The organism is Luteimonas terrae, assembly GCF_031457535.1.
Taxonomy (GTDB): domain Bacteria; phylum Pseudomonadota; class Gammaproteobacteria; order Xanthomonadales; family Xanthomonadaceae; genus Luteimonas; species Luteimonas terrae_A.
Map to the genome: position 1 here is coordinate 226,039 of NZ_JAVDWO010000003.1, position 57,671 is coordinate 283,709.

The window sequence follows — 57,671 nt, forward strand, 5'->3', positions numbered from 1 at the left end:
GTGTAACGCAACTGCGCGGCGATCGTCTTGCTTGTGGACTGCAGCGCGATGCGATCGAAACCACCGCTCATGGCGGTCGCCGCCAGGACGCCGGTCACAGCGATCAGGCCGACGACCAGCAGCACTTCGAGCAGTGAAAAACCGCGAACCCTGGCGATGCGATGCGACATCTGGCGCGGCGACGTTCCGGAGCGGGAGCAGCCCCGGAATCTAGCATCATCGGCGCCGCTTTCCACGGCGCGCGGGCCGCTTATTCGTAACGGATATCGGCGTTGACGCTGTCGCCGCCGGGCTTGCGGTCGGCGCCGTAGCTGACGATCTCGAAGGGCTGACTGCTGCCCGGCGCGGCGAACTCGTAGGGCGTGTTCCAGGGATCGCGCAGCTCGGCATCCTTGGCATACGGCCCGAGCCAGCCGCTGGCGCCGCCGGGCTGGGTGACGAGATCGCCCAGCGAATTGGGCAGCGTGCCGGTATCCATTTCGTACTGGTGCACCTTTTCGGCCAGCGTCTGCACCTGCGCCTTGGCGAGGTTCACGCGCGCGCGGTCGCCGCCGCCGAGGATGCGGGTCGCGGCGAACGCGACGATGCCGCCGATCAACACGACGACGAGGATGATCTCGATCAGGCTGAAACCGCCCTGCGCGCTGCGTGGGCTGCCGAGGGGACGCGATCTGCGGATGTGCTGCATCGACACTGCCTCGCTCAAGAGTCTGGAGCGCATTGTATGACGCCGCGCAGCTGAACCTAGCCGATGACGCTGGTCAGGTCATAGATCGGCACCAGCACCGCGAGGATCACCACCATCACCACCAGCGCGAGCAGCATCGTGATCGCCGGCACCAGCGCGGCGAGCATGCGGTCGAGCGATGTGCCGGTCTGCTGGTCGAAGGTGTCCGCGGTCTTGAGCAGCATGGCGTCGAGCGCGCCCGACTCCTCGCCGACCTGGATCATCTGGATCGCCAGCCGCGGAAAACGCTTGCTGCGGCCCAGGGCCGTCGACAGGCCGACACCGTTCTTGACCTCGGACTCGGCCGCCTCCACGTCCGCCGACAGCGCCAGATTGCCCAGCACCTTGCGGCCGATGCCCAGCGCCGCGATCAGCGGCACACCGTTGCGCAGCAGCGTGCCCAGCGTGCGGGCCAGCCGCGCGGTTTCGATACGCGCGACCAGCGGGCCGAAGATCCGCCGCTCCAGCAACCAGGCGTCGAACCGCAGCCGGAACCGCGCGTCGCGCAGCTTCAGCACGAAGGCGTAGAGCGCGATCACTGGCACCGCCAGCATGAGGATCCACCAGTCGCGGACGAACTCGCCCAGGCCGAGCACGATCTTGGTGAACACCGGCAGTTCCGCATCCAGGCTGTCGTACATCGCCGCGAACTGCGGCACCACGTAACCGAGCAGGAACATCAGCGATGCGCCGACCATGACGATCAGGATCGCGGGATAGATCAGCGCGTTGACCACGCGACCGCGCAACAGGCGCGCGCTTTCGAGGTAGTCGGCGAGACGCTGCAGCGTGTCTTCAAGGCTGCCACCTGCCTCGCCGGCGCGCACCATGTTCACGTACAGCCGCGAGAAGGTGCCGTGCTGGCGTTCGAGCGCGGTCGACAGCGACACGCCGCCGCGCACCGCGTCGCGCAGTTCGGTGATCGTGCGCTTGGCTTCCGGCTCCTCTGGCAGATCGAGCAGGATCGTCAGTGCGCGATCCAGCGGCTGACCGGCGTTGAGCAGCGTCGCGAGCTGCTGGGTGAACTGCACCAGCCTCGGCCCCGAGAACGGCTTGGGTTTGAACAACGCTTTCCAGTCCTCGACCGCCCGCGCCTCGCTTGCCGGCCGCGCCTCGACCGGCAGATGGCCCTGCTCCTGCAGGCGCAGCGCGACCTCGGCTTCGCTGGCGGCATCCATCGTGCCGTCGAGCGTTTCACCGCGGGTGTTGAGGGCTTTGTAGCGGTAGAGGGTCATGGGAGGCTGTTTTTGTCGTGTGCGGGGCATAACGTCCATGGTTGGCACTTGCTCTGTGATGTCCGGCCACAGATCACGCCACGATGGGTTCATCTCGTCGATCAATCTCACCTTCCATGCTCGATTCCATTTCTTGATCCGCTTCTCCCGCAGAATCGCCGATTCCATCGTTTCGTGGAGTTCGTACCAGACAAGATCGCCGACGCGATGACGGGCGGTGAACCCATCGATGACATGTGTCCGGTGTTGCCACGCGCGCCTGACAAGATCACCCGTCACACCGATGTAAAGCGTACCGTTGCGGCTGCTTGCCATGAGATACACGCAGGGCTGGCGATCCATCGCGACGCCTCAATGCCCCACGTCCATGGATAACCAGAGATGCGCCTTTTGAAAGCCCCGCTCTCGCAGGAGTGACGTGCGCACCGGATGCGGGGCAACGCTGAAGTGACCATCACGCGTCCTCCGTCACCCGCAGCACTTCCTCGATCGTCGTCTCGCCCGCCAGCGCCTTGAGAATGCCGTCCTCGTACATCGTGCGCATGCCCGATTCGCGGGCGAGCTGTTCGAGCTCGCCCATGCCGGCGTGACGCATCACCGCGCGGCGCAGCGTGTCGTTCATGACCAGGAACTCGACGATCGTCGTGCGGCCGAGGTAGCCGGTAGGCGCACCAGCCGACGGGCCCGGGCGATACAGCACGATCTCGCCGTCCGGCTGGAACCGGCGCAGCTCGAAGCGTTCGATCTCCTCGGGCGATGCGGCGTAGCGCACGCGATGCGTCGGCTCGAGCTTGCGCACCAAGCGCTGGGCGAGAATGCCGTTGACCGTGGACGTGAGCAGGTAATCCTCGACACCCATGTCGAGCATGCGGGTGATGCCGCCGGCGGCGTTGTTGGTGTGCAGCGTGCTGAGCACCAGATGGCCGGTCAGTGCTGACTGGATCGCGATGCGCGCGGTTTCCAGATCGCGCATTTCGCCGATCATGATGATGTCCGGATCCTGGCGGACGATCGAGCGCAGCGCGTGCGCGAAATCGAGACCGATCTGCGGCTTGGCCTGAATCTGATTGATGCCCTCGATCTGGTACTCGACCGGATCCTCGACGGTGATGATCTTGACGTCCGGCGTGTTGAGCTGCGACAGCGCGGTGTAGAGCGTCGTCGTCTTGCCCGAGCCGGTCGGGCCGGTGACCAGCAGGATGCCGTGCGGCTGATCGAGCACCTTGTTGAACTGCGGCAGGAATTCGTCGGTGAACCCGAGCCGGTAGAAATCGAAGACCACGGTTTCGCGATCGAGCAGACGCATCACCACGCTCTCGCCGTGCGCGGTCGGCATCGTCGACACGCGCAGGTCGAGCTCCTTGCCCTGCACGCGCAGCATGATGCGGCCGTCCTGCGGCAGCCGGCGCTCGGCGATGTTGAGCCGCGCCATGATCTTGATGCGGCTGATCACCGCCGCGGTGAGATTCACCGGTGGACTTTCGCCGTCGATCAGCACGCCGTCGACGCGATAGCGCACTTTCAGCCGGCTCTCAAACGGTTCGATGTGGATGTCGGAGGCGCGCAGCTCGACCGCGCGCTGGATCACGAGGTTCACCAGCCGGATCACCGGCGCCTCGGACGCGAGATCACGCAGGTGCTCGACGTCGTCGACATCGCCGCCGCCCTCGCCATCGGCCGATTCGATGATCGTGCCCATCGCGCTGCGGCCCTGGCCGTACCAGCGTTCGATCAGATCGTCGATCTCCGAGCGCAGACCGACGGCGGGCGCGATATCGCAGCCGGTCGCAAGACGCACTGCGTCCAGCACGTAAGCATCAAACGGATCGGACATCCACACCTGCAGGCGGCCGCGGCTTTCGCCGATCGGCAGCACATGGAACTGGCGCAGGAACCGGACCGACAAGGGCTGAGCGCCATCGACGAGTTCCGGCGGCTCTTCAGGCACCGACTTGGCAGACAGCAATGGCAGGCCCAGTTCTGCGGCGCAGGCTTCGGCGTGGTCGCGCTCCGACACCAGACCCAGACGCCCGAGCAATGTCAGCAGACTGCCGCCGGCCTCGGCGTGCAGGCGCTGCGCGCGTGCCAGATCGACATCCTTGAGCCGGCCGCTGGCGCGCAGGCGCGCGACGATGCGCGCTTCAGGCGTGTCGGGCGTCGCTGTGGAATCCTCGAGCACCGCATTCACTGCACGGCCATCCCATCGATTACGGATCGGCCGACTTTAGCAGTCGACGGCGCCGGGCGCGGGGTGGATCAGTCTTGCGGCAGGTCGCTCGTTGCTGGCGCCGCGCCTTGGTTGAGGTCGGCCGGTGGCGGGTCTTCGCGGCGCATCTCGTCGGCGCTCGGCGTGCGGTCGCGGCTGCTCGGCGCCGGCACGTAGAAGCCGACGCGCTCGAAGAAGCGGCGATAGAACCCGGCGTCCTGCACGGTGCTGCTGGCGGTGCGCACCAGCGAGTCCTCGCTGCTGCCGATGGGCAGCGACAACGACCCCAGAGCGCCGACGCCTACGCTCGCGGAATTGGAACTCTTGCGCAGCACGTAGCGGTCGAGCAGCGCGCTGACGAACAGCAGCGTGCGGTCGCTCCCACGGGACACGCAGGACACGCGCACCGCAAGCTGGGTGTGGACTTCGGCTTCGGGCTGGAAGTTTTTGGTCGCTTCCACCGCTTCATCGCTGGACTTGCCCACTGCATAGCCCTGGCCGAGCAGCGCCAGACGCGCCGCGCTGCAGACCTGCGCAGGCGGCAGTTCATAGGTGCGCGAGTAGGTCTCGTCGGAATCGAAGGATTCGCCCATGAACGGCGCGTCCTCCCGCGCGTTGCGTCCGCATGCGGCCAGCACGAGCACGGCAACGGCCAGGGTGGTCACACGCGGCAGGAATCGAACGGATTGCATCGGGGCAGGTCGGAAACCGGGACCGCGGCATGATACCGGTGCGCGAAGCGTCCAATCCGACCCGCCTTGCGCGGTTCATCGTGCAGACGGACGCGCCGCGAAGCGTCAATGCGCCTTGGGCGGCGCCTCCGGCGGTGCATTGCGGGTCTGCCGCTCGGCCTCTAGCCAATCGAGATGCTCGACCAGTGTGCGCCCCTGCGCTTCGGCCTCGGCGCTGGCCGCAGCATCGAGGGCCTTCGACACCGACAGGCGCGTGGCAATGCCGTTCGCGTGGCGCGAGGCCGCGGTGTGCCGCAACATCGCGAGCACCATCGCCGCGCTTGGCGTGGCGGCGACCGGCTCGCCGCGCAGCACGAGCGTCCACTCACCCTCGTGATAAGTCGCACCGGCGAGCACACGCTCATCGGGCCCTTTGAGTTGCGCATGGATCTGCGGCATGCCCGCGATGCCATCGCTGCGGCGCGGCGCATTGCGACGTCTTGCGTCGCGGCGGGACTTGGACGAGATGGACATCGGACTGCGGTCGCACGGAAGTCTGGCGCGACAGTATCCCAGATCGGCGCGGGACCGCTGACCGCTCCATCACGTGGGCGCTGCTGGAATGCAGGGCCCGACCTCGAAGAGATTCCCATGGTCCAGGTGCCGCTATCCCTCCACGCATCGCGTGCATGCCGTCCCGCATTCCTGTCGCCATCGCGCGCATGCGGCGCAGTGGGGTTTTGCTGATGCGGGTGGCGCGTGCGGCTCGCCACAGACGGCCCGACCGCGCCGGAGACGCAGCGTGAGCGCGGTACAGGCGGAGCCGTCGCAGCGGCGATCTGAAAGCGTCACGACGCCATCTCCTGGACGGATCGGCGCGATCGATCTGGCGCGGGGCTTCGCAGTCGTTCTGATGATCCTCAGCCATGGCACCAACGGCCTGATGCCGTTCGACGACTTCCCCGCCTGGGGCCAGGTACCGGTCCACGCAATTACCAAGTTCTCCTCGTCACTGTTCGTGATCGTGTTCGGCATCGCACTCGCCGTGGCGTTCGTACCCAAGACCACGGCGCCCGACTGGCCGCAGCGCCGCAACCGCCTGTTGTGGCGCGGGCTGGTGGTGCTGTTCTGGTACAAGGTGCTCACCGTCGTGGAGATGTACGGACGCCATGACACGGGGGCGATCGTCGACACCCTGCTGTATCGCGATTTTCCGTCGTTCGTCGAGATCCTCGGTTTCTATGCCATCGCGCTGCTGTGGATTCCGTGGCTGCTGCCGCTGTGGGCAAAGACGCCTGCGTGGCTGCGCTGGCTGAGTCCTGTGCCGGTCGCGTTTGCGTCGTGGTGGCTTCTGCACCATTTCGATTTCTGGGGCGTGCCGCAACTGCAGGCGCTGATCGTCGAGCATCCCGATTACTACACCTGGGGCCAGCTTGCGCGCGGGCCGTTGATCCTGGTCGGCCTGCTGATCGGCGGCGTGCTGCTGCAGGCGTATCGCGAACCACGCACGCGCTGGGCACTGGCCGGCGTACTGGCGCTGGTATCGGCGGCATTGTTCGCCTGGTTTCTGATCCGTGCCGGCGAGCTGCGCCCGCTGCTGGTCGATATTGCGCGCAACACCGGCAAGCACCCCCCGCAACTGATGTTCATGCTCTTCAGCACCGGCGGCGCGTTCGCGCTGCTGGCGCTGGCGGTCGCCGGCGGCGAATGGCTGGCCAAATGGCTGCGCCCGATCGCGGTCATCGGCAGCGACGCGCTGATGGCCTTCATCGTGCACATCAGCGTGATCTTCCTGCTGCTGCGCGAAACGCTGGGGCTGTACCAGTCCGTGACCTACGAACGCGCGCTGCTGTTGACCGCTTTGCTGCTGGCCGCAACCGCGACCTGGATCTGGCTCTGGGGCGCGATGAAGCGCGCATTGAAGCGTTCGTCCGACAGCGAAGTTCAGCGCAAGTGAAGCGGCCGGCCACCAGGCTCCCGAGCCCATGCTGAGACGCCTGTACTACGTCATCTTCGCCGCTGCGCTCGCGCTTGCGTGGCCGGGCCGCCCGGCCGTTGCGCAGACGCCCACGCCCGCTGCAACGGCGCCGGCCGCCGGCAAGCCCGCAATCGCCAAGGCCGGGCTCGCGACGTCGCCCCCGGTGGCCGACGCAGGCTGGCGCGCTGACCTGGACCGCCGCATACGGGCCGTCGACGCGCGGTTTTCCGGCGAACTGGGTGTGCATGTGCAACGTCTCGACGATGGCGCGCAGTACGGCTTCCGCGCCGACGAGATCTGGTACCTGGCATCGGGCGTCAAGGTGCCGATCGCGATTGCGGTGCTGCGCGAGGTCGAACAGGGCTGGCTGACGCTCGACACCCAGGTGACCCTGCTGGACAGCGACATCGTCGATGGCGCCGGACGGACCAATGGACATCGCGCCGGTGACCGGTTGACCGTCGCCTGGTTGCTCGACCAGATGATCGTCTACAGCGACAACACCGCAAGCGACCTGCTGATCCGCACCGTGGGGCTCGGACAGGTCAACCGGGTGGCGGCGGAACTGATTGCACGCGATGTCCGGATCACGACGCTGGCCGATGTGCGTCGCCTCGCCTATGGCATGTTCCACCCCGGCGCTGCCGGCCTGCGCGGCCAGGACATGCTGGCGCTGCAGCGTGCAGGCGCCGGTCAGGCACGCGTGCGCAGGCTTGCGCAGCTGCTCGGCGTCACGACCGACGATTTCCTGCTGCCCGATCTCGACAGCGCGTTCGAGTCCTACTACGCCACCCACGCCAACAGCGGCACGCTGCGCGATTTCGGCCGGATGCTGGCGGCGCTGCAGGCGGGCGAAGCGCTCGAGCCCGAAAGCACGCAGTACCTGCTCGACGTGATGGCGCGCGTGCAGACCGGCAAGCAGCGCATCCGCGCAGGCCTGCCCGCCGACGCGCGTTTCGCCCACAAGACCGGCACCCAGTACCGGCGCATCTGCGACGCCGGCATCGCGAGCCTGCCGACGCGCGATGGCAGCGCGCCGGTACATGTGGTGATTGCCGCTTGTGCGCGCGGCGCCAGCACGGCCGCGAGCGAGCGCGCGATGCGCGAACTCGGTGCCGCGGTGACCGCGTCGGGGGTGCTGGATCCCCCGCGCCTTCCACATTTGCCCACCCGATGAGTCCCGCCATGCCCGCACGTGCCCTGTATCGATTCGCGCCTCTCGTGTTGTCCGTCGCGTTGCTGGCGGCATGCCGCGGTGGGGAGACACCGCCACCTGCAGACGATCCCGCTGCGCAACCTGCAGTCGACGCGGCTCTCGCAACCGACGCGCCCTGGGTCGCTGCACTCGATACGCGCATCGACGCACTCGATGACGCGATGCCCGGCCGGTTCGGCGTCCACGTCCGGCATTACGGCGCGCAGCCGGGCACGCTGGACCTTGGCCAGGACCGCGCCTGGTATCTGTCGTCGACGATCAAGATTCCGGTGGCGATCGCGGTGCTCGAACAGGTCGACGCGGGCACGCTGTCACTCGACGACACACTGACGCTCGCGCAGACCGATTTCGTCGACGGCGCCGGCGACATGCTCGAACACAAACCCGGGCAGACCTTCAGCATTGCCACGCTGCTGGAGAAGTCACTGCGCGACAGCGACAGCACCGCGACCGACATGCTGATCCGCAAGCTCGGCGAGGACCACCTCAACGCACGCATCCAGGCGTGGACCGGCGGCGGCTTCGGCCCCGTCACGACGATCCTGCAGGTCCGCTACGACGCTTACGCCCCCGTGCATCCCGGCGTGGCGCAACTGGACAACATGGCCATCGTGAGCCTGCGCAACGCGGAGGCCGGTGAGCCGCGCCTGCAGGCCTTGGCGAGTGCGTTGGGCGTGGCCCGCGCAGGCCTCGATGCCGACACGCTGGATGCGGTGTTCGATGCCTACTACCGCAGCGACCGCAACACGGCGACCCTGCCGGCGTTCGCCGTCCTGCTTGACCGCCTGGCGGCAGGCGAGCTGCTGTCACCCGACAGCACGCGGCGCGTGCTCGACCACATGCGTGCCATCAGCACCGGCGACCGCCGCATCAGCGCCGGCCTGCCAGCGGGCACCGACTTCGCGCAGAAGACCGGCACCCAGCACCGCCGCGCCTGCAACGTGGGCGTCATCAATGCCGAACGCGCACGCGACGGCGCCACACTGGTGCTCGCGTGCGCCGAGGACTTCGACGAGCTGGCACAGGCCGAAACCGCGTTCCAGGGCCTGGGGCGCGCACTGGGCGAGACGTTGCTCGATGCGGACGCCGGCGGGTGAGTGCAAGCGCTGCGCACACCGGCCAGCAGCTTCAGTATTGAAACCTCAGCAAAGGAAAACCGGTGGATGCGAGCATCCACCGGTTTCGAGTACGCCGTCAGCCGTCCTGCATCCGCAGGACGGCTTGGACATCAGATCTGAGGTGCGGTGAAACGCGCCTGCAGGATGACGTTGGAATAGGCCCGGTTGCCGGCCAGCTTGATGTAATAGACACCGGCTGCAGGCGCGTTGATGCGAATGGTTTCCGAGTTGCCCGGACGCGTCGAGTTCCACGTCCCGGTGTCGCCGGGCGCTTCGTCGAGACTGACGTGCAGCGAGACGTCACCGCTGCCACCGCTGGTGGTGATGCTCAGCGGACCCGTGACCCCGGCCGGCACCTCGATGCTGTAGAGCGTTTCGCTGCCGGCTGCACCCGAGAGCGAGCGCACCGGCGTCGCGTTGACGATCGGGGTCGCAGGTGGCGCGCAGTCGACCTCGCACGGCGGCTCGATTGCCTTCAGAACGGCTGCGCCGGCATTGACGATGCCCGGGCCGATGGGACGGTTGGCGACCGGTGCGACGGCGAACGGCGTGGCGGTCTGCTTGAGGATGTCGAGCACTTCGACCGGCGTCAGCAGCGGAAGATCGGCGGCTAGACGTGCGCTCTGCATCAGCGCAACGACACCGGCCACATGCGGCGCCGCCTGCGAGGTGCCCGCCGAACCGGACGCATAGTTCAGTGCGATGTCGGCGACCGGGGTCGGTGTCGTGGTGCTCGGATTCTTTGCCTGCCAGATGAAGCCATCATAGATCTGCGTGCCGCTGCCGGCATCGTTCGCATAGACACCACCACCCGGCGCCGAAATGTCGATCCCTGCGCCGTAGTTCGAATAATAGGCGCGTGCGCTGGTCACGCCGTTCGACGCGACCGCGATCGCACCGGGGCAGTTGGCCGGGGAGAAGTTCGCCACGTCGCCATTGCTGTTGCCGGCCGCGATCACGACCGTTGCGCCCAGCGCGTTCGCCTGCGCGATGGCATCGGCTTCGGCCGACGAGCAGGGGCCCGAACCACCGAGGCTCAGGTTGATGACCTGCGCCGGGTTCTGATTGTCCGGCACACCTGCGACGCTGCCGCCGGCAGCCCAGATGATCGCGTCGACGATGTCGGACTCGGCGCCGCCGCAGTGGCCGAGCACGCGCACCGGCAGATGCTTTGCGCCATAGGCCACGCCCGTCAGGCTGACGCCGTTGTCGGTGATCTGCGCACCGGCGCTACCCGCCACGTGGGTGCCGTGCCAGGAACTGTTGCGCTGCTGGCATGTGCTCGCGCCGGGGTAGTTGATCGTCCAGTCGCCCAGATCCCAACCGCCCGGCGCGCGGCCGGCGGTCGCGCGACCCGACACCAGGGCATCGGTGATGAAGTCATAGCCGGCATCGGCCAGCGAGGTGTCGATGTCCGGATGCGCGCTGATGCCGGTGTCGAGCACGGCAATGGTGATGCCATCGCCGTCGGAGAGATCCCATGCGGCCGGCACGTTGGCACCGCCGCGGTTCGGACCGCCGTCGAAGGTCGCGCCGCCATCCGGGGCACGCATATGCCACTGGTATTCCTGGAAGTCCGGATCGTTCGGCACATAGGCCGGCTGCACCGATGCGATCTGGCGGAAGCGATCGACGCTGACCGACTTGACGTTCGGATCGGCGGCGATCTGGCGGACCAGCGCATCGGCTTCGACCGCATCGAGCGGGCTGGTCAGACGGACCAGCTCATGCCCGGTCGCCAGCCTGCGCTGGTAACTGACATTCGACGCCTTGCTCGCGCCGCGCACGAGGCCCGAGCGGACCAGCGCGCTCTGGACATTGGTGACCACCGCCGCCTGGTTGGTCTTCTCGCGGGTTCCGTCGCGGTATTCGATGATCAGGCTCTTCACCGGTTGCGCGTCGACGCGACCTGCAACGTTGTCGGTCGATACGTTGCCGGCGGCGCGCGAGGTCTTGCTTGCGTTGACAGCGCCGACGGTCAGTGCCGCTGCAACCGCGACCGCGAGCGTGCACGGGATGATGACTTTCTTCATTGGAACCTCTTCTCTGCAGAAATGATGGAATGCGACGACCGATCCGCGTAGCGCTCCGCTACGCCCCTGCCGCCCCGTACCGGGTTGCATTCGCCACCCGGCTGCCCCGCCCGTTTCCATCGCGCCGCCGCTTAATGACGACGGCGCGATGGTCAGTTCTTACCAGCCGAAACCGGCACCCACGCCGACCGATTTTTCATCGCCGCTGAACGCACCGCCGACGGTCACCGTGGCGCGCTCGTTGATCGCGCGCTGGTAGCCCACCGACAACGCGCTCTCGCCACCCTGGAAGCCGACACCGACACCGACGCGGTTCTCGGTGCGGATGCCGGCCGCACTGGTCGCCATGTTGAGCATCGCCGCGCCCATTGCGCCCTGACGGTCGATGCGGCGATCCGTGTCGTAGAAGCGGCGATCGACATCGCCCTTGAACTGCTCGAAGGTGTCGTCGAACGCCGCAAAACGCTGATCGGTGTACGCGTTCGCACTGCTCACCGCCTGGGTCGCGGTGGTGTCGGCATAGGCGCGTGCATCGGCTGAAGCTGCTTCCACCTGTGCCATCGTCGCGCCGCCGGCCGCCGGCGCGTCAGCCGGCGTCGCAGTGGCCGATGCGGTGGCGGTGGCGGGCGCATCGGCAACGCGCTCGCGTCCGGCACTCGCCGCAGTCGGCGTGCCTTGCACGCCGGTGGTATCGACGTCTGCCGGTGCTGCCTGCGCGGTGGCCTCGGCCGTGGTTGCCCGCGCGCCGGACGCGTCCTCCACGGTCTCGACGGCCGCGACCTCCTTGCCCGCGGTCGCCGCCGCAGTCGTCTCAGTCGTCGCAGCCGCAGTCTGATCGCCGGCTGCAGCGGTCTCGTCGCCGGCAGCCGCCGTGGCGACCCTGGCCTGCGGCTTGGCGGCACTCGTCGCATTCACTGCCGAGTCCAGATCGCCCACCTGCTGCTTCAACCCGCTGATTTCGGCATCCAGCGCACCGAAGGCATCGCCGACGGAGTAGTAGTTGCCACCCTGGATGGCGAACGTCGGCGCGGAGATCGTGCCGAATGCTGTAACCGCCGCGCCACCGCCCAGCGCATCTGCGGTGGATTGCAGACCGCCGAATACCTGGCGACCGGTCACGGCATCGGTGCTGCCCGCGTTGATCGCGCCGTTGGCGAGATTGGTCAGTCGGGTGCCGTTCTCCCCTTCGAACGTCAGCGAAGCGCGGCTGTCGTCGTCGTAGGTGATTGCGGTGGCGGCAATGCCTTCGACATCGCCCAGTCGATCCTCGACCCCGTCCACACGGACATTGGTGTCGTAGAGCTGGCCGCCGTTGACCGCATCGGTGCTGTCGGCAGCGACTTCACCGGCAGCCACATTGGTGATCTGACGTTCGCTGCCAGCGCTGCCCACCGACACGGAGTTCTCGCGATCGGCTTCCGAGCCCTGGCCGAGCGCCACGCTGCCATCGGCAGTCGCCACCGCATCGGCGCCCAGCGCCAGGCTGTTGTCGCCCGATGCGGTGGAGAAGTTGCCGAGCGCCGTGCTATTGAAGCCCGACGCCCATGCGGCGCCGCCGACGGCGGTGGAGTAGTCGCCGCTGGCTTCGGTCGGGAACAGGTTGAACAGACCGGCGCCACCGCCGACTGCAACGCTGTTGAGACCGCTGGCCACCGAGTAGGAGCCGATCGCGGTGGAATCCGCGGCCGTGGCCGCCGAGGCATACCCCATGGCGGTCGACTGGTCACCGACCGCATTGGCGACTGCGCCAAAGGCGGACGACAGTTCACCGGCAGCCGAAGCCCCCACGCCGACTGCCGAGCCGGCGAAGCCACTCGCATCCGCGCTTGCGCCCACCGCAGTGCCGGCGACGCCGGCGCTGGTGGCGGAGGTTTCGATCGGATTGCCGGTGCCGTCCACCAGCAACGGCGTACCGTCTTCGTCTACGGCTGCGCCGCCGATGGCGACGCTCGCCGCACCGTCCGCCTGCGCGCCGGCACCGAAAGCCGCGCTGTTCTGGCCACCGGCGGTTGCGTTGAAGCCGACCGCCGTCGCGTTGTCGGCCAGTGCGAAGGCGCCGCTGCCGAAGGCCGATGCGCCATCGCCGTATGCAAGCGCCGCGGAACCTGCGGCCGTGGCGAAATCGCCGTCGACTGCAGCGCCCTGGTCGTTGTCCTCGTCACCCGAGGCCGCGAAGTACTTGTTGTACTGCGTGGCGTCCTCGAGCTGGTCGACGTTGACCGCATCGGTGCCTTCGGTGCCTGCTGCCACGTTGGTGATCTGCCGCTCGGCACCAGCCGCGCCGACCGAGACGGTGTTGTCGCGATCTGCCGCCGAGTTGGCGCCTAGTGCGACGCTGTTGGCGGCCGACGCATCCGCAAGGAAGCCGATCGCCGTGGCGTCTTCGCCCGATGCGGAACTGCCACTGCCGATCGCGGTCGCGCCGTCAGCCGTGGCATAGGCCAGCGTACCGACCGACGTGGCCTGCACACCGGTCGCCTCGGCCAGGGTGCCGACCGCAGTCGCGCCGGTTTCGGTGGCCCAGGCGCCGTTGCCGAGCGCGGTGGAGGCCACGCCACTGGCCTCGGTCTGCTGCAGGATCAGGCCCGGGAAACCGATCAGCAGATCGCCATAGTCGGCGACGCCGCCGATCGCCAGGCTGTAGTCGCCGCTGCTGGTTGCGCCGTAGCCGAACGCAGTGCCGTAGAGACCGCTCGCGTCGGCGAACGCGCCGCCGGCCGTGCTGTAGTCACCACCTGCCGATGCGGCATAGCCGTTGGCAGTGCCGCGCGCGCCGCTCGCATCGCTGAAAGCGCCGGTCGCGGTCGCGTAGTCACTGCCCGCATTCGCGCTGTAACCGGTGGCCGTCGACTGCCCGCCTTCTGCTGTCGCCCCTGCGCCGGTCGCGGTGCTGAACGCACCGACGGCTTGCGCGCCCGCGCCGAATGCCGAAGCGCCGTCGCCGACCGCTGTAGTCGTCTGGTCGAGCAGCACCTCACCCGTGGTGGGATCTTCGTAATACAGCCAGCCACCGACTGCCGTGCTGGAATTCCCTTCGGCCAATGCGTTGTAGCCCGACGCCGTGGCGTACTGGCCCCAGGCGTTGCTGCCGCTGCCAAACGCCGACGCGCCCACGCCTGTGGCATTCGTCGCCGAGCCGATCGCGGTGGCGTAGTCGGCATCGGCTGTCGCATTGGAACCGGACGCGGTCGCCTCTTCGCCGTCCGCGTAGGCCTCGCCCTCGCCCGATGCGCGGAAGTAGCGGTTGTAGGCCGTGGCGTCTTCCAGCTGACCCAGATTCACTGCATCCGTCGTCTCGGTACCCGCCGCGACGTTGGTGATCTGGCGCTCGTTGCCCGCCGAGCCCACCGACACGCTGTCTTCGCGGTCTGCAATCGAATCGGCGCCCAGCGCCACACTGTTGACGGCTTCGGCGCTTGCGAAGTTGCCGAGCGCCGTGCTGTTGGTACCAGCCGCGTACGCGGCGCCACCGACGGCGGTGGAGAAATCGCCGGATGCTTCGGCCGGCAACAGGCCCAGGAACGCGCCGCCTACCGCCACGCTGTTGTAGCCGGTGGCAGTCGCCGCCTGGCCGACCGCGGTGCTGTAACCGCCCGATGCGATGCTGTCCGCGCCCACTGCCAGTGCGCTGGCGCCGCTGGCTTCACTGAAGTTGCCGACTGCGGTGCTGTTCACGCCGCTCGCCACCGCATAGCCGCCAAGCGCTGTCGCGAAGTCGGCGGTGGCTTCAGCTCCGAAACCGAACGCGGCTGCGCTCGCGCCTTCGGCGATGCTTTCGGCACCCACCGCAGTTGCGCCCTCGCCTTCAGCCGATGCAAAGAAGCCGACTGCGGTGGACTCTACGCCGGTCGCCTCTGCCAGCGCACCGGAGGCCACGCTGCCGTCACCCGACGCATTCGCCGCTGCACCGGCTGCGGTTGCATACAGGCCCGCCGCCACGCTTTCGGCACCGATGGCGATCGCGTACTCGCCCGACGCTTCGGACGACGCGCCGACTGCCAGTGCATTCGCGCCACTGGAGACCGCATTGAAGCCGAGCGACGTGGCGTTCTCGGCAATTGCGAAGGCACCGCTGCCGAACGCCGAGGCGCCCTGGTCGAGTGCCTGTGCTGCTGAGCCGACCGCAGTCGCGTAATCGCCATCTGCCGCAGCGCCCGAGCCGGCCGCAAGCGCCTCATCACCCGTGACTGCAGCCTCGCCTTCTCCGCTCGCAGCGAAGTAGCGCGTGGTCGATTCGACCGCGTCGGCCACTTCATTGAACTGCGCCATGTTCACCGCATCGGTGTCGTTGATGCCGGCGGCGAGATTGGTGATCCGGCGCGTGGCCGGGAAGCCGCCTGCGCCGGTGCCGTTGCCGATGGAGACGACGTCCGCCTCCGTCGCCCGCGAGCCGGCGCCGATCGCGACGCTATTGACCCCGTTCGCCCAGGCACTGAGTCCAAGCGCGGTCGCGTTCTGTGCGTAGGCGTAGGAATCGCGGCCCACTGCGGTCGTGCCGACGGCGGTCGCCCAGGCGAACTGGCCGACCGAGGTCGCGTTGTCCGCAGTCGCCCACGCAGAACCGCCCAATGCGGTGCTGTTGAGACCCGTTGCGCGCGAGGTGCTGCCGGCCGCCAGGCTCACATTGCCGCTGGCATCCGCTGTGTTGCCCAGTGCGGTCGCATTCGTGCCGCTGGCAGTGGCGCTGATGCCGACCGCCGTCGTGCGCGTGTTGCTCGCCTCCGCGCCATACCCCAGCGCGGTCGAGAAATCACCGCTGGCCGCGGCGAATCCGCCGTTGGATGTGGATGCCAGACCCGATGCATCACTGCTGTAACCCGTCGCCGTGGACTGCAGTCCGGACGCGGACGCTGCGGCACCGGTCGCGGTTGCAAACGCCTCCGTGGCCTGCGCACCTGCACCGAGCGCAGTCGCGCCATCACCGTCGGCGGTGGTCAGCTGCTCGAGCAGCACTTCGCCAGTGTCGGGATCGGTGTAGGAGAGCAGACCGCCCACGGCCGTCGCGGACGTTCCGTTGGCCGATGCGCCATAGCCGGATGCGGATGTGTAGTCGCCGACCGCCGAAGCGCTGGAGCCGAACACCGATGCACCGGTGCCGTATGCAGTGGCTGCCTCACCGGCCGCCGTTGCGTACTCGCCTTCCACGTAGGCCGCAACACCGTCCGCGCCTTCAGCACCGGTTGCGACGAAGTACTTCGTGTTCTGCGTGGCCTCGTCGAGCTGTGCCAGGTTCACCGCATCCGTGTCTTCGGTGCCCGCAGCCACGTTGGTGATCTGACGTTCGCTGCCTTCCGCACCGACGGACACCGTGTTGTCGCGATCTGCTTCGGAGCCCTGGCCGAGCGCCACGCTGCCTGCGCCGGTCGCCGTGGAATCGGAGCCGAGGGCGAGGGAATCATCACCCGCAGCCGTGGAGAAGTTGCCCACTGCTGTGCTGTTGAACCCACTTGCCCAGGCCGCGCCGCCCACTGCGGTCGAGTAGTCACCCGACGCCTCGGTCGGGAACAGGTTGAACAGCCCGGCGCCGCCACCGACCGCGACGCTGTTGATGCCGCTGGCGACCGAATACGAGCCGATCGCGGTCGAGTCCGCCGTAGTGGCTGCAGCCGCGTAGCCCATTGCCGTCGACGCATCACCGGCGGCAGTCGCGACCGCGCCGAAGGCAGCCGACACCTCTCCCGTTGCCGAGGCGCCGACACCATAGGCCGAACTCGCGAAACCGGATGCATTGGCACTCGCGCCCACCGCCGTGCCGGCAACGCCTGCACTGGTGGCAGCCGTTTCGATTGGCGCGCCGTTGGCGTCGACCAGCAAGGCGTCGCCGTTCTCGTCGATCGCGGTACCACCGACTGCGACGCTTGCCGCGCCTTCAGCCTGCGCACCTGCGCCGAATGCCGCGCTGTTCTGACCGGTCGCCGTGGCGTTGAAGCCCACCGCGGTCGCGTTGTCGGCCAGTGCGAATGCGCCGCTGCCGAACGCCGACGCGCCATCTCCGAGCGCGGTCGCGGCAGAGCCGGCCGCAGTGGTGTACTCGCCGTCCACCACAGCGCCCTGGTCGTCGTCCTCACCGCCGGCGGCGGCGAAATACTTGTTGTATTGGGTCGCACCTTCGAGCTGGTCGACATTCACCGCATCGGTGCCTTCGGTACCCGCAGCGACATTGGTGATCTGACGCTCGGCGCCTGCGGCGCCTACGGAGACGGTGTCGTCGCGATCCGCTTGCGAGTTCGCACCCAGCGCCACGCTGTTCGCGGCGGAAGCGCCGGCCAGGAAGCCGATTGCGGTGGCGTCCTCACCCGATGCGGAGCTGCCGCTGCCGATAGCGCTGGCGCCATCCGCGGTCGCATACGCAAGCGTGCCCACCGAAGTCGCCTGGATGCCGGTTGCTTCGGCCAGCGTACCCACCGCCGTTGCGCCGATATCCGTCGCCCACGCGCCATTGCCGAGCGCAGTGGAGGCGACACCGCTCGCCTCGGTGGTCTGCAGAATGAAGCCCGGCAAGCCGATCAGCAGATCGCCGTAATCGGCGATGCCACCGACCGCGAGCCCGTAGTCACCACTGGCCACGCTGCCGTACCCCACGGCAGTGGCGAATCCGCCCGTGGCTTCCGAGAAGGAACCGAGTGCGCTGGAGCCGTCGGTCGCTGCCGTGCTGCGATAGCCCAGCGCGGTCGACTGCGCGCCCTCGGCCGTCGCCGCAGCACCGCTCGCGGTGCTGAACGCCGCGATCGCCTGCGCGCCTGCACCGAACGCCGACGCGCCGTCACCTACAGCGGTCGTGGTCTGGTCGAGCAGCACGGCCCCGGTGGTCGGATCTTCGTAGTACAGCCAGCCGCCGACGGCGGTGCTCGAATCGCCCTCAGCGAGCGCGTTGAAACCCGACGCGGTCGCGTACTGGCCCCAGGCGCTGGCGCCGCTGCCGAACGCGGACGCGCCCACGCCGGTCGCGTTCGTGCCGGAACCGATTGCGGTCGCGTAGTCCGCACCCGCGGTGGCATTGGATCCCGCCGCGGTGGCGTCGACGCCGTCGGCATAGGCCTCGCCGTCGCCGGTCGCGGTGAAGCGCGCAGTGGCTTCGTCGAGCTGACCGAGATTCACCGCGTCGGTCTCTTCTGTGCCCGCCGCGACATGGGTGATCTGGCGTTCGTTGCCCTCCGCGCCTACCGATACCGTGTCCGCGCGATCGGCAGTGCTGCCGGAACCGAGCGCGACAGAATTGGTTGCGCCAGTCTCCACCGATGCGCCGGCGCCGATCGCGATGCCGCTCTCGGCATCGACGTACGAATTCGTCCCCAGCGCGATGGCGTGGATGTCGTCGGCGAATGCCTGGTGGCCGATGGCGACGGTGTAGTTGTCATAGGCGAACGCGCCCTTGCCGATGGCGACCGCACTTTCACCCGGCGACCAGCTGCCATAGCCGATCGAGACCGATCGACGCCCCGATGCGTAGGAATCGAGACCCAGCGCGGTCGCTTCCACGCCGGTGGCCCAGGCAAAACTGCCGTAGGCGGTGGCGCCGTCGGCCGTTGCCCACGCGTACGCGCCGGTCGCCGTGCTCTGCTCACCGTTGGCGCGGCTGTTGTCACCCAGCGCTACCGCATAGTCCGCCTGTGCGTGGGCCTTGTTGCCGGCTGCCAACGAGGACTCGCCCTCGGCGCGCGCGCCGTAGCCGAGCGCCGCCGATCGCACGCCGGTCGCCTGCGCGCCTGCGCCCACTGCGGTCGAATAGTCCGCTGCCGCGGCGCCCACCAGGACAGCATTGCCATCCTCGTCTTCGATCGGCCAGCCGAACTCATCGAGCGCTTCGCCCTGCCCGCCGACGGCGGTGCTGGCGACGCCACTGGCATCCGCACCCGCGCCGACAGCCGTTCCGTTTTCCTGACTCGCGCTTGCGTTGAAGCCGAGCGCCGTGGACTGGTCAGCGCCCGCATACGCGCCACTGCCGAACGCCGAGGCGCCCGTGCCATAGGCGCTGCTGGTCGAGCCGACCGCGGTGGTGAAATCGCCACCTGTCGCGGCGCCCGCGCCTGCGGCAACGGAGGCTTCGCCCTCGACCAGTGAGTCGTCCTCACCGGTGGCCTGGAAATGGCGGGTGGACTCGGCCACCGCGTCATCGACCTGACCCACGGTCGCCGCATCGCTGTCGGCGATGCCGTCGGCCACGTTGACCAGGCGGCGCGTTGCAGGCGCACCCGCGGCGCCGGTCCCCACGCCGTCACCGAACGACACCGTGTCGGCATCCGTGGCGACAGAACCGTGGCCGATGGCGACCGCATCGGTCGCACCCGCGCGAACCGTCGCGGCCCTGCCGACCGCAGTGCCGCCGTCAGCCAGCGCCTGTGCGGTGAAGCCGACTGCGGTGGATTGCGCGCGGGACGCCTGCGCATTCGAACCAAGTGCCGTCGCGCCGACGGCGCCGGCGTTGGCGCCTGCGCCGAGTGCCGAGGCATTCGCTGCGGACGCACGGGCATTGGCGCCGTTCGCGGTCGCGCTGTTGGCAGTCGCCCGGGCATTCGCGCCCTGGGCGGTCGAATTCGGTCCCGTCGCCTGCGACGCGTAGCCCATCGCCGTTGACTGGGGGCCACTGGCTACTGCCTGGGCGCCGAATGCGGTCGCGTTCGTACCCGATGCGTTCGCGCTGCCGGTGATCGCGCACTGGGTCACGACGAGGCGGCTGCCGGTCACCACCGCGCAGCTTCCCGAACCGCCGACCCCGACCGACTGCGCCGAAAGCGGGAGTGCGATGCCCGACAGCGCGATCAGCACCGCAGCGGACAGTGCCGCCCGGCCTCCTGCGCCTGCGACGCGAGCACCCGAACCTCCGGCTGAATCTCCCGAGGCGAATTCGGACGCCACCACGAGTTGCTTGAGCGCGCGGCTCCACACCTTTCGATAGATTCGGTTCATCTCGATCCTCTGCAAGTCGCTGATTTAAAAGATTTTTGGCAAACAAAAACCCACGGCCGCAAGCGACCGTGGGTCCTGGTGTCTAGTCCGAACGCGTCGGGGTGGGCGCGATGTCGCGCCGCAGCCGTCCAATCATTTCCCTGAATGCGCACAAGTTGAACGGTCCCCCAACGCCGGTTCGTGCTCGATACTTGCGCCACAAAAACTGCCCGTCAAGGGCAAAAAATGACAACTTCAGACAATCAATGACTTAAACCTGAAATTAACGACGTTTTTTGCTTCAAGCGAGACGCTCGTCAAATTTTTGGCGCGCAAACGAACACGCCCGGTCCTTGCGGACCGGGCGTGTTCAAGATCGATTGCCGTTGGGGAGGCAGCCCCGTGCAACAAAGGCACACCTAGCCGAGAAGCTGCCTCGCATTCCGGAACATCCGCAGCCACGGACTGTCTTCCGGCCAGTCAGCCGGCGCCCAGCTGAGGTTGGCGGTGAGCGGGGTGCGCTCGGGATGCGGCATCAGGATCGTCGCCCGGCCATCCGTCGAGGCAAGGCCAGCGATGGCGTCCTGGGAGCCGTTCGGATTGGCCGGATAAGAGGTCGCCGGGCCGTCAGCGTCGACATAGCGCAGGGCCACTGTCGCGGCAATCCGGTCGGCATCGTCGTCGAACTGCACGCGACCTTCGCCGTGCGCGATCGCCACCGGGATGCGCGAACCGGCCATTCCGCTGAAGAACAGCGACGATGAGGCCTCGACTTCGAGCAGACCGAAGCGGGCCTCGAACTGCTCGCTGCGGTTGCGCAGCAGCCGCGGCCAGTGCTCGGCCCCGGGAATGATCGGCTTGAGCTGCGACAGCATCTGGCAGCCGTTGCAGACACCCAGCGAAAACGTGTCGCCGCGGGCGAAGAACTGTTCGAACGCGGCCCGCAGTTCGGCAGTCTCGAGCACGGAGGTGGCCCAGCCGCGACCCGCACCCAGCACGTCGCCGTAGCTGAAGCCGCCGCAGGCCACGAGGCCCTGCATCGTCGACAGATCCACGCGTCCGGCGATCAGGTCGCTCATGTGCACATCGATGGCGGTGAAGCCGGCGCGATCGAAGGCGGACGCCATCTCGATCTGGCCGTTGACGCCCTGCTCGCGCAGCACGGCGACCCTCGGACGTGCGCCGGTCGCGATGTACGGCGCCGCGATGTCGTCGGCAGGATCGAACGTCAGCACCGGACGCATCGCCGGGGCGTCGAAGCGACGGGCGGAGACGCGCTCTTCCTCGGCGCATTCGGGATTGTCGCGCAACGCCTGCATCGCATGCGTCACCGACCACCAGGCGTCGAACAGCGACTCCCATTTCCATTCGGCGAGCACATCCTCGCCGTCGAGTACGCGGATCGCATTCGCCGTCGTCGGGCGTGCGATGCGCTGCGCGCATTCGATCAGACCGTGGCGCGCGACGAGATCCGCGAACTCGGCGCGGTCTTCGGCGGCGATCTGCACCACCGCGCCCAGTTCCTCGGAGAACAACGTGCGCAGCGCGTCGCGGTTGCGATCGTCACCCCAGCCTTCGAGATCGATGTCGAGGCCGACATGCGCGGTGAACGCCATTTCGCACAGCGAAGTGAACGCGCCGCCATCGGAGCGGTCGTGATAGGCCAGCAGCAGACCGGCTTCGCGCGCCTCGCAGATCAGCTCGAAAAATGCCTTCAGGCGCTCGGGCTCGTCGACATCGGGGACAGCGCCGCCGAAGCCATCGAAACACTGCGACAGCACCGAACCACCGAGGCGCTGCTTACCGGCGCCCAGGCCGATCAGCCACAACTCGGTGTCGGGCTCGCGACTGAGCAGGGGCGTGAGCTGCGTGCGGACGTCGGTCACCGGCGCGAACGCAGTGACCACCAGCGATACCGGCGAGACGACCTTGTGCGCATCGCCATCGACCTGCCACTGCGCCTGCATCGACAGCGAATCCTTGCCGACCGGAATCGCCAGGTCGATCTCGGGGCACAACTCCATCGCGACCGCATGCACGGCGTCGAACAGGCGCGCGTCTTCGCCAGCGTGGCCGGCCGCAGCCATCCAGTTCGCCGACAGCTTGACCCGGTGCAGGGTTTCGACCGGCGCGGCGCATAGATTGGTGATCGCCTCGCCCACGGCCATGCGCGCGGCGGCGGCGGAGTCAATCAGCGCCAGCGGGCTGCGCTCGCCGATCGCCATCGCCTCGCCGGTGAAGCCTTCGAAACCGGACAGCGTGATCGCGCAATCGGCGACCGGCAGCTGCCACGGGCCGACCATCTGGTCGCGCGCGGTCAGGCCGCCGACGCTGCGGTCGCCGATCGTGACCAGGAACGACTTCGATGCAACGGTCGGATGCGCGAGCACGCGCAGACCGGCTTCGTGCAGATCGATGGCGCGGCTGTTGAGCGCCGGCCAGCGATGCGCGGCGGTGCGCACGGTGTCGCGGTGCATCTTCGGCGGCTTGCCGAACAGCACGTCCATCGGCAGATCGATCGCCCAGTCGCCGCCTGCGGCGACCGCTTCAGGTGTTGCACCGTAGCCCACGGTCAGATGTTCTTCTGCCGTCGCCACGCCGACGATCGCGACCGGGCAACGCTCGCGCGCGCAGATCGCTTCGAATTCTTCAACGCGATCCTGCGGAATGCCGAGGACGTAGCGCTCCTGCGACTCGTTGCACCACAGCTGCATCGGCGACAGCGACGGATCGTCGCTGGGCACGCGGTCGAGATCGATGACGCCGCCGACGCTGGAATCGTGCAGCAGCTCGGGAATCGCGTTCGACAGACCGCCCGCGCCGACATCGTGGAACCACAGGATCGGGTTGCGGTCACCGAGCGCCACGCAGCGGTCGATGACCTCCTGCACGCGGCGCTCCATTTCCGGGTTGTCGCGCTGCACAGAGGCGAAGTCGAGATCCTCGGCGCTTTCGCCCGAGGCCACCGAACTCGCCGCGCCGCCGCCCAGGCCGATCAGCATCGCCGGACCGCCGAGCACCACCACCGCATCGCCGGGCGACAGCGTTTTCTTCTCGACCATCGCGCGGTCGATCGCGCCCAGGCCACCGGCCAGCATGATCGGCTTGTCGTAGCCGCGGACCAGGCCGTCGTCGCCTTCGGCCAGTTCGAAACTGCGGAAATAGCCGAGCAGGTTCGGACGGCCGAATTCGTTGTTGAACGCGGCGCCGCCGAGCGGGCCGTCGAGCATGATCTCGAGCGCCGGCGCCATGCGCGGATTGAGCGCGCGCGGCGCTTCCCATGGCTGCGGCAGCGTCGGAATGCGCAGATGCGAGACCGAGAAACCGGTCAGGCCGGCCTTGGGCTTGCCGCCGCGACCGGTCGCACCTTCGTCACGGATTTCGCCACCGGCACCGGTGGCCGCGCCCGCGAACGGCGAGATCGCGGTCGGATGGTTGTGGGTCTCGACCTTGATGCAGAACGCGCTGTCGATCAGCGGTTCGCTGCGGTATTCGAACGACACCGGATCGGGGCGGAACCGCTGCGAGGGATACCCCTCGACGACCGCGGCGTTGTCGCTGTAGGCCGACAGCGTGTGCTCGGGCGTGGTCGCATGCGTGTGGCGGATCATGCCGAACAGCGATTGCGCGCGACCGTTGCGCTGCATGTCCTCGCCGTCGATGGTCCAGGACGCATTGAAGATCTTGTGCCGGCAGTGCTCGGAGTTCGCCTGCGCGAACATCATCAGTTCGACGTCGGCGGGATCGCGGCCGAGCGCGCCGAAGCGCTCGCGCAGGTAGGCGATCTCGTCGTCGGCCAGTGCCAGGCCGAGACGGCGGTTGGCAGCATCGAGATCGTCGAGCGCGATGCGCTCGAGCGCGCCGCGCGCGGGCGCCGCGAACAGCGCATCAGCGGCGTCCACGTCGTCGAGCAGCGACTGGGTCATCGGATCGTGCAGCAGCTTCGAGACCGCGGCCTGCGTGGCTGCATCGTCCGGCCAGCCGGTCAGATCCAGGCGCAGGCCGCGTTCGACGCGGCGCACCGGCAGGCCGGCGCCGCGCAGCAGTTCGGTCGACTTGCTGGCCCACGGCGAAATCGTGCCCAGCCGCGGCGAGATGTAGCGCGAGACCGCGCCGGCGGCGCGCGCCGGTGCGGGGCCGGCATCGACCTCGAGGATGCGTCGCAGCGTGGCGTCATCGGGCGACTGCCCGGCTTCGACTTCGACGAAGTAGACATGCCAGGCACCGGCGACAGAAAGCGCGGGCGACACCGACTGCAGACGTGCTTCAAGCCGTTCGCGACGGAACGGCGACAGGGCCTGCTGGCCCTCGAGGACGATCATGTCCGGGGAAACCGTATTTCAGGGCCGGCCATTGTAGCCAATGGCCGCGCCCGCCGCCCTAATCCTGGCGGTGCCCGAGGTGGAGGGCGTCAGCGACTGCCGCCGGTCGCCCCGCCATCGAGGCGCTGCAGGGCCTGCAGCAGCTGGTCCGGCGGCATGTAGCCGGGCATCTGGGTGCCGTCGGCGGCGATGATCATCGGCGTACCGGTCAGGCCGACACGCTGGCCGAGCGCGTAATGGGCGGCCACCGGGTTGTCGCAGGCCTTGGAATCGACACGACGGCCGGCCTTGGCATCGGTCAGGGCCCGCTTGCGATCGCTGGCGCACCACACCGATTCCATCAGGCGGAAGTCATCGCTGCCCGGGCCCATGCGCGGATAGGCCAGGTACTCGATCGCGATGCCGCGCTTGTTGTACTCGGCGATCTCTTCATGGAGCTTGCGGCAGTAGCCGCACTCGACATCGGTGAACACCGACACCGTGTACTTCGGATTCGCGGGCGCGAAGATGATGCGCTGGTCCTCTGGCACCTCGGAGACCAGGCGCTGGCGCAACTTCGAGAGGCCCGCCTGGCTCAGGTCACGCTTCTCGCGCGCATCGAACAGGCTGCCCTGCAGCACATAGCGGCCATCGTTGCTGACGTAGAGCACCTGGCCCGAGACGATGACCTCCTGGAAGCCCTGCAGCGGCGCATCGGACACGCTTTCGATCGAGACCTGCGGATTGATCGACAGGATCGCATCGCGCGCTTCTGCAGCCGGCGAACCTGCCGGCGCTTCGATCGCGGCCGGCGCCGGCGCGGCGGATGGGGAGACCGCTGCGCTGTCGGACGCGCCCGGGTTCTGGGCACAGGCGGACAGGCTGAAAGCGCCAAGCAGCGCGAACATGTATCGCTTCATCGAATCTGGAGACCAAGAGCGGGGGCGATCCCGGAGGCGGCCATTCTGGCATGAAGGGATGGAGCGGGCTCCGGGCGGCCTGGAGCGGGTCTGGGACGTTCATGGTGCCGGGCGGCTGGCGAAGGACTGCCGCGAACGACTGGCATTTCAGTGCTGGAGCCTGGGCGTCTGGCTCGGCGACACGATGGGCACGTCGCGGCCTGTGTGTTTCACGGCGTGGTTCCGGGGTCTGGTTTTCAGCGAGCTGCTGCCCGCACCCCAACCTCTCTCCCCTAGGGAGAGGGGCGTTCGGCACCCCGCGCGTGGGAGCTGCATCGCGGTCCAGCAGCGCAGGTGACGGATCTTCGCCGAACCAACGTCGGACCGGCACCTCTACCACCGAGAGAAGTCGACGCGCAGAGCGCGTCAGGTGAGGTCGAACATGGCAAACCCCGCTGCACCGGCACCTCTCCCTCCGGGAGAGGTCGACGCGCACGGCGCGTCGGGTGAGGCCGAATCGAGCGAGTTGATTGAGATAGCAGGCACGCTGGAGAGAACGATGTCCCCCGGGGACCTGGATCGAATCGCCGTCGGCTTTTCAATGCATCGCACGTCCGGCCCGACGAGGCAGGCCGGACTTTCGCACCCGCGCGGTCTGGATCGAATCGCTGCCGGTCAGTCGTTTCATCGCCCGCCCGGCCTCGCGCAGCACGCGAGGCGTTCGGCGCACCTGCGCGGTCTGGATCGAATCGTCCTCGGCTTTTCATTGCATCGCGCGTCCGGCCCGGCGAAGCACGCCGGGCGTTCGGCGCACCCGCGCGGTCTGGATCGAGTCGCTGCCGGCCAGTCGTTTCATCGCACGTCCGGCCTCGCGCAGCACGCGAGGCGTTCGGCGCCGTTACGCGGCATGCCGCGTGAGCAACGGCGCCTCACCCCCTCGGGTGATGGGTTGCGTGGAGGCGCTTGAGCTGTTCGCGGGCGACCAGGGTGTAGATCTGGGTTGTCGACAGGGAGCTGTGGCCCAGCAGCATCTGCAGCGCGCGCAGGTCCGCGCCGTGGTTGAGCAGATGGGTGGCGAAGCTGTGGCGCAGGCCGTGCGGGCTGATGCGGGCGGGATCGATGCCGGCGGTACCGGCATGGCGCTTCACCAGCACCCAAAACTGTTGCCGGGTCATCGCCGCGCGGCGCGCGGTCAGGAACAGCGGCGTGTCACCAGCGGCATCACGCGCGAGGCCCTTGCCACCGGCCAACGTCGGCCGGGCCTCGTCGAGGTACCGCCGCAACCAGTGCTGCGCTTCCTCGCCGAGCGGCACCAGACGTGTGCGTTCGCCCTTGCCGGTCACCCGCAACGCGCCCTGTCGCAGGTTGACGCCGTTGGCGGGCAGGTCGACCAGCTCGCTGACACGCAGGCCGCAGGCGTACATCAGCTCCAGCATCGTGCGGTCGCGCAGGCCGTCGACGCTGGTGATGTCGGGCGCGTTGAGCAGCGCGTCGATCTCCGACTCGCCCAATGCCTTGGGCAGCGAGCGCGGCAGCTTGGGCGGCTCGAGCAACGCGGTCGGATCATCAATCCGTCCATGCCGACGCTGGCGGTGCGCGAAGAACGCGCGTAGTGCGGAGAGCAGGCGCGCGTTGCTGCGCGGCGACCAGCCATGCCCGGTGCGCCAGGCGAGGTGTTCGAACAACGCAACGCGATCGGCATGCGCGATGCCGCCATCACGACCGTCACGCCAACGCGCCAGGCCTTCCAGATCACGCCGGTATGCGTCCGCGGTCTGTCTGGCGATGCCGTGCTCGGCCCAGAACGCATCCAGAAACCCTTCGATGTCGTGGCGATCTTCATCGCGCAACGGCGGCAGCGCGATCGCGAGGGCGCGGCGTTCTGCAGGCGTGGTCGTGGGGCTGCGGCTGGACATCGACATCAGCTTAGACGGTCGAGGCTGCGGCTATGCTTTGTCGATGCCCGACACGCCCGCCCCGCCCACCACCCCGCCCCGGCCCTGGATCGGCTGGCGCCTGCTGGCGATGTTCTACGACCTGTGGCCGGTGCTCGCCCTGTGGCTGCTGCTGTCGGCGGCCTTCACCGCGGCCTTCACCTTCCTCGGCCACCACGATGCGCACGAAAACATCGCGCCGCTGAGCGGGCTGCAGCTCGCGTTGTGGGCAGCGTGCTGGCTGGTGACCGGGCTGTATGCCGTCATCAGCTGGCGCAATGGTGGGCAGACGCTGGGCATGCGTCCATGGCGATTGCGCGTCCGTGCGACGGACGGCGGGCGGGCGTCGACGCGGGCGCTGTGGATGCGGTTCGGTGTGGCGACGGTGTCGCTGTTGGCCGGCGGCCTGGGATTCTGGTGGGCGTGGGTCGATCGCGATCGGCTGACCTGGCATGACCGGGCGAGCGGGACGCGGGTGGTGCGGGAGGTGAAGCGGGGATCGGCCGGCGGTTGATTCACCGCGTTTCAGAGACCGAGGCCCAAGCTCTGGCTTGGGACGAAAATGCCGCCTCGATACCTGAGGCGTCATCCCGGCGCAGGCCGGGATCAAGTGACTTGGGCTCGCTCATAGTTTCCTCTGCGGCCTCACTGCCAGGGCGAAATCGTTCTTCAGCAGCCGATTGACTGAGTACCGATGCGCGGCTCGCGCAAAGCTAAAGTCACTGGGTCCCGGCCGGCGCCGGGATGACGGCACTGCGCGCATCGTGTTGGCAGTGACCCTGTCGAGCGATGGGCGGCGGCGAAACATATGTGGGCGCAAGGCTGACCCCGCCCCGTCATCCCAGCGCACGCTGGAGGCGCCTTTCAACAGCCGAAGGCTGGTCATCCATTTTGATCTTCGTGCCGGCGCTGAAGATCAAAGTGGGCCCCAGCGTGCGCTGGGGCGACGGCTCGAAGTTCTCTGCCGTCTCCGCAGAGCAGCAGCAAAAAGCCGTTTGAGATGCCTGCTCCGGACTCGCGAAACACGCCGGACGCTTGGCGCACCCGCGCGGCCTCTTTCGACACGCTATCGACTCTTCGCTAGATCGCGCGTCCGGTTTCGCGAAGCACGCGAGGCGTTCACGGCCGTCACGCGGCAGTGCCGCGTGAGCGACGAGCGATCACCCACTCCGGCGACGGAAGAGGGTCCACGAGATGATCAGCATGACCACCGGGGGGACGAGATAGGCCAGCCGGTAGTCCAGACGATAGACGGCCGCGAGCTTGACGATCTGGGTCTGCCCCAGCCAGAAGCCCAGCGCGAAAACGACGCCGATGAAAAGACGTTTGCCCGCGTTGCCGCTACGCAGGGAACCGAAGGCGAACGGAATCGCCGCCAGGCACAGCGCCAGCACATTGAGCGGATAGAACCAGCGCCCCCAGTAGTGCTCTTCGAACTCGCTGGCGTCGAGCTGGTTACGGTGGCGGTAATCGATACCCGCGCGTAGTTCGCTCGCCGGCATGTAGCGCGGGCGCCAGATGTTGCTGGCGCTCGCAGCGAGGGTTGTCGCATCGAGCTGCGAGTCCCATTGCTCTTCCAGCGCTTCGGTCCGGGTCACCGCGCGCGGTTCGAACCAGGTGCGCTGGACGTCGCGCAGGAGCCAGCCGTCGACGCCGTGCTCGGCGGTCTTGGCGTGCGCCACCGACTCGAGTCGACCATCGCTGGCGAACTCGAACAGGCGCACGTCCTGCAGTTGGATCCGGGCGCCGGTGCCGTCGTCGATCTCGGTGCCGTTCTGCGCGTTGAGGAAGGTGTCGCCTTCGCGCGCCCACAGTCCCGAGTAACGGCCGACGATCATGTCGCTGGAACGCGCGGCGGCTTTCATGCTGTCGGCGCTGCGCTGGGCCATCGGGCCGAGGGTCTCGCCGTTGAGCACCATTACGGCGGTCAGCACCAGCAGCGGCAAAGCCACCGAGACGCTCAGCCGCGTGCGCGACAAGCCGACCGCGCGCATGGCGATCAGTTCCGATGTGGCCGCCAACTGCCCCAGGCCCATCAGCGAGCCGATGACCGCCGCAGTGGGAAACATCGTGTAGGCGCGGCGCGGCAGCGTCTGCAGGATGTAGGTGACCGCACCGAAGTAGGTGTAGTCGCCCTGACCGACGGCGCCGATTTCGTTGACACCGGCCATCACCGCGTCGAGGCCGACCAATACCACCCAGGTCGCCAGCACCATCACGGTGACGACCTTGGCGACATACAGATCATGGATGCGCAGCAAGGGCTTCATTTTGCGCGCCTCCATTTGGGCGCGGTGACCCGGCCATCGGTGAAATACATCCAGGACGCGAAGGCCAGCAGCGGCAGCACCAGCCACCACAGGCCCAGTGCGACCGGGATGCGCCCTTCGGCGACCCAGTCCTTGCCGAGCATCATCAGGTTCATGCCCATCACATAGGCGAGGAAGCCCATCATCATCCGGCCGTAGCGCGCCTGCCGCGGGGGGCTGCGGGCCAGCGGCACCGCCAGCAGCGCGAATGCCAAGGTCAGCAGCAGCGGTGCCAGCCGGTAGTGCAGCTCCGCGTGCGCCTCGGGGCGGGCATCGCCGAACAGCGCGAAGGTCGGCTGCAGTTCGGGATCGTCGCCGTCGGCGCGCGACTCCACCGCCGGCAGGCGCAGCTCGTTGCTGGCGTAGCGCATCAGGCGGTAGTCGAGGCCACCGTCGAGCGGACCCTCAACCCGGAACCCCTCATCCAGGCGCAGGAAACGCTCGGTGCCGTCGACGCTCAGCGCGCCGGTCAGCGAGGTGGTGACATCCATCCGCCCTTCGTCCTGGCGATAGACGAACACGCGGCCGAGCTTGCTGCCATCGTCGGACATGGCATTGACGTAGACCACGCCGCCACCGCCGGGGAACTCGACGAAGCGCCCGGCCTCCAGGCCCGACACCAGCAGGCTGCGCTGCCCTGCTTCGATCATCTGCTGCGAGTAATCGCGCGCCCACGGTCCGAGCCACAGCGAGCAGGCGCCGATCACCAGCAGCATCGGCACGACCACCACCGACAGCGGCCGCAGCATGCGCCGCGGCCCGACGCCGACCGAGGTCAGCACCGGCATCTCCGAATCGCGATACATCCGGCCGAAGCCCAGCATCAGGCCCAGCATCAGACCCAGCGGCAGGATCAGCGGCATGTAGTTGATGACCATCAGCCCCAGCTGGGCCAGCATCAGCCTGGCCGGCACCCGGCCGCGGGCGATATCGCTCAGCACGTCCGCGAATACGCCGCCCAGACTCACGATCAGCAACACCACGAGGGCGGCGAATGTGGACTGGGCCAGCTCTCGGGACAGGTATCGGTCGAGCTTCGACATCGGGTATGGGGGCTTTGCTTTAGACTTGGGGGTTCGTCCAGCCGCGCCAACACGGCGCTTCTGCGGCGGCAAGCCTGACACGGGCGCCGCGCGCTGGACCGTGAAGTGTACCGATCACCCCATGGAATCTGGTTGATGACCCTCGAATTCTCCCTGAACCAAGCGTCCCCCGCCGCCCTGTCCAGCGATTGCCTCGTCGTGGGCGTCTTCGCCGACGGTCCGCTGGCCGGCGCTGCCGCCGCGATCGACACCGCCAGCGGCGGCCGTCTGTCCGCCCTCGCCGCACGTGGCGACCTGTCCGGCAAGGTCGGTCGCACCAGCCTGCTGCACGACCTGCCGGGTGTCACTGCGCCGCGCGTGCTGGCGATCGGCCTGGGCGAACGCGCCAAATTCGGCGTGCCGCAGTACCTCAAGGCCGTCGCCGATGCTGTCCGCGCCCTGCGCGACGGCAACAGCACCAGCGCCGCGATCGCACTGGCCGATCTCGACGTCGCCGGACGCGACACCGCGTGGAAGATCCGCCAGGCCGTGGTCGCCGCCGACCACGCCGCGTATCGCTATGTGGCCACGCTGGGCGCCAAGAACAAGAAGCGCGAGCCCGATACGCTGACCGCGATCTCGATCGTCGGCGACGACGCCGACGCAGTCGCCCAGGGCAAGGCGATCGCCGCCGGCGTGAAGTTCGCCCGCGAACTCGGCAACCTGCCGCCCAATATCTGCAACCCGGCCTATCTCGGCGAGCAGGCGATGACCTTCGCGTCGCGCTTCGACAAGGCCTCGTGCGAAGTGCTAGAAGACGCGCAGATGGAAGCGCTGGGCATGGGCGCGCTGCTCGCCGTGGCGCGCGGCTCGGCCAACCGTCCGCGTCTGGTCGTGCTGAGCTGGAACAACGGCGGCGACGCCAAGCCCTTCGTGCTGGTCGGCAAGGGCATCACCTTCGACACCGGCGGCGTCAACCTCAAGACGCAGGGCGGCATCGAGGAAATGAAGTTCGACATGTGCGGTGCGGCGACGGTTATGGGCACGTTCGTGTCCGCGGTCGGCCTCGACCTGCCGATCAACCTGCACGTGATCGTGCCGGCGGTGGAGAACGGCATCGACGGCGACGCGTATCGCCCGTCGGACGTCATCACCAGCATGTCGGGCAAGACCATCGAAGTCGGCAACACCGACGCCGAAGGCCGCCTGATCCTCTGCGACGCGCTGACCTACGCCGAGCGGTTCGAGCCGGCCGCACTGGTCGACGTTGCCACGCTGACCGGCGCCTGCATGGTCGCGCTGGGCACCCAGGCCACCGGCCTGATGAGCAAGCACGACGATCTGGCCGCCGAACTGCTGGCCGCCGGCGAGCACGTGTTCGACCGCGCCTGGCGTCTGCCGCTGTGGGACGAATACCAGTCGATGCTCGATTCCAACTTCGCCGACGTCTACAACATCGGCGGTCGCTGGGGCGGCGCGATCACGGCGGGCTGCTTCCTGTCGCGCTTCACCGAAGGCCAGCGCTGGGCGCATCTCGACATCGCCGGCAGTGCCAGCGGCAGCGGCAAGATGGCCTACGCCACCGGCCGCCCGGTCGGCCTGTTGAGCCAGTGGCTCATGGACCAGGTCGCCTGACCGGTCCGGGCCTTGCGGGGATGCGGCATCGCGCCGCGTCCCCGGTTCCGGCCCGACCGCCACTGCCATGGCCCGCGCCGACTTTTACCTGATCGCCAAGCCGCGCTTCCGCGAGGAACCGCTGCGCCTGGTGTGCGAACTCGTCCGCAAGTCCTATGCGGCCGAACTGTGGACGCTGATCCTCGCTCGCGACGCCGAGCAGGCGGAAGCGCTCGACGACATGCTGTGGGACATGGGCGAGGACGCCTACATCCCGCACCAGATCGCCGGCATGGACGAGGAGGACGACGAAACTCCGGTCCTTATCGCCACGCCCGACGTCGACGCGCCGATGCGCGCGCTGGTCATCAACCTGCGCGACGCCGTTGCGCCGCCGGGTTTCGAGCGCGTGCTCGAAGTGGTGCCGGCCGACGACTCCGCGCGCGAACCGCTGCGCGAGCGCTGGAAGCAGTACAAGGCCGCCGGTCTGGACGTCGCGAAATACGATATGTGAGTGAGAGGCGGGGATTCGGGATTGGGAATTGGGGATTCGAACGCGAACTCCGCCCCCGCCGTGATCCCTGCTCTGCCCAATCCCGAATCCCCAATTCCGAATCCCACGTCTTATGTCCCTCGCCCAAAGCTACGACCCCGGCACCTTCGAAGCGCGCCTGTACGCGGAATGGGAGAAGACCGGCGTTTTCCAGCCGCAGGGCGATGGCCCGGCCTATACGATCCTGCTGCCGCCGCCGAACGTCACCGGCACGCTGCACATGGGCCACGCCTTCCAGCACACGCTGCAGGACGCGCTGATCCGCTACCACCGCATGCTGGGGCATCGCACGCTGTGGCAGATGGGCACCGACCATGCCGGCATCGCGACGGAAATGGTCGTCTCGCGCAACCTCGCGCTCGAAGGCAAGGGCGAGACCCGCGACTCGCTCGGCCGTGATGGCTTCATCGAGAAGGTGTGGGAATGGAAGGGCCAGTCCGGCGACACGATCGAGCGCCAGATGCGCCGCCTCGGTGCCTCGGGCGACTGGTCGCGCAAGACGTTCACGATGGATCCGCTGCCCTCGCAGGCGGTCGTTGAAGCCTTCGTGCGTCTGCACGAGGAAGGCCTGATCTATCGCGGCCAGCGCCTGGTCAACTGGGATCCGGTGCTCAAGACCGCGATCTCCGATCTGGAAGTCGTCAGCGAGGAAGAAGACGGTTCGCTGTGGTCGATCCGCTATCCGCTCGCCGATGGCGCCAGTTACGAACACGTCGAAGTCGACGCCGACGGCAACGAGACGCTGCGCGAGACGCGCGACTATCTGGTCGTCGCGACCACGCGCCCGGAAACCATGCTCGGCGACACCGCGGCGATGGTGCATCCCGATGACGCTCGTTACGCGCATTTGATCGGCCAATCGGTCGTGCTGCCGCTGACCGGTCGCACGATTCCGATCATCGGCGACGGCTATGTCGACCGCGCGTTCGGCACCGGCGTGGTCAAGGTCACGCCTGCGCACGACTTCAACGATTACCAGGTCGGCCAGCGTCATGGCCTGCCGATGATCAACCTGTTCACCCCGGACGCCGCGGTCAACGAGAACGCGCCCGAGCAGTACCGCGGCCTCGACCGGTTCGACGCACGCAAGGCTGTGCTCGCCGAGCTCGAAGCCGGCGGTTTCCTCGTCGAAACGAAGCCGCACAAGCTGCAGGTCCCGCGCGGCGACCGCACCGGCCAGGTCATCGAGCCGTATCTGACCGACCAGTGGTTTGTCGCGATGGACGGTTTCGCCAAGCGCGGAATGGATCTGGTCGAGAGCGGCGAAGTGAAGTTCGTCCCGCCGAACTGGACCAGCACCTATCGCCACTGGATGGAGAACATCCAGGACTGGTGCATCAGCCGCCAGCTGTGGTGGGGCCACCGCATTCCGGCGTGGTACGACGCTGACGGAAAGGCCTATGTCGGCCGCGACGAGGCCGAAGCGCGTGCGCGCAACGGGCTCGGCGCCGATGTCGTGCTGACCCAGGACAGCGACGTGCTCGAGACCTGGTTCTCGTCGGGCCTGTGGCCGATCAACACGATGGGATGGCCGGACGAGGCGGCGATGGCCGAGCGCGGCTTCGACCACTTCGTGCCGTCCAGCGTTCTGGTGACGGGCTTCGACATCATCTTCTTCTGGGTCGCCCGGATGATCATGCTGACCGATCACCTGACCGGCCAGGTGCCGTTCCGCGACGTCTACATGACCGGCCTGGTGCGCGACCGCGACGGCCAGAAGATGTCGAAGTCGAAGGGCAACGTGCTCGATCCGCTCGACATCATCGACGGCATCAGCATCGAAGACCTCGTCGCCAAGCGCACCGCCGGCTTGATGAGGCCCAAGGACGCGCCGAAGATCGAGAAGGCGACGCGCAAGGAATTTCCGGACGGCATCATCGCCCACGGCGCCGACCCGTTGCGCTTCACGATGGCCGCCTTGGCCGGCCCGGGCCGCGACATCAAGTTCGATCTCGGCCGCGCCGAGGGCTACAAGAATTTCTGCAACAAGCTGTGGAACGCGACGCGCTTCGTGCTGATGAACACTGAAGGCTTCAGCGCCGACGGTGCACCCGAGCCGACGACGGATGCGGAGAAGTGGATCCTCGCGCGTTTGGCGACGACCGCCGACGAGGCGCGCGCGCACTTCACCAGCTACCGCTTCGACCTGCTCGCGCAGACGCTGTACGAGTTCGCGTGGAACGACTTCTGCGACTGGTTCGTCGAACTCGCCAAGCCCGCGCTGCTCGGCGATGACGCCGCGGCCGCGAACAGCACCCGTCACACCCTGCTGCACGTGCTCGAATCGCTGCTGCGCCTGCTGCATCCGCTGATTCCGTTCGTCACCGAAGAACTGTGGCGCCAGGTCGCACCGCGCGTCGGCATCACGGACGCGACGATTTCGCTGCGTCCCTACCCGGCACCCGACAGTGATCTGATCGCACGATGCGCGCAGGCCACCACCGACGTCGAATGGCTGAAACAGATGGTCACCGCGTTGCGCCGCGTGCGCAGCGAACTGGGCGTGTCGCCGGGCAAGCAGGTGCCGCTGCTGGTGCAGCCCGGCAGCGAGGCCTCGCGCGCGCGTCTGCAGCGTTTCGATTCGCAGCTGAAGTTCCTCAACCGGCTCGATCGCATCGACGCTGTCGACGGCGACCCGCCGCCGGCAGCGACCGGTCTGGTCGGCGACGTGAAGCTGTTCGTGCCGCTCGAAGGTCTGGTCGATCTGGACGCCGAGCGCGCGCGCCTCGACAAGGAGATCGCCCGCGTGCTGTCGGAGAAGGACAAGAGCGCCGCGAAAATCGCGAAGTTCAGCGACAAGGTGCCGGTGGCCGTCGTCGATCAGGAACGTCAGCGCCTCGTCGACTGGACCGCGCAGCACGACGCTCTGGCCGCGCAGCGCGCGCGGCTCTGAGACACGCGACGCGTCTCCTGTAGGAGCGCGCTCGCGCGCGACAGGTGCTCTCTACCGAAGCCCATCGCGCGCAAGCGCGCTCCTACAGGTCCGAACCCTGACATCGTGTCCCCGGGCGGCCGCCTACAATCGGCCAACCCCACGCACGTCGACCCCATGCCCAGCTCCGATCGCACTCCCCACGTCGTCATCGTCGGCGGCGGTTTCGCCGGCCTCTGGGCCACGCGCGCGCTGGCGCGCGATCCGGTGCGGATCACCCTCGTCGATCGCGGCAACCATCACCTGTTCCAGCCCCTGCTCTACCAGGTGGCGACGGCCGGCCTGTCGGCGCCGGATATCGCTGCGCCGCTGCGCCACATCCTGCGCAGCCAGGACAATGTCGAAGTGCGGCTGGCCGAGGTCCAGGGCATCGACGCGGTCGCGAAGACGCTCGCGCTCGCAGATGGCACCACGGTCGCCTTCGACACCCTGGTCCTCGCCGCAGGCGCCACGCACGCCTATTTCGGCAACGACCATTGGGCCGCGCATGCGCCGGGCCTGAAGACGCTGGATGACGCGTTGCTGCTGCGTCGCAAGCTGCTGCTCGCGTTCGAACGCGCCGAGGCGGAAACCGATCCTGACAGGCGTGCCGCCTGGCTCAGCTTCGCCGTCGTCGGCGGCGGTCCGACCGGCGTCGAACTCGCCGGCACGCTGGCCGAGATCGCGCGTCACACGCTGCGCAGCGAGTTCCGCAACATTGATCCGGCGCAGGCGAAAGTGCGCCTGGTCGAGGCCGGCCCGCGCGTGCTGTCGTCCTTCCCGGACGATCTGTCGGACAAGGCGCGCAGGCAGCTGCAGAAGCTCGGTGTCGAAGTGCAGACCGGCACCCCGGTCGCCGATATCGATGGCGACGGCTACCGTCTCGGCGACCAGCGCGTCGCCGCGAAGACGGTGATCTGGGCCGCGGGCGTGGCGGCGTCTCCACTCGGCGCCCTGCTCGATGCGCCGCGTGACCGCGCCGGCCGGGTCCAGGTCGAACAGGATCTGCGCGTGCCGGGCCATCCCGACATCTATGTCGCCGGCGATCTCGCTGCGATCCAGAGTAACGGTCAGCCGGTGCCGGGTGTCGCGCCGGCGGCCAAGCAGATGGGGCGGCATGTCGCGAGCAGCATTCGCGCGCGCCTGCGCGGCCAGTCGACGACGCCGTTCGCCTACCGCGACTTCGGCAACCTCGCAACGATCGGCCGCATGGCCGCCGTCGTCCATTTCGGCCGCCTGAAACTGTCCGGCGTGCTCGCCTGGTGGTTCTGGCTGATCGCCCACGTGTTCTTCCTGATCGGCTTCCGCAACCGTGTGGTCGTGTTGCTCAACTGGACCTGGGCGTACTGGAGCTACCAGCGCGCGGCGCGGATCATCTTCGGACCGCCACTCGATGCAGAACCGGCCATGAAGCCTGACAGTGACGGACCCGATACACCGCGCATCGGCTAGCATGGCCGCGCGCCCCACCAAGCCGAATCCGCAGCCGGGCTGAGTCTCCCCTCCACACGTTCCGGCGTTTCCGCGCATGCTCGAAATCTCGACCCACAACTTCTGGATCGCGCTCGCGGTCACCACCGCAGCTGGCCTGGCGACCGGCCTGGGCAGTCTGCTGGTGCTGTTCTCCAAGCAGCCGAACGCGCGCCTGCTGTCGTTCGGCCTGGCGTTTGCGGCCGGCGCGATGGTCTACGTGTCGCTGACCGAGATCCTCGACAAGTCGATCCTCGCCTTCACCAACGCCTACGGCGAACAGCTCGGTTTCACCTGGGGGACGCTCTCGTTCCTAGGCGGCCTGCTGTTCATCGTCGGCATCGACCGCCTGGTGCCCAACCCGCACGAGCGACTGGAAGTCGACGATCCTTACTTCCGCGAGCACAACGCCAGCTACATCAAACGCGTCGGCCTGCTGACCGCCGTTGCGATCACCGCGCACAATTTCCCCGAAGGCCTGGCGACGTTTTTCGCCACGCTCGAAAACCCGGGCGTCGGCATGCCGCTCGCGTTCGCCATCGCGATCCACAACATCCCCGAAGGCATCGCGATCGCGGTGCCGGTGTACTTCGCCACCAACAACAAGGGCTACGCCTTCCTCGCCTGCCTGCTGTCGGGCCTGGCCGAACCGCTGGGCGCGTTGATCGGCTACGCGGTGCTGCGCCCGTTCCTGTCCGAGCCGGTGTTCGGCGTCGTGTTCGGCCTGATCGCCGGCGTCATGGTGTTCCTCGCCCTCGACGAACTGCTGCCCGCCGCCAAGCGCTATGCCAAGGGCCACGAGACGGTCTACGGCCTGGTCTCGGGCATGGCGGCGCTGGCGATCAGCCTGGTGCTGTTCAAGTGGTGAGTCGGGCGGCGCGCGGGCTTCTCGTTGCACCATGGAATCGCCATGCGGACCGCGTGCGATCCCGCCAAATCGCACGTTCTGACGCCCGGACACGTCCGATTCCGCCGTTCCGGACGACCGGTCGCGCCTGATCGCCCAGCCTGCCTCCATCGATCTGATGGAGTGACACATGCGACGCCGTATCCGGGCCTTGGCCGTCCTGCTTCCGTACCTCGTGTTCTCGCTCACCTGCGTACTGGTGGCCGCTTACGCCTTCGCGTTCCTGTTCCGCAGCCATTCGCCACACAATCCCTTCGCTGTGCAGTTCGCGATCTCCGGCTGGGACGTGCCGGCACACTTCTTCGGAGCCGGCCTCGCCCTGCTGCTGGCGCCCCTGCAGCTGAGTACATACGTGCGGCGGTACTGGCCGGCGCTGCACCGGATCGGCGGCTGGCTGTATGCCAGCGCGGTGCTGATCGGCGGGATCTCCGGCCTGTCCCTGGCGCCCGCCGCGCAGACGGGATTGCCCAGCGCGATCGGGTTCGCGATGCTGGCGCTGCTGTGGCTTGGCGTCACCGGCAACGGCATCCGGCTCGCGGTCATCGGCGACACGGCCGGCCACCGGACGTGGATGGCCTACAGCATCGCGTTGACCGCAGCGGCGATCACGCTGCGCTTGATGCTCGGACTGGGGGACCTGTTCCGGTTTCCGTTCGCTGCGACCTACATCACGGCGGCCTGGTGCAGCTGGCTGATCAATCTGGCGGTGTGCGCGTGGCTTCTGCGCCATCACGCGCGGAGGGGTGCGCGCGTCGCTGGCGATAGGCACTCGGTGTCTCGCCGACCAACCGCTTGAACGAGGCGTTGAAGGTCGATTTCGACGTGAACCCGGTGTCGTAGGCGATGTCGAGGATCGTTCGCGCGTCTTGCGGGTCCGACAGGCACGCGCACACCGCTTCGATGCGATGCCGGTTCACGTAATCCCAGAAGTTGCCACCGGAGCGACGGTTGATCACCGTCGACACCAGATACTCGGGATAGCCGCTGCGACGCGCGAGCTGGGCGATCGTCAAAGCCGGCGCACGATAAAGCGCGTCGTGCGACATCAGCTGCGAAAGCCGCGCCTCTACGTCCGCTGTGCGCGGGTCATCGGACACGGCGGGCAAGGCGGTATCCGCTGCCATTTCATCGTCGACGGGAAGCGCGACCACCGGCGGCTGCGCCAGGCTGCACCAGCCGACCACGCAGACCCAAGCCGCGACGGCGGCATAGATCAGCCAGTAGTCGATGTAAGGGAGACGCAACGCCACGTGCGCCGCCGCAATGCCCCAGATGACGAGCTGGCACGCCGCCATCAGCACGATCCAGCGCAACGACCCGCGATCCGCATCGGCTCGTTGCTGCAGCTGGCCCTGCCGATAACGGTGTACCTGCACCAGCGCTGCCAGCAGATAGGCGGCCGCCGAAGCGAACTGAGCCGGATCGAACCAGGCGGGTGTCCAACCGCGCCCGCCTGTCGACGCGCCGTCCGACCACAGCAGCCAGACCGCCCAGACCGATGCACCCAAGAAGCCAACGGCATGCAGGACATCGGTCAGCGCGAATCCCCGGCCCGTCGTCAGCGCACGGACGTAGATGAAGAACAGGCTGACGTAGAGAAACGGCAGCAGGCGGGTCATGTGGAATGCATGCAGAATCCCGTCGCCCGGCGCCGCCAGATACGCGGCCTTGAGCGTCAGGTCCGCCGCGATCAATGCGAGCCAGACCGACAGCACGCGGTTGGCCTGTGGATTGGCAGTGCGGCGCCATAACGCCAGCGACAGCATCGCCGCCTGCGCGGCACCGATGGCGTACATCACGATCCAGAACGTCATGGATACAGGTGGTCTAACCGGGGACCGCGAAGCGTACCCCCGGCTCTACGAAAAAGCCCGGCGCTAGGCCGGGCTTGCAGAGACTGTGCGGCGTCGCTGCCGATCAGGCCGCGAACAGCGCCTTCATCTTCTTCAGCGCGTTGGCTTCGACCTGGCGGATGCGTTCGGCGGACACGCCGTACTCGTCGGCCAGTTCCTGCAACGTCACCTTGTGCTCGTCGTCGAGCCAGCGGCGGCTGATGATGTCGCGCGAGCGGGCGTCGAGTGTCGCCATGCCTTCGCGCAGCAGGTCGAGCTTGTTGTCCTCGCTGTCGGTCCGCTCGTAGAGCTGGGCCGGGTCCTCGTCGCGGGCGACCAGATAGGCGACCGGCGCGGGCGGCGCATTGTCGTCGTCCTCGCCAGCCGGCGCGTCGAAGCCGATATCGCGACCCGAGAGACGCGACTCCATTTCCAGTACTTCGCGCTCGGACACGTTGAGGTCGGCGGCAACCGCCTTGACCTCGGCCGCGTTGAGCCAACCCAGGCGCTTCTTGCTCTTGCGCAGGTTGAAGAACAGCTTGCGCTGCGCCTTGGTCGTGGCGACCTTGACGATGCGCCAGTTCTTCAGGATGAACTCGTGCATCTCGGCACGAATCCAGTGCACGGCGAAGCTCACCAAGCGCACGCCCACGTCGGGATCGAAGCGCTTGACCGCCTTCATCAGACCGATGTTGCCTTCCTGGATGAGATCGCCCAGGGGCAGGCCGTAGCCGTTGTAGCCGCGGGCCACGTGCACGACGAAGCGCAGGTGCGAATGCACCAGCTCGCGTGCGGCGTCGAGATCATCGTCGTCGCGGTAGCGCTGCGCCAGCGCCTGCTCATCTTCGACCGACAGCACCGGGATCTGGTGCACGGCGCCGATGTAGGCATCCAGCGAACCCAGCGGATTGAGGGTCGGGAGGCTGTTGGCAACCAGGGCGTGGGACATGGTCTGCGTGCTCATGGGAAGGAATGTTAGCAGTCGATGGGTCTGACTGCTAAGACGCACCGGAGTTCCCGAATGTTCCATTCACAGAACGAGCTCGGGAAATCATTTGACTTATATTCACCGACAGGATTGTCACGCATGCCTCCCGGTGATTCTGCAATCTGTGCGCCAGTCTGCGGCCCTGCCCGCCAACCCGGCATGAAAGCTGACCTATTCAGGTCCAATCCGCAGCGCAACGGATTGTCTCGCGGGCGCTATCGAGCTCGGGTGTCTCGACCACGATCCGGGTCCGGCGGTCCAGCGTGCAACCCAGCCCGAGTTCGAGCAGCGTGGCGTGGGCCGCCCGCAGGCCGGCGCTGGTGCCCGCGTCGAGTAGACCTTCGACCCCGGCCGCCTCCAGAAGCAGCGGCGTGGCGCGCGGGGCGAGCAACGCGGGGCGTGTCGCCCCCTCGCGCAGCACCAGCCACTGCAACAGGAATTCCAGATCGACCAGGCCGCCCCTGCCCTGTTTCAGGTCGAAACGGTCGCCGGCGCTACGGTCCAGCTCGGCGCGCATGCGCAGGCGCATCGACAGCACGTCCTCGTGCAGCTTCGCCGGATCGCGCGGCGTCGCCAGAATGTCGCGGCGCACGTCCTCGAACGCTTCGGCCATGGCTTCATGCCCGGCCACGAAGCGCGCGCGGACCAGCGCCTGATGTTCCCAGGTCCAGGCCCGCTCGCGCTGGTATTCCGCGTAGCTGGCAAGCGACGACACCAGCAGGCCCTTGCCGCCGTCCGGGCGCAGGCGCACGTCGACGTCGTAGAGGCGGCCGCCGCCGGTCACGGTGCCCAGCAGCGCGACGATCTTCTGTCCCAGGCGCGCCGCCCAGCGCTGTGCATCGAGCGGGCGCGCACCGGTGGACTGCGCATCGGCGGGCGCGTCGTAGAGAAACACGAGGTCGAGATCGGAGCCGAAGCCGAGTTCTTCGCCGCCGAGGCTGCCATAGCCGATCACCGCGAAGCGCGCGTCCGGCAATGCGCCATGCATGGCTTCGAGATCGCGCCTGGCCAGTGCGAGCACCGTATCGACGACCGCATCCGCCAGCCACGCCAGCTGACGCGTCGCGTCCTGGCCGGACTGGCGACCATCCAGCGTCGCGAGCGCGATGCGGAAACTCAGTTGCTGCCGCGTCTCGTTGAGATCGAGCAGGCCGGCTTCCAGATCGGACTGGCGCAACGCCCGCCTGCAGGCCGTTGCCATCTCGCCCCGCTGCAGCAGCGGACCTTCGTCGCGCGCGTCGAGCAATTCATCGAGCAGCAACGGATGGGCCGCAAGGCGCTCGGCGAGGAAGGCGCTGCGCGTGACCACGTCGACCAGACGCGCCAGCGCGGCCGGGCGCTCATCGAGCAGGGCCAGATAGCTCGCACGTCGCAGAATGTTGTGCAGCAGCGCGAGCAGCCGGCGGATCGCCTGCAGCGGGCGGTCGGCGGGCGCCGATGCCTGCAGCAGGATCGGCATCAACCGGTCCAGTCGCGTGCGTGCGCTGTCGGACAGATCGCGCACGCTCGGCGAACGCGCGAAATCGCGCAGCGCCGCATCGACATCGGTGCTGTCACTGAAACCAGCGGCCTCCAGCACCGCACGCTCGCCACCCGCCGGCAAAGCTGCCCAGTAGCCTGTGAGATCGTTATCTGCAGTCGCCGCACGCTGCTGGCTGCGCACGGCGAACAATGCATCGAATTCCTGCGCCACCGACGCGCGCACGTCGCGCAGCGCATCGACGAGTGCATCCCAGTCGGCGTAGCCGAGCCCGCGCGCGATCCGCAGGCGGTCCAGTGGATCGGCGGGCAGCCTGTGCGTCTGCGCATCGCGCAGCATCTGCAGACGGTTCTCCAACTGGCGCAAGAAGCGATAGGCGCGTTGCAACAAGACCAGCGTGTCGGCATCGATCTGCGCATGCGCGTGCAAGGCGTCGAGCGTCGGCATCAGACGTCGGTCGCGCAGTGCCGGCTCGCGCCCGCCACGGATCAGCTGCAGCGCCTGGGCCAGGAATTCGATCTCGCGGATGCCGCCGTCGCCACGCTTGATGTCGTCGGACAGCTCCTTGCGCGCAACTTCGGCCGCGATCATCGCCTTCATCTGCCGCAGGCCGTCGAGCGCACCGTAGTCGAGGTAGCGTCGATAGATGAAGGGCCGCAGCTGCGTCAGGAAGCGTTCGCCGGCCTCGATGTCGCCAGCGACCGGACGCGCCTTCTGCCAGGCGTAGCGCTCCCAGTCGCGACCTTCGTGCTGGAAGTACTGCTCCATCGCCGCGAAGCTCAAGGCGATGCGTCCGGCACTGCCGAACGGGCGCAACCGCAGATCGACGCGATGGCTGAAACCGTCGCCGGTGTTTTCGTCGAGCAGCTTGGCGAGCTGCTGGCCGAGCCGGGTGAAGTAGTCCTCGGCCGCGAGCGCACGCCCGCCATCACTCTCGCCTGCGGTCGCGAAGCCGTAGATCAGGTCGATGTCGGAACTGAAATTGAGTTCGCCGCCGCCGAGCTTGCCGAGGCCGAACACGACCAGCCGCACGACATTGCCGTCGATATCGCGCACGCGCCCGTAGCGCTGCGCAAACTCGGCTTCGAGCGCATCGAGCGCGAGCGTCAGACATTTTTCAGCCAGCGCTGTGCTGCCAGCCAGCGTCGCATCCACATCATCGAGACCGTGCACATCGCGCCAGACCAGCCGCGTCGAACACGCGGTGCGATAGCGGCGCAGCAAGGCCGGCCATTCGCTGCGGTTGCCGGCGTCGAGCATGGGCGCTGCGATGCCGTGCTGCGCGTCGTTCTCCAGGAGTTGCGCGAGCACGTCCGGCTGACGTTGCAATACGTCGAGCGCGAAATCGCTGGCGAGCGCCACAGGGCGGATACGCGCGACGGCTTCGGCATCGCCGCGGATGGTGTCCGGCAATCGCGCGACCAGGCGGTCGAGCTGGGCGTCGAGTTCGGGCGGCAGGGGTACGTCAGGCATCCGCGGATTGTCGCATCGCGATGGGGATATCCAGCCCGGACGCGTGGTGTTTCGGCATGACCTGCAAAAACACCAAGCAAAAAAAAGCCCGCGACCGGTAAACCGGTTGCGGGCCTTGCTCCCTCCCCCACGTCGGGTGCAGGGCAATAGTGAAAGAGTCGTTACCGCTTTGCACGCTGCATTGCAAAACGATACCGGCGGGTTCAAAAAATCGCCCGGAGCGATTTTTGACATCGCGAAGCGACGGCCCGGCGGGTGGCTGCCATGGATGGCGGCCACAAAAACCCCCGCCTGTTCAGGGTTTTGGGCCCCGCCGCAGATCGCGCAGGATCTCGCGCGCGGCGTTACGTCCTGGCAATCCGGTGACGCCACCGCCCGGATGCGACCCAGAGCCGCACAGGTACAACCCCCCCAGCGCGCCGCGGTAATGGCCCTGCCCGAGCACGGGCCGCGCGCTGAACAATTGGTCCGGACCGAGTGCGCCGTGGAAGATGTCGCCGCCGACGAGGCCGAGCCGTCGCTCGAGGTCGAGCGGGGTCAGCGCGTCATAGCCGAGCACGCTGCGCGCGAAGTTCGGCGTCTGTGCATCCACGGTGTCGATCATCAGTTTGGCGACCGTGTCGCGATGCGCGTCCCAGCCACCGTCGGCATCCTCGATGACCGGATTGACGTGCTGGCAGAACAGGCTGGCGACGTGCTGGCCGGCCGGCGCGAGGCTGTCGTCGAGCGTCGACGAGATCACCAGTTCCACCACCGGCGCGCGCGCCCAGCCCGGATTGTGTTCGCGCGATTTCGCATCGAAGTATGCGCGCTCGAAATACGCGAGCGAATCACCGATCAGGATGCCGCTCTGGTGATGCGGCTGCAGCGTGGTACCGGGGACGGCGCGGAAGTCCGGCAGTTCCGACAGCGCGACATTCATGCGGAACGTGCCGGAGCCGCAGCGGTAGCGGCGGATACGCGCGGTGGTGTCCTCGTCGAGATGCTCGGGCGCGACCAGGCGCGTGTACAGCAGCTTCGGGTTGAGGTTGGACGCGATCACGCCTGCGCGCAGTGTGCGCCCGTCGGCCAGCGCGACGCCGACCGCGCGACCGCCTTCGACCAGCACCTGCGCGACCTCGGCATCGGTGTCGATCACCACGCCACGCGCGCGGCATTCGGTCGCGATCGCATCGCTGATCGCACCCATACCGCCGATCGCGTGACCCCAGACACCACTCTTGCCGTTGACCTCGCCGAACACGTGGTGCAGCAGCACGTAGGCCGAGCCCGGCATGTAGGGACTGGCGAAATTGCCGACGATCGAATCCCAGCCCAGCGCCGCTTTGAGCGGCTCGCATTCGAACCAGTCGTCAAGCAGTTCGCCGGCGGATTTCGAGAACAGGTCGAGCAGGTCACGGCGTCCGCGCATGTCGAGCGATTTCAGTTGCCGCGCGACGCTCAGCGAGTTGAGCCAGTCGGCGAGTACGAAACGGTCGCTGACATTGGGCGGCGTGGCGTGCATCAGCTCTCGCAGCACGACGACCACGCGATCGAGCATCGCGTAGTACCCGGGCAGACGCGCGGCATCGCGCGGCGACCAGCGTGCGAGTTCGGCCGCGCCATCCGGACCGCCGAGACGGAATGCACGGCCGTCCGGCAAAGGCAAAAAATTCGAGTACGGCCGCTCGACCACGCGGAGGCCGTGCTGCACCAGACGCAGATCAACGATCACTTTCGGATTGAGCAGGCTGACGGTGTAGCTCGCCAACGAATTGCGGAAGCCCGGATGGAATTCCTCGGTGACCGCTGCGCCGCCGACGACGCGGCGCCGTTCGAGCACGCGCACGCGCAGGCCGGCGCCGGCGAGATACGCCGCGCAGACCAGTCCGTTGTGGCCGCCGCCGACGACCAGCACATCGCAGTCGTCGGACGCTGCGCTCATGTGTGCCGGGCCAGTGTGGACTGCACCAGATCGGCCAGGGTCGAGGCCGCTTGCGGACGACCGAGCGCGGCGGACGCGCGCGCGGCATCGGGCAGGACCGTCGGCGAGGCGAACGCATCGGCGAGCAGCGTCGACAGATGTTCGGGCGTTAGTTCGGGTTCGGGCACGCACCAGCCGATGCCGGCCGCGGCCAGCGTCTCGGCATTGCGGCGTTGCTCGTCGCGCGAGCCACCCGCGGGAATCGGCACCAGCACGGCCGGACGGCCCACGGTCAGCAGATCGGCCGCCGTGGTCGCGCCGGCGCGGGTGATCACCAGATGCGCATCACGCAGGCGCGCGCCCATGTCCTCGAAGAACGGACGCACGGTCGCGTCGATACCGGCGGCGCGCAGCGTGCGCTCGATCTGGTCAGTCGCATCGCCCTTGTATTGCAGCGAAACCTGCAGGCGCTGGCGGATCGACTCGGGCAGTTGTAGCAACGCCGGCGGCACGACCTCGCCGAAGACGCGTGCGCTCTGGCTGCCGCCGACCACGAGCAGACGCAGCAGAGCAGCTGCATCGAGCAGCGGATAGTCGCCGCGCGCATCGAGGATCGCCTGGCGCACGGGATTGCCGGTGTCGACGATGCGCGCGGCGTCGAAGCCGTCGAGACCGGCCGTATCCGGAAACGAGGTCGCCACGCCATCGGCGAAGCGCAGCAGCTTGCGATTCGCCATGCTCAACCGCGCGCCCTGCTCGTGCAGCAGCAAAGGCAACGCGCGGCTCTTGGCGGCGAGCGCCGGCGCGAAGCTCGGATAGCCGCCGAAACCGACCAGCAGGCGCACATCGCGGCGGCGCATGTCGGCGCGTGCCGCCGCCGTCGCGCGCAGGATGGTCAGGCCGGCGGCCAGCTTGCCCGACAGCCCGCCTTCAAGACTGCGCGCCGGCAGCACCACGTGGTCGAGCCCGGCCAGGGCCTGCGTGTACGCCGCGCCGCGCCGCTCGGTGTAGATCACCACCGGATGGCCGCGGCGCTTCAGCTCGCGCGCCAGCGCCTCGGCCGGGAACAGATGCCCACCGGTGCCGCCGGCGGCGCAGGCAATGGTGGGAAGCGATGCGGGAGACACGTACGACATGGACGACCTGCGAAAACGACAGCGCACGACTATAGCCAGTGCGCCCGGCGCGTTCACGCCCGCGCACGGCGCTCAGTCGTCGAGCGAGCGCGTCATGAAGGTGCTGAAGGGATCGTCGATGTAATCGCCGAAGGGGCCGCAAGGCGTGAACCCGTGGCGCGCGTACAGCGCATGCGCGGGCGCGAACGCCGCCGCGGTGCCGGTCTCCAGGCTCAACCGCTGCCAGCCCTGCGCGCGTGCGGTGGCCATCAGGTGGGCGAGCAGTGCCGCGGCAACGCCCTGGCGCAGATGCGCGGCGTCGGTGCGCATCGATTTGAGTTCACCGTGTCCGTCGCCGAGATCCTTGAGCGCGCCGCAGCCGGCGAGTGCATCGCCACGCCACGCACCCCAGAACGACACCCCCGGCGCGCGCAGGCCGGACAGATCCAGCGCACGGATACTCTCTGGCGGCGAATGCAGTGCCATCGCATCAAGATGCGTCTGCAGCAGCGCGACGACGCGTGGATCGTCGAGGCCACCGGCGCGGATCTCCAGCGTCGACCCGGCCGCCTGCAGCCACGCCAGCTTGCGCGCACGCGGCTGGCGCTTGAGTTGCCATTCGGCGCGCGAGGCGCTGGCGCGATCCGGATAGCTGCGACTGGCCAGGATGCGTACCGGCGGATTGCCGCGCGTGTACTTGGCCCCGCGGCCGGCCGCGTGCGCGGCGAACCGGGCATCGAGATCATTGGTGATCCCGGCATACCAGCTGCCGTTGCGACATTCGAGCAGGTACAGGTGCCAGGGCGACGGTGCGGTCATCGCACCGATTATCCACGCGCGCGCGGCGCTGTCAGCGGTCGAGGCGATCGAAGGAAAACAGGGCGGCAAGCGGATGCTTGCGCCGCTCGATCAGCGCACGCAGCAGGCCGGCGCCGAGCATCGAATAGGTGATGCCGTTGCCGCCATAGGCCATTGCGAAGTGCACGCGCTTGCCGGTCGCCACATGCGGGCCGAAGAACGGCAGGCCGTCTTCGGTTTCGGCGAAGGTGCCAGCCCAGGAGAACGTCGGTGTCAGGTCGAGATCAGGTCGGAGTTTGGCGACCTGCTTCATCAGCATCCGCGCCTTCTTCTCCACCCGCGCGTCGCGCCGCGCGGGCACGTCGACATCGTCGTCCTCGCCGCCGATCAGCAGGCGGCGGTCCCCGGTGGTGCGCATGTAGAGGTAGGGCCGCGCGGTTTCCCAGACCAGGGTGCCGACCAGCGAGCCAAGCTGTGCTTCGGAGATCGGATCAGTGACGAAGGCGTAGCTGCTGCGGTTGCGCGCCACCTGCCTGGGCAACCAGTGTTGGCTGGCGTAGCCGGCGGCGATCACCACGTGGCGGGCGCGAATGCGCGCGCCGTTGTCGGTCGTCGCGACCACATCGCGGGCGCGCGCATCGAGTCGCAGAACCGCGGTGCGGTCGAACACCTGCGCGCCGCGCTTCACCAGCCGCGCGAACAGCCGTGAAGCGAAGCGGTAGGGATCGACCTGGGCCGCCTGCTTGCTGCGCAGTGCGGCGGGCGCGTCGATCCGGTACTCGGCTTTCAGCGGTTCCGATTCCAGATATTCGATGTCGAAGCCGTGGCGGCGACGCGCTTCGTACTCCGCGCGCAAGCCGGCGACATCGCGCTTGCGGCTGGCGTAGTAGAGGCTGTCGGCGCGTTCGAAATCCACATCGCGCAGGCCGCGTGCGACTTCGCCCAGCATGTCGATCGATTCGCCGCAGGCGCGATACGCGAGCGCGGCATCGTCCTCGCCGTAGCGCTTGGCCAGACCCACCAGATGGGTGTCGATCTCGTACTGCAGCAGCGCGGTGCTCGCGGCCGTGCTGCCCCAGGCGATGTCGCGCTGCTCGACGACGACGACCGAATGACCGTGCGTGGCGAGTTCATCGGCGATCAGTGCGCCGGTGATGCCACCGCCGACGACCAGCACGTCGCAGGCGAGGTCGGCTTCGAGCCGCGGAAACGCGTGCATCAATCCATTGCGCACAGCCCAGAAGGGATAACCGCTCTTGAGGTCCATGCGCCTGAATCGGGAGGGAGGTGCGACAGCCTAGGCACGCGCGCGTGAATGCGCCAACGACGCCCCGGGCCGTCGCCCGCTAGACTGCGCGCCCCTGCTCAACCCGTCCCGCGATGTCCGTCGTTCCCGCTCCCGCCTCCACCGCCCTGCCGTCCGCCGACTGGGACGTCATCGTGCTCGGCGCGGGCGCCGCCGGCCTGATGGCGGCGATCGCGGCCGGCCAGCGCGGGCGCCGCGTGCTGGTGCTCGACCACGCGAACAAGGTCGGCAAGAAGATCCTGATGTCGGGTGGCGGCCACTGCAATTTCACCAATACCGGCACGACGCCGGCGCAGTACCTGTCGGACAACCCGCACTTCTGTAAATCCGCATTGGCGCGCTATACGCCGCAGGATTTCATCGAGCTGGTCGACCGCCACGGCATTGCCTGGCACGAGAAGGAGCTGGGCCAGCTGTTCTGCGACGGATCTTCGAAACAGATCGTCCAGTTGCTGCTCGACGAGGCCGATGCCGTCGGTGTGCAGGTGCGCACGCATTGCTTGGTGCAGCTGCCGCGACGCGTCGATGACGGCTACGCGATCGACACCGCGGCCGGGCGACTGCGGTGCGCCTCGCTGATCGTCGCGACCGGCGGCCTGTCGATTCCGAGCATGGGCGCGACCGGATTCGGCTACGACCTCGCGCGCGGCTTCGGCCACACGCTGGTGCCGACACGCGCCGGCCTGGTGCCGCTGACGCTCAGCGGCAAGCACCAGGAACGCCTGGACGCACTGTCCGGCGTCGCGCTCGATGTCGAAGCCGGCTGCAATGGCGCGTTCTTCCGCAACCGCATGCTCATCACCCACCGCGGCATCAGCGGCCCGGCGATCCTGCAGATCTCGTCCTACTGGCAACCCGGCGACGATCTGCGCCTGGACCTGCTGCCCGGCCGCGATGCGCTGACGTGGCTGCAGACGCAGCAGGCCGAGCGCCCCGGCACCGAACTTAAGAACGTGCTGGCCGAACTGATGCCGCGCCGCTTCGCCCAGCGCCTGTGCGAGATCTGGCTGCCGAACCGGCCGATGAAACAGTTCACGCCGCCGCAGCTGCAGGACACCGCTGCGCTGCTGCAGGCCTGGCCGCTGGTCGCCAGCGGCACCGAGGGCTACCGGACCGCCGAGGTCACCCTGGGCGGCGTGGACACCGGCGGCGTGTCGTCGCGGACGATGGAATCACAGCATGCGCCCGGGCTGTATTTCATCGGCGAAGTGCTCGACGTTACCGGCTGGCTGGGCGGCTACAACTTCCAGTGGGCCTGGGCGTCAGGCATGGCCGCCGGCAGCGCGGCCTAAAGAACCTGTAGGAGCGCGCTGGCGCGCGATGGGCATTCGCGGTAAAGCCCTTCGCGCGCAAGCGCGCTCCTACATTGTCAGGCCGCCCGCGCGTTCGCCCGCGCGCGACGCGTGCGAACGGCATCGGCGAGGCGGTCGAGCGTGCGTACCGTCGTCGCCCAGTCGATGCAGCCGTCAGTGATGCTCTGGCCGTAGACCAGCGGCGTGCCGGGCACCAGCGCCTGCTTGCCGGCAACCAGATGGCTCTCGATCATCGCGCCGACGATGCGCCGCTCGCCGCCTTCGAGCTGGCGCGCGATGTCGTCGATGACCTTCGGCTGGTTGTCTGGATTCTTGCTGCTGTTGGCGTGGCTGGCGTCGATCATCAACGCCGCGCGCAGGCCCTGCGCCTGTAGCACGCCCGAGGCCGCCTCGACATGCGCCTCGTCGTAGTTCGGCGCCGCGCCGCCGCGCAGAATCACATGACAATCCGGATTGCCTGCCGTCGACGCCACCGCGCAACGCCCGTCCTTGCCGACGGCGAGGAAATGATGCGGATGCGAGGCCGCGCCGACTGCGTCCACCGCGATACGCACGTCGCCGCCGGTGCCGTTCTTGAAGCCGACCGGACACGACAGGCCCGATGCCATCTCGCGATGCACCTGGCTCTCGGTCGTGCGCGCGCCGATCGCGCCCCAGGCCACCAGATCGGCGATGTACTGGGGGCTGATGATGTCGAGGAACTCCACGCCCGCCGGCAGTCCCAGCGCATTGATCTCACGCAGCAGGCCGCGCGCCAGACGCAGGCCTTTGTCGATGTGGAAGCTGCCATCCAGATCGGGATCGTTGATCAGGCCCTTCCAGCCGATCGTGGTGCGCGGCTTCTCGAAGTACACGCGCATCACCAGCTCCAGCGTGTCGCCGTAGGTGTCGCGTAGAGCACGCAGGCGGTGCGCGTATTCCATGGCCGCGACCGGGTCGTGGATCGAGCACGGACCCACGACGACGATCAGACGATCGTCCTCGCCATGCAGGATCGCGTGGCAGGCGTTGCGGGCATCGGCGACGGTGGTCGACATCGCGTTACTGCAGGGCAGTTCGGCGAGCAGCGTGGCGGGCGGGGTCAGCGGTTGCAGGTCGCGGATGCGAAGGTCATCGGTGTACGGGGGCATGGTCGATCTCGGAAACGGAAGGCTGGAAACGAAAAAAGCCGCCAGGGTCTCTGGCGGCTTCCGGGAAGTCGTGCGACCTGGTCTCAGGGCGCGCACGGGCCGTCCGCCGCCGGTGGCGTCGGAAACGCATACCAATAGAAAAAGCGGGCGGGGCGCGAGGTCATGGCGCCATTGATAACACGGCACTCCGCGTGTTGCGACGGTTGCAGTCGCGACCATCGCGCCGGACTACGGTCACTCAGGCAGCAGTGGCGGCCGCGATTCGTACCAGTCGCGGGCGCCGGCGATATGCAGTGTGCGCTCGCCGCCCTGCAGCTCGACGCCCATGCCGAGTACACCCCAGCGCGCGTAGAGATCGCCGTTGGGCGTGCCGTCGGCGATGCGCAGGCGGGCCTGCATGTCGATGCGGTCGTTGCTCGCCTCTACCCGGTCAAACACCAGTTCGTTGCCACGCACATGCAGGTCACCGGTCGCATGCGCCTCACCAGAATCGATCAGATTGCCGATCCAGCGCGGGAACACGGTGCGCTCGGCGAACAGGCCCAGCAGCACGCTGACATCGCGCATGTCGACGCGGCCGCGGCCGCTGACCTCGAACGGCTCACGCCAGTCCAGCATGCCGTCCTCGAGGGCAAGCCGCGCCCACCACGGTGCATCGTCGCCGCCCGATCCATCGAGCCGCACACCGTCCAGACGCACCGCCATCGCATCGATCTTGTAACGGCGGCCGACGCGCTGCATGCGCGACAGGCGACTGTCGAGATCGACATTGCCCGACAGTTGCGACGGGCCCAGCGCCACGCGCACGTCCTGCCCGCGCACGCGCAGGCGGCCGCTGATCATTTCGCCGCCATTGTCGAGCCGGATATCGCCGCTGGCATACCCACTGCCGCCGACGAGGCGCGCACTGTCGCCGGGCAGGTAGCGGTTGTAGGTGCGCAGGTCCGGCACCTGCGCATCGTCGAAGCGTAGCCGCGCGTCCAGATGTTCGTGGAACTCGGCCAGCGTGCCGGTAGAAGCCAGATCGAGCCGCAGATCGCGACCGCGCAGGTCGATGCTGTCCGGCGTGGCCTCGGGCGCGAGCGTGAAGCGGTCGAGCACGATGCCGATCGTCGTACGCTGGCCGGCCTCGGCGTCGTCACGCATCCGCATGCGGGCATGCGCATTGCCGCTGAAACGGTTGTCGAGTACCCGTGCCGACAGCGCGGCATCATCGAGATCGATGCGGCTGCCAGGCTGCAGCTGTCCGTCGTGCAGGCGCACGTCCGCGTCGAGATCGGCGCGGCCGTCGAAGGCCAGCCAGTCGAGATCGCGCAGGATCACGTCGATCCAGCGCAGTGGCACCGCGGGCCATTGCGTCTCGACCGTACCCCCCAGCGCGCGGACCGGCCGCAGCCAGTCGTCGGGACCGATGCGGCGATCGGCGACGCGCAGATCGGCACGCAGCCACGGCGTGCCCGAGGCCGGCGCCGGTACGCGTGCGGCGACGAGAATGGCGTCATCGGAGGTACGCAATGCGACGCCGAGCGGATGCCGCAGCGGCGTGCCATCAGCGGCATTGGAATACACCGGCGCCGACCAGTCGAGCTGGCTGCCGGGCATCAGCACGCCACGTTCGAGGATCAGGTCGGCGCGCAGCTGGCCGACGAAACCGGCCGTGCCGATCGGCAACGCTTCGTCGTTGCGCGCGACCAGATCGATGCCCGGCGCCGGCCCGTCGACGCGCATGCGCGCATCGAGCAGCACCAGCTTTTCCTCGCCCTGCGCCTGTTCGCGGATGTGCGCGGGAATTTCGATATCGAGCTCGAGATGGCCATTGCGCAGCAGGGTCACGTCGCTGACCTGCAGGGTCGCATCCGGCATCTTCAGCGTGGACGGCCCGACTTCCATCGCGCCGCCCTGCAGGGTCTTCTCGAATTCGAACCGCGCCTCGCCATGGCCGGTCACGCGGGCCTCGTAGAAGTCCATCCGCAGCAGGCTGGGCGTGGTGATCGCATCGAAGCGCAGGGTCCAAGGCGGCTTACCCGGCTTGCGGGTAGTCGGCATGTCGTGCGGGGTGCGTGCGACATGCACCGACACCCGCTGCGCGCGGATGGTGCCAAAAGCAAGTTCGCGGCCCAGCAACGGAAGCAGCTTGATACGGCCGTTGGCGCGCGGACTGGCGATGGTCCACAGGTTGGTCCGTGCGTGACCGCCCATGACGATGCCGCGCGCGTGGATATGGCCGGGATACAGACTCATCGCCCAGTCCCAGCGCGCGTAGAAGCGCTCGGGCTTGCGGTTGATCACGTCCGCGCCGAACGCGCTGTTGAGGAACAGGTTGGCCGCGACGAGATACAGCAGATAGAGCACGCCCAGCACAACGCCCGCACGGCGCAACCCCGTGCGGTGCGCGCGCCACCACGGATCAGGAGCAGACATCGACATGCATCCAGCATGGGCGAATGCCGGTGACGACAGCCTGCACGCGCGCACCGCTGCCCGTGGGATAAGCGGCACGCGGCCCTGCAGCCCTGACAAAAAAACCCCGCCTCGCGGCGGGGTTTTCTGTTTCACGGTGCAACAGGGTGGGGCTGGATCAGAAATCCATGCCGCCCATGCCGCCCATGCCGCCGCCGCCCGGCATCGCCGGCTCTTCCTTCTTCGGCAGCTCGGCGACCATCGCTTCGGTCGTGATCATCAGACCGGCAATCGAGGCCGCGTTCTGCAGCGCCGAACGGGTGACCTTGGTCGGGTCCAGGATGCCGAACGCGATCATGTCGCCGTATTCGCCGGTCGCGGCGTTGTAGCCGTAGTTGCCAGTGCCGTCCTTGACCGCGTTGAGCACGACGCTCGGCTCTTCACCGCAGTTGGTGACGATCTCGCGCAGCGGCGCTTCCATCGCACGCAGGGCGATGATGATGCCGTGGTTTTGGTCTTCGTTCGCGCCCTTGAGCTGACCGATCGCCTGCAGCGCGCGCACCAGTGCCACGCCACCACCCGGGACCACGCCTTCTTCGACCGCTGCGCGCGTGGCGTGCAGGGCGTCTTCGACGCGGGCCTTCTTTTCCTTCATCTCGATCTCGGTCGATGCGCCGACCTTGATCACCGCAACGCCGCCGGCCAGCTTGGCCACGCGCTCCTGCAGCTTCTCGCGGTCGTAATCGGACGAGGTGTCCTCGATCTGCGCCTTGATCTGCTTGATGCGGGCTTCGATGCCACCGGTCTCGCCGGCGCCGTCGATGATCGTGGTGTTCTCCTTCGAGACCTGGATCTTCTTGGCGCGGCCGAGGTCGGCGATGGTCGCCTTCTCGAGCGTCAGGCCGACTTCCTCGGAGATCACGGTGCCGCCGGTCAGGGTGGCCATGTCTTCGAGCATCGCCTTGCGACGGTCGCCGAAGCCCGGTGCCTTGACGGCGCAGACCTTGACGATGCCGCGGATCGTGTTGACGACCAGGGTCGCCAGCGCTTCGCCTTCGACTTCCTCGGCGACGATCAGCAGCGGCTTGCCGGCCTTGGCCACGCCTTCGAGCACGGGCAGCAGGTCACGGACGTTGGAGATCTTCTTGTCGTACAGCAGGATGAAGGGGTCATCGAGCTCGGCCGACATCGACTGCTGGTTGTTGACGAAGTACGGCGACAGGTAGCCGCGGTCGAACTGCATGCCCTCGACGACGTCGAGTTCGTTGTCCAGGCCCGAGCCTTCCTCAACGGTGATCACGCCTTCCTTGCCGACCTTCTTCATCGCGTCGGCAATGATCGTGCCGATCGACTCGTCCGAGTTGGCGGAGATCGTGCCGACCTGCGCGATCGCCTTGTCGTCGGCCGTCGGCTTGGACAGCTTCTTGAGCTCGGCGACGGCGGCCTTGACGGCCTGGTCGATACCGCGCTTGAGATCCATCGGGTTCATGCCGGCCGCGACGGCCTTGGAACCTTCACGGATCAGCGCCTGCGCCAGCACGGTGGCGGTGGTGGTGCCGTCACCGGCGTTGTCGGAGGTCTTGGACGCGACTTCCTTCACCATCTGCGCGCCCATGTTCTCGAACTTGTCGGCCAGTTCGATCTCCTTGGCGACGGACACGCCGTCCTTGGTGATCGTCGGCGCGCCGAAGCTCTTCTCGAGCACGACGTTGCGGCCCTTCGGGCCCAGGGTGGCCTTGACAGCATTGGCGAGAATGTTGACACCACGCACCATCTTGGAACGTGCGTCTTCGCCGAAGCGGATTTCTTTGGCAGCCATTTGGAAAACTCCGGAATCTGGATTTGGGAATTAGGGGTGAACGGACAGGCGTCCGTTGACCACCGAAGAAGCGGGATTGCGGTCAGTTCGGTTGGACTGGAAAACGGCGCTCAACGCCTTGAATCCCAATGCCCGAATTCCGAATCCCGCGTTCGATCAACCGACGATCGCGAGGACGTCGTCTTCCTTGACGATCTTGTATTCGATGCCGTCGGCCTTGTAGGCGCTGCCCGCGTACTGGCCGTAGATCACGATGTCGCCGACCTTGACCTTCGGCGCGCGCACGCTGCCGTTGTCCAGGGCCTTGCCTTCGCCGATGGCGACGACTTCACCCTTGGTGGGCTTTTCCTTGGCGTTGTCCGGAATCAGGATGCCGCCGGCGCTCTTCTCTTCGGCCTCGACAGGCTTGACCACAATGCGGTCGTAAAGCGGCTTCAGGTTGCTCATTACAGCCTCGCTAAGTTGTTGATTGGAAAGAAATCGGTCGCCGATTCTAGCACTCGCCCAAGGGGAGTGCCAGAAATCCTGGCGCACGCACCCGGCAGAACCGGGGCCGCACGGGAGATGGGCGCGGGGAATCGGATTACAAGGGCTGCCCGCGAAAGAATTTCGGGCTTCGTCGACAGGCGCAGGTCCGGCGGGATCCGCCGGCACGTCATTCACAAGACTGCCGCAGTGCCCTGTGGGCCGCGACGACACTCCGCGGGCTCTGTAAGGAAGAGCCCAGCCGACACAGTGCAGCACGCCGAATCGCCGGTGCACCGAGATCGGAGCGCAGCTGTGCAATCGCTGGGGAAGCGCCTCCTCTAGCCGGCGCGCGCAACAACGCGGCCCGCGATCAGCAATTTGCGATCGTCATCGCCGACTGCCTCCGATGCGGACCGTCCGGCGAAGCGGCCAAGCGGCCCGCGTTGCAGCCGCGAGGCAGGTCCACCGTCAGCGGAAGCGCCACGCAGCGAGCAGCATCGTCTCGCCGTCGTTGGGCTGCTTGATGCTGGCGTTGGAGATATGCCGAGCCAGCAACGAGAACCGCTCCCAGCGCCAGCCGACCGTGCTGACGAACTGCGGATTGCCCGACAGCGCACTGGTGCGACCAGCCTGCACGCCGACGCCGAAGCCGGCGACGAAGCCGTTGTCGCGCTCGTAGCGGGCGCCGCCATGGAAGACGCCGGCATCTTCGGACAGATCGAAGCGGGTGTTGTCGCGTCCGCGGACATAGACCGCGCCGACGTCCCAGCGCAGCACACCGTTCCGGGTGCGGCGCCACTCGGGCAACCAGGCCACGCTGGCAACCAGCGTGGTTTCGTTCTCGCGGGTCGCGGACGCGCCGATACCGATATCGACGGGCGCGCTCTGGGCAGCGGCGGGCAGGACAGCGCAGGCCAGAACGGCGGCGGCAATAGAAGAGATGATCGGGCGCATCGAACTCGGTGGGAATCGCGGGGCGATCCGGCTGGTTTGTGAAGGACAGTAATTATACCGGTCGGTTCACTAATGCGCGCGGGGTCTTTCTCCCACTGACGGGATGCTGCGTCCGTCCACCGGTGCGCAAGCGTGGCCGCGAACGCGTGGAGGTGCCGTGCACGATGCCAGCCGATAGTGTGGGGACATGGACATCCTCGTTTGCTTCAGCACCTGTCCCGATGCCTCGACCGCCGAACGGATCGCCCGCACGCTTGTCGAGTCCCGACTGGCCGCCTGCGTGAACCTGCTGCCGGGCGTGCGTTCGATCTACCGCTGGGAAGGCGCGATCGCCAGCGAGGCGGAGGTGCTGATGATGATCAAGACCACGACCGCGCAGTTGCCCGCGCTGCGCGAGCATCTGGTCGCGCTGCATCCCTATGACGTGCCGGAACTGATCGCCCTACCGGTCGCCGATGGGCTGCCGGCGTATCTTCAGTGGATCGCCGATGGCGTCGCGCCAGTCGGGACGCCGTGACGCGCGTGCGCTGAACCTGCGTTCGGCATCGGCCGCGACGGCCTGCGATACTGACGCGATGCGTCCGCCCTCCTCCGATGTCCTCTCCGGCCGCGATCGCCGGCTCAGCTTCTTCACCGGGTCGCCGGCCCGTGCGACCGCGTGGCTGCTGGCCTGCGTGCTGCTGCTCGCGGGGCTGCCGGCCT

At 67.8% G+C, this 57,671-nt stretch carries 38 protein-coding genes and 3 pseudogenes (2 of these 41 only partly in view); 13 read left to right on the top strand and 28 right to left on the bottom strand.

Annotation, left to right across the window (positions count from 1 at the left end):
• The 7 genes and pseudogenes from xpsH to J2W68_RS05080 all read right to left on the bottom strand — a co-directional run.
• Positions 1–170, bottom strand: the 5' end (the start) of a protein-coding gene (gene xpsH, locus J2W68_RS05050; RefSeq protein WP_310233301.1) for a type II secretion system protein XpsH. It extends 295 nt beyond the left edge of the window; the window shows 170 of its 465 coding nt (coding positions 1–170); the start codon lies at positions 168–170; its stop codon lies off the left edge, out of view.
• 80 nt (positions 171–250) lie between these two features.
• Positions 251–688, bottom strand: coding sequence for a type II secretion system major pseudopilin GspG (gene gspG, locus J2W68_RS05055; RefSeq protein WP_310233302.1), 438 nt, complete (start codon positions 686–688; stop codon positions 251–253).
• 56 nt (positions 689–744) lie between these two features.
• Positions 745–1,962: a type II secretion system protein XpsF gene (gene xpsF / locus J2W68_RS05060; protein ID WP_310233486.1), complete on the bottom strand. Its 1,218-nt coding sequence runs from the start codon at positions 1,960–1,962 to the stop codon at positions 745–747.
• 123 nt (positions 1,963–2,085) lie between these two features.
• Positions 2,086–2,304: pseudogene (locus J2W68_RS17975) on the bottom strand (GIY-YIG nuclease family protein); the annotation flags it as partial.
• 112 nt (positions 2,305–2,416) lie between these two features.
• Positions 2,417–4,150, bottom strand: coding sequence for a type II secretion system ATPase GspE (gspE, locus tag J2W68_RS05070; RefSeq protein WP_430539670.1), 1,734 nt, complete (start codon positions 4,148–4,150; stop codon positions 2,417–2,419).
• Between the two features lie 68 nt (positions 4,151–4,218).
• Entirely contained in the window at positions 4,219–4,860 is a 642-nt protein-coding gene (locus J2W68_RS05075; RefSeq protein WP_310233303.1) for a DUF2242 domain-containing protein, read from the bottom strand.
• A gap of 105 nt (positions 4,861–4,965) precedes the next feature.
• Positions 4,966–5,373 (bottom strand): hypothetical protein, encoded by a 408-nt coding sequence (locus J2W68_RS05080; protein ID WP_310233304.1) that lies wholly within the window; start codon positions 5,371–5,373, stop codon positions 4,966–4,968.
• A gap of 88 nt (positions 5,374–5,461) precedes the next feature.
• On the opposite strand from J2W68_RS05080, the gene J2W68_RS05085 reads away from it, so the two are divergent.
• From J2W68_RS05085 to J2W68_RS05095, 3 genes are read left to right on the top strand one after another with little or no spacing between them, the layout of a single operon-like run.
• Complete coding sequence (locus tag J2W68_RS05085; RefSeq protein ID WP_310233488.1) at positions 5,462–6,796, top strand: acyltransferase family protein; 1,335 nt, start codon at positions 5,462–5,464, stop codon at positions 6,794–6,796.
• 28 nt (positions 6,797–6,824) lie between these two features.
• Positions 6,825–7,994, top strand: coding sequence for a serine hydrolase (locus J2W68_RS05090; RefSeq protein ID WP_310233305.1), 1,170 nt, complete (start codon positions 6,825–6,827; stop codon positions 7,992–7,994).
• 8 nt (positions 7,995–8,002) lie between these two features.
• Positions 8,003–9,130 carry a serine hydrolase gene (locus J2W68_RS05095; RefSeq protein WP_310233306.1) on the top strand — a complete coding sequence of 376 codons (1,128 nt, stop codon included), beginning with the start codon at positions 8,003–8,005 and terminating at the stop codon, positions 9,128–9,130.
• Positions 9,131–9,261: 131 nt separating this feature from the next.
• Here J2W68_RS05095 and J2W68_RS05100 read toward each other — a convergent pair whose 3' ends face one another.
• From J2W68_RS05100 to xerD, 6 genes and pseudogenes are all read right to left on the bottom strand, one after another.
• Entirely contained in the window at positions 9,262–11,184 is a 1,923-nt protein-coding gene (locus J2W68_RS05100; RefSeq protein ID WP_310233307.1) for a S8 family serine peptidase, read from the bottom strand.
• A gap of 159 nt (positions 11,185–11,343) precedes the next feature.
• The gene (locus J2W68_RS05105; protein WP_310233308.1) at positions 11,344–19,950 is read right to left on the bottom strand and encodes a hypothetical protein; all 8,607 of its coding nucleotides are present in this window, start codon (positions 19,948–19,950) and stop codon (positions 11,344–11,346) included.
• 12 nt (positions 19,951–19,962) lie between these two features.
• Positions 19,963–20,091 (bottom strand): annotated as a pseudogene (locus J2W68_RS17980) (ESPR-type extended signal peptide-containing protein); the annotation flags it as partial.
• 398 nt (positions 20,092–20,489) lie between these two features.
• Positions 20,490–24,392: a phosphoribosylformylglycinamidine synthase gene (gene purL / locus J2W68_RS05110; RefSeq protein ID WP_310233309.1), complete on the bottom strand. Its 3,903-nt coding sequence runs from the start codon at positions 24,390–24,392 to the stop codon at positions 20,490–20,492.
• An 89-nt stretch (positions 24,393–24,481) separates the two neighbouring features.
• A complete protein-coding gene (locus tag J2W68_RS05115) occupies positions 24,482–25,279 on the bottom strand; it encodes a DsbC family protein (protein WP_430539671.1) in 798 nt (265 codons plus the stop codon).
• Between the two features lie 920 nt (positions 25,280–26,199).
• Positions 26,200–27,186 carry a site-specific tyrosine recombinase XerD gene (gene xerD / locus J2W68_RS05120; RefSeq protein ID WP_310233313.1) on the bottom strand — a complete coding sequence of 329 codons (987 nt, stop codon included), beginning with the start codon at positions 27,184–27,186 and terminating at the stop codon, positions 26,200–26,202.
• Positions 27,187–27,229: 43 nt separating this feature from the next.
• On the opposite strand from xerD, the gene J2W68_RS05125 reads away from it, so the two are divergent.
• On the top strand, positions 27,230–27,718 hold the full coding sequence (locus J2W68_RS05125; protein ID WP_310233314.1) for an RDD family protein: 489 nt from the start codon (positions 27,230–27,232) through the stop codon (positions 27,716–27,718).
• 646 nt (positions 27,719–28,364) lie between these two features.
• Here the strand turns inward: J2W68_RS05125 and lptG are convergent.
• Complete coding sequence (lptG, locus tag J2W68_RS05130; RefSeq protein WP_310233489.1) at positions 28,365–29,528, bottom strand: LPS export ABC transporter permease LptG; 1,164 nt, start codon at positions 29,526–29,528, stop codon at positions 28,365–28,367.
• A complete protein-coding gene (gene lptF / locus J2W68_RS05135; protein WP_310233315.1) occupies positions 29,471–30,556 on the bottom strand; it encodes an LPS export ABC transporter permease LptF in 1,086 nt (361 codons plus the stop codon). The genes lptG and lptF overlap by 58 nt, the downstream gene beginning before the upstream one ends.
• A 135-nt stretch (positions 30,557–30,691) precedes the next feature.
• On the opposite strand from lptF, the gene J2W68_RS05140 reads away from it, so the two are divergent.
• The 6 genes from J2W68_RS05140 (at position 30,692) to J2W68_RS05165 (ending at position 38,786) form a co-directional block, all read left to right on the top strand.
• Positions 30,692–32,170: a leucyl aminopeptidase gene (locus tag J2W68_RS05140; RefSeq protein WP_310233316.1), complete on the top strand. Its 1,479-nt coding sequence runs from the start codon at positions 30,692–30,694 to the stop codon at positions 32,168–32,170.
• A 67-nt stretch (positions 32,171–32,237) separates the two neighbouring features.
• Positions 32,238–32,663: a DNA polymerase III subunit chi gene (locus tag J2W68_RS05145; protein ID WP_310233317.1), complete on the top strand. Its 426-nt coding sequence runs from the start codon at positions 32,238–32,240 to the stop codon at positions 32,661–32,663.
• A gap of 112 nt (positions 32,664–32,775) precedes the next feature.
• The gene (locus J2W68_RS05150; RefSeq protein WP_310233318.1) at positions 32,776–35,595 is read left to right on the top strand and encodes a valine--tRNA ligase; all 2,820 of its coding nucleotides are present in this window, start codon (positions 32,776–32,778) and stop codon (positions 35,593–35,595) included.
• Positions 35,596–35,751: 156 nt separating this feature from the next.
• Positions 35,752–37,065: an NAD(P)/FAD-dependent oxidoreductase gene (locus J2W68_RS05155; RefSeq protein WP_310233319.1), complete on the top strand. Its 1,314-nt coding sequence runs from the start codon at positions 35,752–35,754 to the stop codon at positions 37,063–37,065.
• Positions 37,066–37,141: 76 nt separating this feature from the next.
• Positions 37,142–37,951 carry a zinc transporter ZupT gene (gene zupT / locus J2W68_RS05160; RefSeq protein WP_310233320.1) on the top strand — a complete coding sequence of 270 codons (810 nt, stop codon included), beginning with the start codon at positions 37,142–37,144 and terminating at the stop codon, positions 37,949–37,951.
• A gap of 169 nt (positions 37,952–38,120) precedes the next feature.
• Positions 38,121–38,786 carry a DUF2306 domain-containing protein gene (locus tag J2W68_RS05165; RefSeq protein WP_310233322.1) on the top strand — a complete coding sequence of 222 codons (666 nt, stop codon included), beginning with the start codon at positions 38,121–38,123 and terminating at the stop codon, positions 38,784–38,786.
• Here the strand turns inward: J2W68_RS05165 and J2W68_RS05170 are convergent.
• The 8 genes and pseudogenes from J2W68_RS05170 to J2W68_RS05205 all read right to left on the bottom strand — a co-directional run bounded on the left by J2W68_RS05170 (position 38,686) and on the right by J2W68_RS05205 (position 48,846).
• On the bottom strand, positions 38,686–39,804 hold the full coding sequence (locus J2W68_RS05170) for a helix-turn-helix domain-containing protein (protein WP_310233323.1): 1,119 nt from the start codon (positions 39,802–39,804) through the stop codon (positions 38,686–38,688). The two genes, J2W68_RS05165 and J2W68_RS05170, sit on opposite strands and share 101 nt — an antisense overlap.
• Positions 39,805–39,907: 103 nt before the next feature.
• The gene (gene rpoH, locus J2W68_RS05175; protein WP_310233325.1) at positions 39,908–40,786 is read right to left on the bottom strand and encodes an RNA polymerase sigma factor RpoH; all 879 of its coding nucleotides are present in this window, start codon (positions 40,784–40,786) and stop codon (positions 39,908–39,910) included.
• 199 nt (positions 40,787–40,985) lie between these two features.
• Positions 40,986–43,763: a bifunctional [glutamate--ammonia ligase]-adenylyl-L-tyrosine phosphorylase/[glutamate--ammonia-ligase] adenylyltransferase gene (gene glnE / locus J2W68_RS05180; RefSeq protein ID WP_310233326.1), complete on the bottom strand. Its 2,778-nt coding sequence runs from the start codon at positions 43,761–43,763 to the stop codon at positions 40,986–40,988.
• A gap of 295 nt (positions 43,764–44,058) precedes the next feature.
• Positions 44,059–45,687 carry a phytoene desaturase family protein gene (locus J2W68_RS05185; protein WP_310233327.1) on the bottom strand — a complete coding sequence of 543 codons (1,629 nt, stop codon included), beginning with the start codon at positions 45,685–45,687 and terminating at the stop codon, positions 44,059–44,061.
• Positions 45,684–46,802, bottom strand: coding sequence for a UDP-N-acetylglucosamine--N-acetylmuramyl-(pentapeptide) pyrophosphoryl-undecaprenol N-acetylglucosamine transferase (locus J2W68_RS05190; RefSeq protein ID WP_310233328.1), 1,119 nt, complete (start codon positions 46,800–46,802; stop codon positions 45,684–45,686). The genes J2W68_RS05185 and J2W68_RS05190 overlap by 4 nt, the downstream gene beginning before the upstream one ends.
• Before the next feature lie 72 nt (positions 46,803–46,874).
• The gene (locus J2W68_RS05195) at positions 46,875–47,267 is read right to left on the bottom strand and encodes a GNAT family N-acetyltransferase (protein WP_310233492.1); all 393 of its coding nucleotides are present in this window, start codon (positions 47,265–47,267) and stop codon (positions 46,875–46,877) included.
• Positions 47,268–47,324: 57 nt separating this feature from the next.
• Positions 47,325–47,600: pseudogene (locus J2W68_RS05200) on the bottom strand (GIY-YIG nuclease family protein); the annotation flags it as partial.
• A gap of 31 nt (positions 47,601–47,631) precedes the next feature.
• Positions 47,632–48,846: an NAD(P)/FAD-dependent oxidoreductase gene (locus J2W68_RS05205; protein ID WP_310233330.1), complete on the bottom strand. Its 1,215-nt coding sequence runs from the start codon at positions 48,844–48,846 to the stop codon at positions 47,632–47,634.
• Positions 48,847–48,959: 113 nt separating this feature from the next.
• Between J2W68_RS05205 and J2W68_RS05210 the strand changes: the two genes are divergently transcribed.
• Positions 48,960–50,177, top strand: a complete 1,218-nt coding sequence (locus J2W68_RS05210) for an NAD(P)/FAD-dependent oxidoreductase (protein WP_310233331.1) — start codon at positions 48,960–48,962, stop codon at positions 50,175–50,177.
• 77 nt (positions 50,178–50,254) lie between these two features.
• Here the strand turns inward: J2W68_RS05210 and J2W68_RS05215 are convergent, their stop codons facing one another.
• The 5 genes from J2W68_RS05215 to J2W68_RS05235 form a co-directional block, all read right to left on the bottom strand.
• Positions 50,255–51,328: a 3-deoxy-7-phosphoheptulonate synthase gene (locus J2W68_RS05215; protein ID WP_310233334.1), complete on the bottom strand. Its 1,074-nt coding sequence runs from the start codon at positions 51,326–51,328 to the stop codon at positions 50,255–50,257.
• Between the two features lie 234 nt (positions 51,329–51,562).
• A complete protein-coding gene (locus J2W68_RS05220; protein WP_310233335.1) occupies positions 51,563–53,749 on the bottom strand; it encodes a hypothetical protein in 2,187 nt (728 codons plus the stop codon).
• 157 nt (positions 53,750–53,906) lie between these two features.
• The gene (groL, locus tag J2W68_RS05225; RefSeq protein WP_310233337.1) at positions 53,907–55,547 is read right to left on the bottom strand and encodes a chaperonin GroEL; all 1,641 of its coding nucleotides are present in this window, start codon (positions 55,545–55,547) and stop codon (positions 53,907–53,909) included.
• Positions 55,548–55,703: 156 nt separating this feature from the next.
• Entirely contained in the window at positions 55,704–55,994 is a 291-nt protein-coding gene (locus J2W68_RS05230; protein ID WP_310155264.1) for a co-chaperone GroES, read from the bottom strand.
• Positions 55,995–56,483: 489 nt separating this feature from the next.
• On the bottom strand, positions 56,484–56,969 hold the full coding sequence (locus J2W68_RS05235; RefSeq protein ID WP_310233339.1) for an acyloxyacyl hydrolase: 486 nt from the start codon (positions 56,967–56,969) through the stop codon (positions 56,484–56,486).
• Between the two features lie 187 nt (positions 56,970–57,156).
• Here J2W68_RS05235 and cutA point away from each other — a divergent pair, with 187 nt between their 5' ends.
• Positions 57,157–57,486, top strand: coding sequence for a divalent-cation tolerance protein CutA (gene cutA, locus J2W68_RS05240; RefSeq protein ID WP_310233341.1), 330 nt, complete (start codon positions 57,157–57,159; stop codon positions 57,484–57,486).
• Positions 57,487–57,544: 58 nt separating this feature from the next.
• Positions 57,545–57,671, top strand: the beginning of a protein-coding gene (locus tag J2W68_RS05245; RefSeq protein WP_310233342.1) for a protein-disulfide reductase DsbD family protein. It continues 2,309 nt past the right edge of the window; 127 of the gene's 2,436 nt are visible here — the first part of the coding sequence; the start codon lies at positions 57,545–57,547; the stop codon falls past the right edge of the window.

What these genes read in the sequence shown, in the direction of transcription:
- J2W68_RS05230 (WP_310155264.1), bottom strand. Translation starts at nt 55,994, where the DNA reads ATGAGCAACCTGAAGCCGCTTTACGACCGCATTGTGGTCAAGCCTGTC.
- glnE (WP_310233326.1), bottom strand. Translation starts at nt 43,763, where the DNA reads ATGCCTGACGTACCCCTGCCGCCCGAACTCGACGCCCAGCTCGACCGC.
- zupT (WP_310233320.1), top strand. Translation starts at nt 37,142, where the DNA reads ATGCTCGAAATCTCGACCCACAACTTCTGGATCGCGCTCGCGGTCACC.
- J2W68_RS05170 (WP_310233323.1), bottom strand. Translation starts at nt 39,804, where the DNA reads ATGACGTTCTGGATCGTGATGTACGCCATCGGTGCCGCGCAGGCGGCG.
- J2W68_RS05080 (WP_310233304.1), bottom strand. Translation starts at nt 5,373, where the DNA reads ATGTCCATCTCGTCCAAGTCCCGCCGCGACGCAAGACGTCGCAATGCG.
- J2W68_RS05235 (WP_310233339.1), bottom strand. Translation starts at nt 56,969, where the DNA reads ATGCGCCCGATCATCTCTTCTATTGCCGCCGCCGTTCTGGCCTGCGCT.
- J2W68_RS05100 (WP_310233307.1), bottom strand. Translation starts at nt 11,184, where the DNA reads ATGAAGAAAGTCATCATCCCGTGCACGCTCGCGGTCGCGGTTGCAGCG.
- gspG (WP_310233302.1), bottom strand. Translation starts at nt 688, where the DNA reads ATGCAGCACATCCGCAGATCGCGTCCCCTCGGCAGCCCACGCAGCGCG.
- xerD (WP_310233313.1), bottom strand. Translation starts at nt 27,186, where the DNA reads ATGTCCAGCCGCAGCCCCACGACCACGCCTGCAGAACGCCGCGCCCTC.
- rpoH (WP_310233325.1), bottom strand. Translation starts at nt 40,786, where the DNA reads ATGAGCACGCAGACCATGTCCCACGCCCTGGTTGCCAACAGCCTCCCG.
- J2W68_RS05185 (WP_310233327.1), bottom strand. Translation starts at nt 45,687, where the DNA reads ATGAGCGCAGCGTCCGACGACTGCGATGTGCTGGTCGTCGGCGGCGGC.
- groL (WP_310233337.1), bottom strand. Translation starts at nt 55,547, where the DNA reads ATGGCTGCCAAAGAAATCCGCTTCGGCGAAGACGCACGTTCCAAGATG.
- J2W68_RS05210 (WP_310233331.1), top strand. Translation starts at nt 48,960, where the DNA reads ATGTCCGTCGTTCCCGCTCCCGCCTCCACCGCCCTGCCGTCCGCCGAC.
- J2W68_RS05190 (WP_310233328.1), bottom strand. Translation starts at nt 46,802, where the DNA reads ATGTCGTACGTGTCTCCCGCATCGCTTCCCACCATTGCCTGCGCCGCC.
- J2W68_RS05195 (WP_310233492.1), bottom strand. Translation starts at nt 47,267, where the DNA reads ATGGCACTGCATTCGCCGCCAGAGAGTATCCGTGCGCTGGATCTGTCC.
- J2W68_RS05205 (WP_310233330.1), bottom strand. Translation starts at nt 48,846, where the DNA reads ATGGACCTCAAGAGCGGTTATCCCTTCTGGGCTGTGCGCAATGGATTG.
- lptF (WP_310233315.1), bottom strand. Translation starts at nt 30,556, where the DNA reads ATGTCGAAGCTCGACCGATACCTGTCCCGAGAGCTGGCCCAGTCCACA.
- J2W68_RS05165 (WP_310233322.1), top strand. Translation starts at nt 38,121, where the DNA reads ATGCGACGCCGTATCCGGGCCTTGGCCGTCCTGCTTCCGTACCTCGTG.
- J2W68_RS05215 (WP_310233334.1), bottom strand. Translation starts at nt 51,328, where the DNA reads ATGCCCCCGTACACCGATGACCTTCGCATCCGCGACCTGCAACCGCTG.
- xpsF (WP_310233486.1), bottom strand. Translation starts at nt 1,962, where the DNA reads ATGACCCTCTACCGCTACAAAGCCCTCAACACCCGCGGTGAAACGCTC.
- J2W68_RS05085 (WP_310233488.1), top strand. Translation starts at nt 5,462, where the DNA reads ATGCAGGGCCCGACCTCGAAGAGATTCCCATGGTCCAGGTGCCGCTAT.
- J2W68_RS05150 (WP_310233318.1), top strand. Translation starts at nt 32,776, where the DNA reads ATGTCCCTCGCCCAAAGCTACGACCCCGGCACCTTCGAAGCGCGCCTG.
- J2W68_RS05140 (WP_310233316.1), top strand. Translation starts at nt 30,692, where the DNA reads ATGACCCTCGAATTCTCCCTGAACCAAGCGTCCCCCGCCGCCCTGTCC.
- J2W68_RS05095 (WP_310233306.1), top strand. Translation starts at nt 8,003, where the DNA reads ATGCCCGCACGTGCCCTGTATCGATTCGCGCCTCTCGTGTTGTCCGTC.
- J2W68_RS05115 (WP_430539671.1), bottom strand. Translation starts at nt 25,279, where the DNA reads ATGTTCGCGCTGCTTGGCGCTTTCAGCCTGTCCGCCTGTGCCCAGAAC.
- J2W68_RS05090 (WP_310233305.1), top strand. Translation starts at nt 6,825, where the DNA reads ATGCTGAGACGCCTGTACTACGTCATCTTCGCCGCTGCGCTCGCGCTT.
- J2W68_RS05220 (WP_310233335.1), bottom strand. Translation starts at nt 53,749, where the DNA reads ATGTCTGCTCCTGATCCGTGGTGGCGCGCGCACCGCACGGGGTTGCGC.
- purL (WP_310233309.1), bottom strand. Translation starts at nt 24,392, where the DNA reads ATGATCGTCCTCGAGGGCCAGCAGGCCCTGTCGCCGTTCCGTCGCGAA.
- cutA (WP_310233341.1), top strand. Translation starts at nt 57,157, where the DNA reads ATGGACATCCTCGTTTGCTTCAGCACCTGTCCCGATGCCTCGACCGCC.
- J2W68_RS05155 (WP_310233319.1), top strand. Translation starts at nt 35,752, where the DNA reads ATGCCCAGCTCCGATCGCACTCCCCACGTCGTCATCGTCGGCGGCGGT.
- J2W68_RS05145 (WP_310233317.1), top strand. Translation starts at nt 32,238, where the DNA reads ATGGCCCGCGCCGACTTTTACCTGATCGCCAAGCCGCGCTTCCGCGAG.
- J2W68_RS05075 (WP_310233303.1), bottom strand. Translation starts at nt 4,860, where the DNA reads ATGCAATCCGTTCGATTCCTGCCGCGTGTGACCACCCTGGCCGTTGCC.
- J2W68_RS05125 (WP_310233314.1), top strand. Translation starts at nt 27,230, where the DNA reads ATGCCCGACACGCCCGCCCCGCCCACCACCCCGCCCCGGCCCTGGATC.